We start from the raw sequence: 57,671 nt of genomic DNA, 5'->3' as shown, positions 1-57,671 counted from the left end.
AGACGCCGCCTGATCTGCGGCCATCCAGCGACTCGAGAGGACGCCTGCGAGCGTCCTCTCCTCCATTTCGAGGTAACGCATGACCCAGACACCGAAACGCTTCATTGCCGGCGCGATCTGCCCGCGCTGCTCGGCCATGGACCGCATCCGCTCCTGGGAGCAGAACGGGATTCGCTACCGGGACTGCGTGAGCTGCGATTTCTTCGAGCAGTTGCCGATCGAGGATGAGACGATCCAGGAGGTTCCCACCCGAGTGAACCAGCCCCGGGAACGTCAGCGTCCGGCCAGCGATGAGATCACCCCGGTACGGATTCTCGACCCACGCAAACCGCACTGATTCCGCCGACCGCCCCGTCAATCGGCGACAATGCGCTGGAACAGGGGATCGTGCGAGCGCGTTTAGAGCAGCGTTTCGCTGACGTCGAACATCAGTTGTATCGCGATCTCGTCGTCACGCGGTGATGGGGGACATGGCGGGCAGGTGGGCTCAATGCCACAGCGCCACCCCCTGCATCACCAGCTGCCGTAGTACCGAGAAGGATGGCAGCCAGCTCAACAGGTGCATCGATATCAGCGCCAGCATCAGCGCACTGCCCGGTGACTGCCAACTGAAGAGCTTGAGGGCCGTGCCGAAAGAACGCTTGAAGCGCGCCCCAGTGAGATCGACGCTATACAGCTCGTCCAGCAGCAAATGGATGACGAAGCCCAGCGTCATCGCCAAGCCGTGGATCCAGGCCAGTCGTTCAGGCTGATCCAGCAGGGAGAAACTGATCGCTGCCGTCGACAGCCCGCTGATCGACGCCGCCAGCAGCGAATGCCACAACCCACGATGAACCGTGAAGCGCGCGAAAATCGCACCGGCCAGGTAGCGCACGCCGAGATAGACACCGCCGCAGGCGGCAAGCAGGTAGGCCGGCGTGACTCGATGCTGCAGGACCAGCACCGCCAGTACCACCGCGACCACGGCCAGGAGATTGAAGATCAGGCGGATGGCCTGGGACTGATCGGCATCGATATCCGGGAGAATACCGCCGAACGCCACCAGTATCGCCACCACCAGCGACTGCCATCCGCTCCACTGCCCCGCCTGCCATCCGGCCTGAGCGACGGCGGCTCCGCCGACACCCGCCACGCCGAGATGCGTTCGAAAATTGGCCATTGGCCCAGGCGCCCCATAACTGGATAAATAAACAGATTATGGCGCGCGCGCCGACCAGAAAACAATAGCTTAAGAATGACCGTTGCAGGGCGGAGTGCCTCCGCAACGAAACAGGACGGCTCCCTCTGTGGGGGAGCCGTGAAAAGGCGCGCCATTCAGGGCACGCTAGCTCTCATCGACGACGCCACAGGCAACGCGGCTCCCGCCGCCACCCAACTTGGGCTCGTCGCTGTAGTTGTCGCCACCCTCGTGAATCATCAGCGAGTGACCGCCGAGATCGGCTTCGGTGAGACGTGGCGCCAGTACTGGCGTCGTCGCTTTGCCGTCATCCCCGACCGTGAGTGCCGGCAGGTCCCCGAGATGGCCCTCGTCGCTGTAGGGTCCCTGGTGTGTGCCGGTATCGTCAGGGTCGAAGTGGCCACCGGCGGCGCCGCCAGGCGTGACCTCGCCATCGGTCTCGCTGGTCTCGCAACTGGCATTGGCGTGCAGGTGGAAACCGTGGAGCCCGGCGTTCAGGCCCGACAGGTCGGGCGTCAGCAGCAGACCGTACTCGGTGTCCTTGGCGACCACCTTGCCGACGCTATCGCCGACACCGTCCGCGGAAACCGAGTGCATCTCCACCGTGGTGTCCGCCTGCGCCCATCCCGACAGGGCCAGCGCAACCCCCGCGGTCAGACCGATCAATCCGTTGCGTTGCATGGCGCTCTCCTCTCCGTGAGTGAATCTTTCAGCCGGATGCCGGCCGATAATGCACTCTTCAACGTAGACAACGTCGTCGAACGACGCGAATCCACTGATCCGAGGATAGTGCCAGCTTGCGGCCGGGGCTCAGTTCAGGTTGTCGAGCACCCGAAGCGTGGGCGCGGACTGGTTGAGCGTATAGAAATGAAGCCCGGGCGCACCGCCATCCAGCAGACGCCGGCACAGATTCGAGACGACCTCGGTGCCGAATGCCTGGATGCTGTCGCTATCGTCTCCGTAGGCTTCGAGCTGCTTGCGGATCCAGCGCGGGATATCGGCCCCGCAGGCGTCGGAAAAGCGCGCCAGCTTGGTGTAGTTGGTGATCGGCATGATGCCGGGCACGATCGGGGTGTCGATACCCATGGCCCGAACGCGCTCGACGAAGTGGAAGTAGGCTTCGGCCGTGAAGAAATACTGGGTGATGGCGATGTTCGCTCCCGCCCTGGCCTTGCGGGCGAAGTTTTCCAGGTCCCGCTCGAAGCTCGGCGCCTGCGGGTGCGCTTCGGGATAGGCGGCCACCGCGATCTCGAAATGATCGCCAGTCTCGTCGCGAATGAACTCGACCAGTTCGTTGGCATAACGCAGCTCCCCGGCCCCACCCATGCCCGATGGCAAATCACCGCGCAGGGCCACCAGGCTATCGACGCCATCTTCACGGTAGGCGTGCAGCAGATCGCGCAGCGCCGATTTGTCGCTACCGACGCAGGAGAGGTGCGGCGCCGTGGTGACTCCGCTGCGACGGACCGTCCTGACGGTGTCGAACGTGCGTGCCTGAGTGGAGCCACCGGCGCCGTAGGTCACGGAGAAGAACCGCGGCTTGCGGGCGGCCAGCGCATCGCGGACACCGCCGAGCTTTTCGCGCCCCGCGTCGGTGTTGGGGGGGAAGAATTCGAAACTGAATCCCAGCGGAGGCTGCGTGCTCATGACATTGCTCTCTTCGATGCGGACCAGCGTGATCGCACGCTGGTCGAGGTCTCGCTCTCGAGCCTTGGTGTCCCGGAAACGACGACCGGCGATGGATTGACGACAGTATGATGGAGATTCTGCCTGCCCCGGGCGGTCACGGCCAATGAAACTTTCCCGTCGTCACCGTGAGCAAGGTTCATCGTGAAGCGACATCACATGCGCCTGGTTCACGAATGTACGATCATCCCTTGGTTGCACTCGCCACCGGTCAGGCAGTCTCGCGTCTCGACCTGCAATGTTGCGTGCTGGATCCCGAAGCGGGACTGCAGCATGGCGTAAGCCCGCTCGATGACCCCGTCGTGAAAGGCAGGAGACTCGATCACCAGGTGCGCGCTGAGCAACGGGTCCTGGGGTGTCAGGCCCCAGACGTGAATATCGTGCAGGCTCTTGACGCCCTCGACGTCGAGCAGCGCCTGCCGAATCTGGCCTATATCGACCCCTTCGGGGGTACCCTCAAGCAGTGTGTGCGCGGAACGGCCCAGGATCTTCCAGGCGGCGCGCAGAATCAATGCTGCGGCCAGCATCGAAAGCAGCGGATCGATCGGTGTCCAGCCGGTGAGCATGATCACCACGGAGGCCACAATCGCCGCCACCGACCCCAACAGGTCGCCGATCACATGCAGCAAGGCACCGCGCAGGTTGAGATTTTCCCGGTCACCACCGTGAAGAATCTTGAAGGCCACCAGATTGACCAGCAGACCCAATATCGCCACTACCATCATCGGTCCCGCCAGTACATCGACCGGTTGGGTGAAGCGCTGAATCGCAGCGATGAAGATCCATACTGCAATGGCCAGCAGCGTCAGCCCGTTAACGAAGGCGGCAAGGACCTGGAAACGCTGATAGCCAAAAGTGCGCAACTTGTCCGGCGCCTTGTCGCCCATGTAAAAGGCGACCAGCGCGAGGCCGAGCGAAAAACTGTCGCTGAACATGTGACCGGCATCGGCCAGCAAGGCCAACGATCCTGAGATCAAGCCGCCCACTACCTCTACCAGCATGAATCCGGCCGTCAGAATCATTGCCAGCCTAATCCGTTTGACGCTGTCAGCCGTCACGGTTGGCGCATGATCGTGCGAGTGGTCATGAGAATGACCATCCTCCGCGTGGTCATGATGCGCGTGGTCGTGTGAAGCCATGAGACCTGTCCCGATGAGAATGTCCCCGAATATTAGCCTATGCCCCCGACGCTATTGTATTACACGCTGCCGGTGTGACGAGTTGCATTCGATCCCTCGATATCTCTGGGTCAACGGTTTTCGATCGACTACGTTGAGATCACAACCGCGACAGATCCAAGGCATGCCGGGGCCAAGCCGACAGCTCGCCCCCGGCGCCTCAATCGTCATGCCTCGAACGCTGGCGCCAGAGATCCCAGGCGATTCCCGAGGCGATGCCCGCACCGATGCCCCATCCCCACTCGGTGGTGGACATCCAGACCACCAGTCCTACCACGATACCGATCAGCGAACCCTGCATGATGTCTCCATCGATGGCGACGTTGTCGTGGTCATTGTAGTCACGGCTGAGGCTGAGATAATCGGTAGGCAGGTCAAAAGGAGGAACCCACTCCCACGTTCCTTCGCGGTGAGGGCCACTTGGCTAAGTGGACAATCTCAGAGTGGACTTTCATTATCGAATCGCCAGCGACTTTCTCGTGATCCCAGGATCGTTCTTGCTTACGGCAAAAGCTAATTTTCTTAATCATGCATTTATAAGTAACTGAATAATCAATAAAACGCGTAATTTTTTGCAACCCTGAAAAAACGCCGTCTTCACAAGTCACTTGCACATGGCAAATCGTTCGGGCCAGGCGATCGATGGTACCGGACAATCGCCTCGCTTGGGTGACAGGTGATGGGAAAGATGGCGGAAGAGAGTGGGAGTCGAACCCACCAGGGACTGCTGGCAGCCCCTACAGGAGTTGAAGTCCTGGCGCCCCACCGGGGAACGATTCTCTTCCGGAGATGGTGTTTACAAAATGCTTGCACTCGACAATACGGCGTTAAAATCGGCCTGAAAATGCTCATTTTCCCCGTGTAAACTCTGCTTTTCGCCCGGTTTTTCCTTAACTTGCCTTCGCTCGCCGATGTTGCCCCCTCTGAGCGCTCGATCACCAAGGACCGAGCCAAATCACTCGAACAGCATATCTTCCCGGATCACCTTGTGACCATCCCCGACGCGCCGCGTGAATCCGATCCGGTCGAAAAACTCGAGAATCGCCACCGCCAGCTTCCGACCACAGCCGACCCGGTCCCGAAAGTCCGCCGCCTTCGCCCCAGGTGACGCCTCGCCATCCAGTTCGCGAATCACGCCGGCCAGCTCGGCGACATGGGTCGTCAGGAAGAAATGATCGTGGCGCAGCTGATAGACACTACCGAGCAGCGCGCAGCTTCTCAGCAGACGCCGAGCCTCACGCTCTTCCCAGCCGAACTGCTGGGCGATATCCCGCACACGCGGCGGATCGTAAGGAGACGCCTCCAGCAGCGGGCGCACCTGCTGCCAGCGCCGGGCCTCTTCCGGGGAAAGCGAAGCCTCGTGGGAGGCCAACGCCACGAACGGACCGTGCTGCACGATCTCGTCGCCCGCCTTCCAGCGCTCCAGCAACGGGCGGAACAGACTGGCCGGCAACCGAGGAGCCACCATGCGGCGCAAGCGGTCGACGTCGACACCGCGCATGACGGGCTCCTGCTCGTGCATCAGTGCCAACCGCTCCAGCGCCTTGCAATAGAGCGATTGCTGCGTCCTCACGGGGAGTGCGTGGCTCTCTCCCTGATGGGAGACGACCCACCAACCGGCGAGCGTGGCGCTATTCTCGAGTTCGCCCGTCTCCCGGTCGAGATTGGCAGCCAGCGCCACGAGATCCACGCTCTCCTCGTCCAGCGCCGGGGCTTGCCACAGCACCCGCGGGTCCTGAGCGCCGCGATCGTCCGGCAGGAACGCTTGCAATTGACCCAACCAGGCGAGACGCGCCGGTTTCCTGGCACCTCTTCTGGGAGGATCGACATCAAGCACGCGGGCCCCGCCCAGCGTGTGACTGGCCCCGTGGTCGCGAATCACGACTCGATCACCGTGTGCCGCCTGCAGCGGCGAGTCCAGCACCAGTTGCGCGAGCATCGATGCCCCGGGCGCCAAAACCTCCGCTTCCAGTAACGAGATGCGCCCGGTGACATGGGCGCTGCCATGATGGAGGTGAACGGGCGCCCAGTGCTCGAGCGACGGCGACTCCGGCAGCGAACGCAGAACGACATCGAGCCGGCGCTGATCGCCGAGCCGGGAAGCCTCGGCCACGACCCAATCGCCCCGGGCCAGACGCCCAATCTCGATATCGGCGCCGCTGAGATTGATGGCACAGCGCTCGCCCCGGCTCGCGGCTTCCGCATCGCGATCCTGACACCGCAGTCCGCGCACGCGTGCCGCCAGGCCGGTCGGTAACAGTCGGACGCTGTCACCCAGCGATACCCGGCCGCTGCGCACCGTTCCGGTGACCACGACGCCCGCCCCCCGCTTGGTGAAGACACGGTCGACGGCGAGCCGAAAGCGACCCGAAACGGGAGTGGCTGCCGCGCTATTCCCGGGGATATCGCCGTCTCCCGAGACAATGCCGTCTCCCGGGACCTTGGCGGCCGCCGTCCATAGCGCGTGTTCGAGTGCGCCGACTCCCTCGCCCGAAACAGTGGAGAGCGGAAAGATCGGCGCCCCCGCGAAGGCGGTATCCGCCAGCCAGCGCTGCAGCTCGAGCATGACCTGCGCGATGCGGTCGGGTTCGACGCGATCGGTCTTGGTCAGCGCCACCCAGGCCCGTGTCACGCCCAGCAGCTCCAGAATGCGGGCATGTTCGCTCGTCTGCGGCATGATGCCGTCGTCCGCCGCGACCACCAGCAACATCGCTTGGATACCCACGGCGCCGGAGAGCATGTTGGCGATGAAGCGCTCGTGGCCCGGCACGTCGATGAACCCCAGCATGGCCCCGGCATATTCCGGTGGCGGCTCGGGATAGGCATAGCCGGCCTCGATGGTGAGACCACGAACCTGCTCCTCTTTCAGGCGATCGGTGGCCACGCCGGTGAGCGCGCGAATCAGTGCCGTCTTGCCGTGATCGACATGCCCCGCGGTACCGACGATCATGCCGTGCGATCCCACAGCGGCCGAAGGGTATCGAGCTGCTCGACGAACCGGCGCTCCTCCTCGTCGCCATCCAGGCAGCGCAGATCCAGCCACAGTGCACCCTCGTGCACTCGCCCTATCACGGGTCGCGGCAAGCCGCGAAGCACGCGCTCCAGCCGGGACAGATCCCGACTCCGTGAGCAATGGAGCACCAGCGCACGGCTGTCGAGACGATCCACCGGCAGCGAGCCGCTGCCGAGCTGGCTGCGGCAATCCCGACAGGTCACTTCGGCAATGCCATCGAGTGCCGCCTGCATCATCGGCTTCAATCTGCTCACCTGGTCGCCAATCGTGGCCACATCACGCGCCAGCATCGACAACGTCGGCAGCGAGCGTGATGGCATATCACTGTCTCGATAGCACCGGAGCGTGGCCTCCAGCGCCGCCAGCGTGAGCTTGTCACAGCGCAACGCCCGCTTGAGCGGGTGTTGCTTTAGCCGGGCGATCAGCTCACGCTTGCCGACGACGATGCCCGCCTGCGGACCGCCAAGCAGCTTGTCGCCGCTGAAGGTCACCAGATCGGCGCCCGCCGCGATCGCCTCCGACGGCTGGGCCTCGTAGGGCAGGCCCAGCGCGCGGAAGTCGGTCAATGCGCCGCTGCCCAGATCGATCATGAACGGTATGCCATGCTCGTGGGCGATCCGGGCAAGCTCGTGCTCCGGCACGCTGCTGGTGAATCCGGTGATGGCGTAGTTGGAGGTATGCACCTTGACGATCAGCCCGCTGTCGTCACCGAGCGCCTGGTGAAAGTCCCGCGCGTGAGTGCGATTGGTGGCACCGACCTCGACCAGCCGACAGCCGGCGGCGGACATCACGTCCGGCATCCGAAAGGCGCCGCCGATCTCGATCATCTCGCCCCGCGAGATCACTGCCTCGCGCCCGGCGCCGAGGGCCGTGAGCGATAGCAGCACGGCCGCGGCATTGTTGTTGACCACGGTCGCCGCCTCGGCACCGGTCAGTTCGATCAGCAGCTCTTCCACCAGACGGTCACGATCGCCGCGCCGCCCCTTCTCCAGATCGTACTCCAGCGCGATGGGGTGACGGGCAGCCTGGACGACGGCCTCGATGGCCGCTTCGGAGAGCGGCGAACGCCCCAGATTGGTGTGGATGACGGTGCCGGTCAGATTGAAGACCGGACGGGTATTGGCGCGTGTCAAAAGCTCGAGCCGTCCCCTGATCGCGGCGACCAGGTCGCCCTCCTCGGGCCGGTCGTCACCGATGTCGTCCGCCGCGCCCTCACTCAAGCGCTGGCGATAGTGGGCGAGTGTCTCACGAATGGCGCGTATCGGCAGCCGGTCACCATGGCGCTGCCGCCACGGCTGGAGTTCGGGATGGTCGAGCAGTGTCGTCACCCCCGGCAACTGGCGGCGAAGATCCATCGATGAGGCGATCGTGTCGGGCATGACGGGCTCGAGGTCGCTGACTGTGACCTCGATTTAATCGTCGAGCTGGCGCCAATACAAGCCGCGAGCCGCGAGCCGCGAAGACAACCCCCGTCGACTCGCGAAGCTCGCAATCCCTTTCTCGAAGCTCGAAGCTCGAAGCTCGAAGCTCGAAGCTCGAAGCTCGAAGCTCGAAGCTCGAAGCTCGAAGCTCGAAGCTCGAAGCTCGAAGCTCGAAGCTCGAAGCTCGAAGCTCGAAGCTCGAAGCTTAGGCCGGCTCGCCCAACACCAGCAGTGGATTGAACGCGCGCCGTTCCAGTTCTCGATCGGCGATCATCATGTCCAGGGCCAGGCTGGCAAGATCATCGGCCAGCGGATCGGCATCCGCTTCCCACTCCCGATTGACGCGCTTCAGGTAGCTGTGACAGTGATCGCAGGTCTCGGCCTGGATCGGCAGCACCCGCTCGCCCTGTTCATCCTCGAGGCTGCAATAATCCAAGGTCTGGCTGTCGCCACACTGCGCGCATTTGGCCCGCTCGGCGTACCACTCGCTGGCACAAAGGCCACACTGCAGGTAACGCACCCGGGAGCGCGCCATGCCGATCTGGATCAGGCTGCCGACCGCAAGTGAGCCGCAACACGGACAGAGCCCGCTGGCGACGTCAGCCGGTCTGGGCGGGGTCGCCGGCAGCACTCTTGCCTGGCGTGTCCACGCCACCTGCAGCGCCGCGCCCACCAGCGGCGCCATGGCACGCTGCTCGAGCGGCAACGGCTGGCCCTCCAGCACGGCGCGGGCCAGCTCGGCCCGATCCGCGTCGGGCAGCTGGCGCAACGCCTCGAACCAGGTGCGTTGCGGAGCCAGGACCCGTCCGTCAAGCTCGCTCAGCAGTGCCTCGAGATCGTCGGGCCATGACATGTCACGCCACAGGCCGTCTACCGACAGCGGCGGGATGCCATGGCGCATGGCCAACTCCGCCCCGCTCGTCAACACCGGACGCGACTGCTGGACGACGCGGTGCTGCGCCTCGACGATCATCGCCATGAACTGGAGATAGGGCGCCATCGCCGGTACCCGCTCGGCCAATTGCCGCAGGCGCTGACCACGCTCGGCAAACAGCTTGCGTCCTGGCAATCCGACCATTGGCGGCGCCCCTGGCGACGGGGGCGACTGGCCGAAGGCGTGCTCGCGGGTCACGCTTGGTCCGTGCTGGCTGTCAGGGCTGCTGCTCACGGCGCTGCGCCTCCTCTTGTTCGCGGGCCCACAGGCCGTGGTGATGGCGCGCCCAGGCTCGGGTCACCCAGCCTCGGGTCATGGAGCGAATCGAGCCCTTGACCCAGATGGCGGCATAGACGTGGACCACGATGGTGACGATGGCCACGAACGCCGACACGGCGTGGAGCAGACTGGCAAAGCGGATCAGCGGAATCGGGAAGAACCCCGCGAACCACGGTCGCCACATGATCACGCCGCTGAACAGCAACAGCGCGATCGACACCACCAACGACCAGTAGACCAGCTTCTGACCCGGGTTGTACTTGCCGATGGGTGGCAGCTTGTCGTCGCGATTGTCGAGCACGTCGCCGATCTGGCGCGCCCACTGGACGTCGTTCTCACCGAGCAGGTTGCGACGCACGTGTCGTGCCGCCATGGCGTAGAACAGCAGCACCAGCACCACGCCCAGAAACGGGTGCAGGATGCGCGCCCATACCGGCCCACCCAGCGTATGACTCAGGAAGAAGAAGGCGGGATGGAAGAACGCCAGCCCGGATAGCGCCAGCAGCACGAAGACCATGGCCATGGTCCAGTGATTGGCGCGATCCAGCGGCGAATAACGAATCAGTCGATCGCGTGGCATCTTCATCGGTCTTCTCCCCGCGGACGGGTGGCATCGTAGCCGAGCGAATGCGGTGGCGGCACGTCGTCCTGCCCGTGTTCCGCCTGCTCTTCCGGTTCTTCCTTCGGCCCCTTGGTCATGTAATGGATCACGCCCGCGAACGCGGTGATGCCGATGATCGCCGACATGATCGGCTTGGTCGCGCCCTTCCACGCCCCGACCAGCGGCGAAATGCGCGGATCCTTGGGCAACCCGCTGTAACGGTTGGGGTCATTGGCGTGGTGGAGCACGTACATCACGTGCGTGCCGCCGACCCCGGCCGGATCGTAGATACCCGCGTCACGGAAGCCGAGCGCCTTGAGATCGCCCACCCGCTTCTCCGCCCGCGCCAGCATGTCTTCCTTGGTGCCGAACTCGATGCAGTTGGTCGGGCAGGTCTTGACGCACGCCGGCTCCATCCCCGCGTTGACCCGATCCGAGCAGAGCGTGCACTTGTAGGATTTCTGATCTTTTGCCGATATCCGCGGAATATCGAACGGGCACCCGGTAATGCAGTAGCCGCAACCGATGCAGTGCTCCGAATTGAAGTCGACGATGCCGTTGGCGTACTGCACGATAGCGCCGGGGGCCGGGCATGCCGTCAGGCAGCCCGGTTCGGCGCAGTGCATGCAACCGTCCTTGCGAATCAGCCATTCGAGGTTGCCCTCCTGCGTCTCGTGTTCGCTGAAACGCATGACCGTCCACGAATTGGCGGTCAGATCGGTGGGGTTATCGTAGGTGCCGTGGCACTCGCCAACATCGTCGCGTAGGTCGTTCCACTCCATGCACGCCACCTGGCAGGCCTTGCAACCGATGCATTTGGAGACATCGATCAGTTTGGCAACCTCATCGACGTGACTCCGGACCTGAGGAGGCGTCGTGGTGGTGGCGGAGCGGGCGATGATGTTCTGAGAGTTATTCATATGCCCTCCTTAGACCTTGTCAACGCGGACGGTGAACGACTTGTATTCCGGCGTCTGGGTATTGGCATCGCCGACGAACGGTGTCAGGGCGTTGACCAGGTATCCTTTCTTGGCCACCCCGGTGAATCCCCAATGCAGCGGAATCCCCACGTGGTGGACCTGCTTGTCGCCGATCATCATCGGTCGCAAACGCTTGGTCACCACTGCCACGGCCTTGATGAAGCCCCGTTTGGACGACACCTTCACCCAGTCACCCGCCGCGATGCCGATCTCGTCGGCCAGCGCTTCGCCGATCTCGACGAACTGCTGCGGCTGCACGATGGCATTGAGCTCGGCATGCTTGGTCCAGAAGTGGAAATGCTCGGTAAGACGATAGGTGGTCGCCGCGTGCGGAAACTCCTCGGGCTTGCCCAGCGCCTCCCGGTCCTCGTCGAAAATGCGCGCGGCCGGATTGTTGCGCGCCTTCTCCTTGCCCGGATGCAGCAGGTTCTGCGACACCGGTGACTCGAACGGCTCGTAATGTTCGGGGAACGGCCCGTCGACCATGCTCTGCCCGGCGAACAGGTGGCCGACGCCCTCCGGCTGCATGATGAACGGCATCTGCCCTTGCGACGGCGGCGAGTTGGTCGGGAAGTCCGGCACGTCCGCCCCCACCCAGGCGCCCTGCTCGCCATCCCACCAGACGAACGCCTTGTCAGGCCCCCAGGGGCGCCCCTGGACGTCGGCGCTGGCCCGGTTGTAGAGGATTCGCCGGTTCATCGGCCAGGCCCAGGCCCAACCCAGCGTGTTGCCGGTGCCATAAGGATCGGAATTGTCGCGGTTGGCCATCTGGTTGCCGGCTTCGGTCCAGCAGCCGGTGAATATCCAGCAACCCGCCGCAGTGCGGCCGTCGGCGGTCAGCTCGGCGAACCCGGCCAGTTGCTCACCGGCTCGCCGGGTCACGTTGCCCTGCTCGTCGGTCAGATCCTCCAGCGCACGGCCGTTGAACTCGCGCGCCAGCTCATCCGCCTTCGGATCGTCCGGAATTCGGTAATCCCAGGTCAGGTTGAGTATCGGATCGGCGAAGACGCCACCCTCTTCCTGGTAGAGCCGTTTCAGCTTGAGGAACAACTCGCCCATGATGCGGGTATCCGGTCGCGCGTCTCCCGGCGGCGGCGCCGCCGACCAGTGCCACTGCAACCAGCGGGCGCTGTTGACGATCGACCCCTCATCCTCGGCGAAGCAACAGGTCGGCAGACGGAACACCTCGGTGTCGATCTGGCTGGAGTCGACATCGTTGTATTCGCCGTAGTTCCTCCAGAACTCGCTGGTCTCGGTATTGAGCGGGTCCATCACTACCAGGTACTTCAGCGAAGAAAGCGCCCTGGTCACCTTGGCCCGGTCGGGGAACGAGGCCAGCGGGTTGAAGCCCTGGCAGAAGTAGCCGTTGAGCTCGCCCTTGGACATGCGCTCGAAGGTGTCGAGAATGTCGTAGAGCGGTCGCTCGAGCTTGGGCAACCAGTCGAAGCACCAGTTGTTGCCTTCGTTGGCGGCATCGCCGTACCACGCCTTCATCAGGCTGACGTGGAACTTTTCATAGTTCTTCCAGTAGGAGACCTGCCCCTCGACGGTCGGCTGCTTGGTGCGCTTGTCGATGTAGGCGCGGTAATCCTGCTCCTTGGCATTGGCCAGCGTCATGTAGCCCGGCAGCAACTGGGACAGCAGCCCCAGATCGGTCAACCCCTGGATGTTGGAGTGGCCACGCAGGGCGTTGACGCCACCGCCCGGCATTCCCATGTTGCCCAGCAACAGCTGGACCATGGCCGCGTTGCGAATGATCTGGGAACCGGTCGAGTGCTGCGTCCACCCCAGCGCGTAGAGGATGGTCATGGTCTTGCCGGGCACCGCCATAGCCGCGATCTTCTTCCAGATGCGCTGGATGTCGTCGACCGTGATCCCGGTGATGCTCGACACCATGTCCGGGGTATAGCGCGAGTAGTGCTCTCGCAGCAGTTGATAGACGCAGCGCGGATCCTGCAACGACTCGTCGCGGCGGACGAAACCGTCGTCGCCCATCTCGTACATCCACGACTGCTTGTCGTAGCTGCGCGTCGACTCGTCATACCCGGAAAACAGGCCGTCCTCGAACCCGTAATCCTCGCGCACGATCAGTGCCGCGTCGGTGTAGTTCAGCACGTATTCGCGCTGGATCTGGTCGGTCTCGATCAGGTAACTGATCAGCCCGCCGAGAAACGCGATATCGGTGCCGGTACGGATGAACGCCTTGTCCTGCGCCACGGCGCTGGTACGAGTGAAGCGCGGGTCGATCGTGATCAACTCGGCTTTGTTGTGCTCGATGGCCTCGGTGACCCAGCGGAAGCCCACGGGGTGTGCCTCGGCAGAGTTGCCGCCCATCGACAGAATCAAGTTGGCATTGCGGATGTCGACCCAGTGATTGGTCATGGCACCGCGACCGAATGAAGGGGCAAGACCTGCCACCGTCGGTCCGTGTCAGACGCGTGCCTGGTTGTCGAAAGCCACCATGCCGAGGTTACGAACCACCTTGTGGGTGATGTAACCGGCTTCGTTGGAAGAGCCGGACGCGGCCAGGAATCCCGTCGTCGTCCAGTGATTGACCGTCTCGCCCTGCGCGGTGCGCTGGACGAAGTTGGCGTCGCGATCGTCCTTCATGTGCCGGGCGATACGGTTGAGCGCCTCGTCCCAACTGATGCGTGTCCATTCGCTGGAGCCCGCTTCACGCACCTGCGGATATTCGAGCCGCCCCTTGCTGTGAACGAAGTCGAGCAGACCGGCGCCTTTGGGGCAGAGCGAACCACGGGACACCGGATGGTCGGGGTCGCCTTCGATATGGAAGACGTTCTGTTCGACGTTCTTGGAACCGTCACCCTTGCTGTAGATCAGGATGCCGCAGCCTACCGAGCAGTAGGTGCAGGTGTTGCGGGTCTCTTTGGCGTGGGTCAGCTTGAACTGGCGGATCGAGGCTTCGGCGGGCTCGGGCGCAAAGCCCATCATCGCCAGGCTCGAGCTCGCCAATCCCGCTCCGCCCAGTTTGAAAAACTGGCGCCGAGTGACATTGATTGACATGTGCCATCCTCATCGGTCATTGGCCGGCATCTCTGCTAAGGAACGGACGCCTTGGATTCCTTATAGCAAACCTCGGCCGGTATTGCCCGTCGACGCCATCGAAAACGCCCGCCCTCCTTGGCAGGAGCGCGGGCGTCGTCGCGGAGCTCGGCGTCGCCGGGCTAGGTCGTGCCGGCGGACCTCACTTCCGGCTTCGCCTTGGCCAGCAGGAACAGCACCACGGTAATCACCGCACCGACGATGTCGCTGGCCAGCCCCGGGAAGATCAGAGCCAGCGCGCCCACCGCCGCCAGGACCCGCCAGAAGGGATTGAGCGGCCGCCGCAGGTAACCCTCCACCGCCACCGCCAGCAGCAGCACGCCGACCACGCCGGTCACGATGACCCACAGCGTGTTCCAAAGGGTCGCATCGATCATCAGCATGCTGTGGGCGAACACGAACATGTACGGCACCACGAACCCGGCGATGGCGAGCTTCATCGCCTGGAAGCCGGTGGCGTTGGGCGAGCCGCCGCTGATGCCCGCCCCCGCGTAGGCCGCCAGCGCCACGGGCGGGGTCAGATTGGCGAACAGCCCGAAGTAGAACACGAACATGTGGGCGACGAAGATCGCCGTCTCGTTGCTGCCGGCCAGCTCGCGGAACATCGGCAGGTTGAGCAGGATCGGCGCAGCCATGGTGCTGGTGATGATGTAGGTCGGGATGCTGGGCAGCCCCATGCCCAGCACGATCGAGGCGATCATGGTCAGCACCAGCGTGACCAGCAGTTGGATCATCGGAATCGGAATCTGCTGTCCCAGCGTCACCACGGCATCCGCCGCCTCCAGCGCGATGCCGGTGAGCGTGGCGATACCCACGATGATCCCGACCGCCCCGCAGGCCACGGCGACGGGAATCGCGTTGCGCACCCCATCGTGCATGGCGTCACGGCAATCCCCCACATCCATCTTCTCGGCCACCATCCCGAGCCTGGCCCGCAGCGCGTTGATCGCCACCGGAATCGCGATGATCACGAACAGCATCCAGCGACTGGCCGGGAAGTTGGGCAGGGCGTGACCGCCGATCAGCGCCCGCAGCTGGGGCTCGAAGATCAGCAGCGTCAGGATCAGGCCGAGCCCGACGGTCACGCGGCGCGTGCCGCAGATCAGCACCGTCGCGGCGATCGACCAGAAGGCGGCGAAGAACGGCGCCCGCCCTTCGAACAGCAGCCACAGCAGCACCGCCATCGGTATCAACAGATGGCCTCGCTTGAGCATCACCTCCTTGAGCGGGGTCAACTGCGAACGGGGAATCCCTTCCAGCCCGTTGCGCATGGCACGCAGATGGACCTGGAACAGCACCCCGAGGTAGAAGAGCAGCGCCGGGATGATCCCCGCCAGGATGACCTGGGTGTAAGGCACCGAGAGCACCTCGGCCATGATGAACGCCGCCGCGCCCATGATCGGCGGCAGAATCTGTCCACCGACGCTGGCCGCAGCCTCCACCGCACCGGCGAAGTTCGGCTTGTAGCCGGTCTTCTTCATCAGCGGAATGGTGAAGGCGCCGGTCGTCACGACGTTGGCGATGGCGGAGCCGTTGATCGACCCCAGGAAGCCGCTGGCGATGACCGCCACCTTGGCCGGGCCGCCACGGGTATGCCCGGCGATGGCCAGCGCCAGATCGTTGAACAGCTGCCCCAGGCCGGACTTGCCGAGGAAGGCACCGAACAGGATGAACAGGATGATGTAGCTCGCCGAGACCCCGATCGCCGTACCCAGCAAGCCCTCGGTGATGTACACCAGGTGCGAGACGATCTGCTTGCACGTCGCGAGAACGATCGCATCGTTCACCTGCGGATAGAACGAAAGCTTGGCGTAGAAGCCGTAGACCAGGAACAGCGAGGCCAGGATCGTCAGCCCCCAACCCGTGACGCGCCGGGTGGCATCCAGCACCAGCAGGATCGCCACGAAGCCGACCACCATGTCGACATTGTTGATGCGCCCCGCCGAGGCGATGACACGATCCGACACCGCCAGCATATAGACACCGATCCCGAACGCCACCAGCGCCACAACGGCATCCCCCCACGGCACCCGATCGCGAGCCCCCTTGCGGGTCAACGGATAGAGGATGAAGGCCAGTCCCAGCAGGGTATAAAGGTGGATGCTGCGTTGCGCGACATCGACCAGTGGTCCCGAAAACGAGGTGTAGAGATGGAACAGCGCCAGCAGCACCGACACCGCCGTGACGAACTGGATCACCCTATGCGGCAGTCGATCCCGGACCAGGCTTTCACGATCGAATTTCTCCAGCGCTTCCTTGACCGACGGATCCTCGGGACCGTCGGCGGAAACCGTGACTTTCTGTTCGGACATTTCTCATCCTCGCCAGGCGGGATCTATGATAACCAGGGCCGCACCAGTGCCGGCAAGACTTGCCACAACGGCACCCTGAGTATGGAAAAGGTCAATATGACGGGAGGGTCGCCACGCGACAGGGGAATGGTATGGCCGGCGAAAATCAGACGGTAATGCTCTTCCACCGCCGCTTGCACCGCCAGCGGATCGACCACGCGATCGATCCCCGTCATCACTACCCACCCATCCTCGAGATGGGTCTCGGTACCGGCATGCGACGGTACGCCAGCGCCGAAGGTCTTGAAGCGCGTCCCGGTGATCTCGATGGCGTCATCGGCGGTCACCTCGAACCACTCTTCCCAGTCTTCCTTCTCGACCGAGTGCATCCAGCGCAGCGTGAACGTCGTGCCCTGCCACCCGGGAAAGGCAAACCGCCACTGGGGTCCGTCACGCACGACGAGCCACGGTAGCGGATACAGCGCGGTGGCTATCGTCAGGATCGCCACCGCTGCCAGACTCAGTCCCGTTTTACGCGTCATGACTTGCCGGACACGCGATCACCCACACTCAGGATTGCGGTTCTTTATCCTGAGCGTTTTCGCTACCGCTGGTATCGCTGCCTTCGGCCGGATCGACATTGTCCTCGGGCGTCTCGGCGCTGGTTTGCTTCGCCGGTTCGGCTTCGGCGCCGTCGGCATCGGTTGTTGCCGCATCGGCATTGGCCGAGTCGGACGCCGTGGCGTCGGCACTCGTCGAAACGCCCTCTGCCGGCTGATTCGCGCCATCGTCACTGGAAGCCAGTGTGTCGTAGTATGCCTTGGCGCCCGGATGTAACGGCACGACCAGGTTCTGGTCCATGGTCGCAGGATCGAACTGCTTGAGCGCGCCGACGGAAACGTTGCCGGATTCCAGATAGTCGTGGAAGCGCTTGGCCAGATCCGCGGCGACATCGTCCCGCATGGAGGAGGGCACGATCATGATGTTGCGGATCGCCACCGTGTCCACGGCATCGCCCAGGTTGTAACGCTCGGGGGCGCCAGCCGGGATTTCGTAGCTCTCGTAGTACGGGTATTTCTCCAGCAGCGTGGAGGCGACGTCACCACTGACCGGCACGAAGGTGATGTCGGTGCTCTGCATCAGACCGGTGATACTGGAATTGGGAACGCCGGAGGTGAAGAACGCGGCATCGAGATTGCCATTGCTCATCTCGGTGACGCTATCGGCGTAACCGGTATGGCTGACCTGGGCCAGGTCGTCGTAGCTCAATCCCGCGGACTCCAGCACCTTGGCGGCGCTCTGCTCCACACCGGATCCGACCTTGCCGACGCCGACTCGCTTGCCTTTCAGGTCGGCAACGCTGTGAATATCGCTATCGGCGGTGGCGACGACCTGCACCACGTTCGGATACATCCCGGCGATGGTTTCGATGTCGGCGGGCTGGCCGTCGAACTGGTTCTGGCCCTTGACCGCGTCATAGGCCACGTCGCTCATCACGATGGCGACCTGGTTCAGGCCGTCGTTGATGTTGTTGATGTTCTGCACGGAGGCGCCGGTCGAGACCACCTGCACGCCGTCGACCAGGTCGCTCTTCTCGAACACCCCCTTCAGTGCCCCGCCGATGGGATAGTAGCTACCGCCGGTCCCGCCGGTGCCGAAGATCAGGTTGACGGGTTCGCCGCCACCGCTGCCTTCGCTACTGCCGCTGCCGGAGGTGTCGGAAGCGGCCATCTCCTGGGTGTCGGAACCGGAGGACTGGGATTCCTGCTGGGAGGACGACGGTTCCTGAGTCTCGCTCTTCGCCTGATCATCGCTGTCGTCGCCGCAGCCCACCAGCAGCGCGCCGGACAGGCCTAGTGCCGCGACCAGCATCCCTGTGCGTAACATCATGGTTCACCCCGTCATTTTGAATACCATCGGCCGGTCGGCCGAAGAAAAAGATACAACACAATGACACAAGAGTAAGGAACGCCCGGCGCCGATACCATGCCTGCGCCGCCACATACCACTAAAGTCTAAGACTTGCCGGATCCCTGCGATAATACCCGTTGTACGACGCCGCCAATGGTCAAGCCCTGGGCCAGAATCGAGAACAGCACGATGAGGTAGGTCACCATCACCAGCGTATTGCGGTAATCGCTCTCGGGAAGGCCCAGCGCCAGCGCTACCGAGATCCCGCCCCGCAACCCACCCCAGGTGAGTACGCGCGTGGTTCCGTGGCGAAAGTGAACCCAGCGGCTCAACACGACGATGGGCAGGCCGATGGTGGCCAGGCGCGTCAGCAGGATCACGCCGATCACCGGGCCCGCGACGATCAGATACGACCATTCGAAGGGAATCAGCAGTAGCTCGAGGCCGATCAAGACGAACAGCACCGCGTTCAGGATCTCGTCGATGAGCTCCCAGAAGCCATCGACGTAGCGCCGGGTCGTCTCCGACATGGCGTGTTCGCGCCCACGATTGCCGATGAACAGTCCGGCGATGACCATCGAGATGGGCCCCGATACCTGCAGATGCGTCGCCAGCGTGTAGCCACCCAGCACCAGAGCCAGCGTCACCAGCACTTCGATCTGGTACTGGTCGATGCTCTTCATCAACCGGTAGGCGACATACCCCATGACCAGCCCGAGCAGCATGCCGCCACCCGCCTCTTCCAGAAAGAGTATCGCGGAGTGCGCCACCGTCAGCGCCTCTGTCGCGGTCGCCGCCCCCAGCAGCATGGTGAACACCACCACCGCGACACCATCGTTGAACAGCGACTCGCCGACAATCTTGATCTCCATGTCCTCCGGCGCACCGGCACTGCGCATGATGCCGAGAACGGCAATCGGGTCCGTCGGCGAGATCAAGGCGCCGAAGACCAGGCAATAGAGATAGGGCACGCCGATGTGAAAAGTGCGGAAGAGCCACCAGGCGGCACTGCCGATCACCACCGTCGAGATCACCACGCCGACGGTGGCAAGCAGGCCGATCGAGTAGCGATAGCGCTTCAACTGGTGAAAATCGACATGCAGAGCCCCGGCAAAAAGCAGAAACGAGAGCATCCCGTCCATCAGCAGGGCGTTGAAGTTGATCTGTCCCAGCCAGGCTTCGGCCCAGTCGGTGATCGCGTCGAATCCGAGATGGCTCGACGCGATCAGCAGCACCGATGTCACCAGCGAGATGAACATCACCCCGATCGTCGCCGGTAACTTGATGAAGCGGTAGTTGAACCACGCGAACAGCGCGGTGATCGTGATGAAGAGTGCTGCGATTTCCAGCATCGAATCCTTTCCTGTCGTCGCCGAACGTAACGAATTGCCGATGGAGTTCCCGCCCCGTCATGCAACGATAGTGGCTCGTCACGGTGGCAGCCATGATGCAGGTGCATCCCGCCGAAGACTCATCAAAAAAGCGGACCCGGTAGGCGGGTCCGCTTTGTCCTGTACCGCTGGCCGAGCCCGGGGATCGTCGTCACAGCCCAGCGGCGGCCTTCAAGGCCTCGGCCCTGTCCGTCTTCTCCCAGGGGAAGGCGGTGAAGGTCTCGGTCTGCGTTTCACCGTTGACGTCGGTCCAGGTATAGCTGGACTCGAACGGCTCGCGGCCGAAGTGCCCATAGGACGCGGTCAGTTGGTACATCGGGTGGAGCAGGTCGAGCATCCGCGTGATCGCGTGCGGACGCAGGTCGAAGTGCTCACGCACCAGCTCGATGATTTTGGTTTCGCTGATCCGGGCGGTGCCGAAGGTGTTGATAGACACCGAGGTCGGCTCTGCGACGCCGATGGCGTAGGAGACCTGAATCTCGCACTTGTCGGCCAGCCCCGCGGCGACGATGTTCTTGGCCACGTAACGCCCGGCGTAGGCGGCGCTGCGATCAACCTTGGAGGGATCCTTGCCGGAGAACGCACCACCACCGTGACGCGCCATGCCACCGTAGGTGTCGACGATGATCTTGCGCCCGGTCAGGCCGCAATCGCCTACCGGGCCGCCGATCACGAACTTGCCGGTTGGGTTGATATGGAAGCGAGTGTTGTCGTGAATCCACTTCGCCGGTAGCACATCGCGGATGATCAGGTCTTCCACCGCCTTGCGCAGGTCGTCCTGGGAGATGTCCGGATCGTGCTGGGTCGAGAGCACCACTGCATCGACCCCGTTGGGCTGGCCTTGGTCGTCGTAGGTGAAGGTGATCTGGCTCTTGGCGTCCGGGCGCAGCCACGAGAGCGTGCCGTTCTTGCGCAGTTCCGCCTGACGTTCGACGAGACGATGCGAGTAGTGGATCGGCGCCGGCATGAACGACTCGGTCTCGTTGGTGGCGTAGCCGAACATCAGGCCCTGATCGCCCGCGCCCTGATCTTCGGGCTTGCTGCGGTCGACGCCCTGGGCGATATCGACACTCTGCTTGCCGATCAGATTGATCACGCCACAGGTTTCGCCATCGAAGCCGACCTCGGACGAGGTATACCCGATATCCATGATCACCTTGCGCACGAGATCTTCCAGGTCGACCCAGGCGGTGGTGGATATCTCGCCGGCCACGATGGCCACGCCGGTCTTGACCAATGTTTCGCAGGCGACGCGTGCCTGCTTGTCCCGAGCGATGATGGCGTCGAGAACGGCATCGGAAATCTGATCGGCGATCTTGTCCGGGTGACCTTCGGACACGGATTCAGAGGTAAACAGAGAGTATTCGCTCATGGCGTACGGAGATCCCTTCGTTCACTGATTGCGGCCCGCATGCGCGGCCCGCCTGACAAAACGCAGCGCCGCCGGTCGGAAGGACGGGTGAAACGACGCACGGCATCGCTATCCCGAGCGGGTCGGGGCAGGGTACAAAAGTCTACACACAGAATAGCTAGCTGCCTATGTTTTGCCACCGCCGCCATCGCTTTCGACACGCGTCGCGTCGCCTCACTCGGCGCCACTTCCCTGCACGATAGCGACCAGCCGCTCGATGCCACCGGTCACGCCTTCGCGCTGCCAGGCGTTGCGACCGAAGATCACCCCGCTGGCGCCGTTATCCAGCGCATCACGGGTAAAACGCGTCAGCGCCTCGTCATCGTTCATAGCCGCCCCGCCCAGAACGAGCACCGGCACCGGACAGCTCGCTACCAGAGCCCGCATATCCTTGGGGTCACCGGTGTACTGCGCCTTGATCAAGTCGGCCCCCAGCTCGGCGGCGATCCTCGCGATTCGTGCGATACGCTCGCCATCGAGCAGACCTTCCTCCCTGGCCCCCCACACCACCGCCTCGACGATCAGCGGCAGTCCGATCGCCTCGCACTGACGCGCGGTCTCCGCCACCGCCTCGAGATTGTCGGCCTCGCGCCGGGGGTCGTCGTAACCGGAGATCAGGCACATCACCACGGCATCCGCGCCCATCGCCTGCGCCTGGGCAGGGGTAGCGATCATGCGATGATGCTCCTCTCCCGCCAGGGTGAAGTCGCCCACCATCGGATAGTCGATTCGCAGCACGATTCTGGGAGCCCGACTGTCGGCGAACAGGTCCCCGCAGGACTTGAGCGCGCCCGGCGACAGCAGTACCGCATCCGGTCGCGACGTGACGATGGCTTCGCAGGTTCGGCGCGCATCGATCGCATGCTCCACCGGGCCCGCCAGTAGTGTGCGATCGAACGCCACCATGCAGGTCAGGCCGGTCTCGCGGCGAAACAGCCGCCCCGTTCGCAATCCGCTGGCAGAGAGCATGCTGGTCATGACGCTGGCTCCTGAGTGGAGGAAGTCCCCTTGCGCGGGGCGTTTCCCGATGTGGAAGAGAGCGGCTCGTCGCCACTCGCCGTCGTGTCGTCGGCGCCCGGGCCGAGCGAGACACCGTGTGCGCGTACGGCGATCTCCCGTACCCTGTCGATCTCATCCCGGCAACGGGCCTCCGACCACGTCAGGACCCCGCTGCACAGCGTCGCGATCTCCTCGATCACCGCGTCGTCGAGCAGGCCGGCCAACGCGATCGGCAGACGCCGGAACAGCACATCCGCCAGATGCTCGACACGCTCGAAGCGGCAGACGAAATCGATCTCTCCGATATAATAACCGGGCAGCGAATCCAGGGGCCGCTGGCGGCAGGCCCCGCCAGCGCTCATCCCCGCACAGTGACGTGCCACCGCCTCGCCCCGCGTGCCGTAGCGATCCAGCAAGGTAATGGCCCGATGCCGGTCGCCCTCGCAGATGGCGGTCACCCTGGCGAGCCACGCCTCCCGCGACGTCGCATCGCGGGGAAAGTCGCGCCCGCCACCGATGGCCAACTGCCGGGTACCGACCTCGCGCCGGCGGCCCAGCCTCGCCAGCAGGTCGTCGGCCACCTCTTCGGCAAACCCGCGAAACGTGGTCCATTTTCCACCCACCAGGGATAATACCGGCCAGTCGTGGATGCGATCCTCGACGATGGCGTGATCGCGGCTGATCTGGCCCGGATCGGCGGCGTCGCTGTGCGGCAGTGGTCGCACGCCGCTATAGCGGTAGCGGACCTGATCCGGACCGATCGTCACCTCGGGAAACAGGTAATGCACCGCTTCGAGCAGGTAATCGCGCTCGTCGTCGTCGCAGACGGCCTGGTCCGGGTCGGTGCAGCGGATATCGGTGGCACCGACCAGCACATGACTCATGAATGGATAGATCAGGCAGATGCGACCATCGGGCGTGCCGAAATAGATCATGCGCCCGTCGAGCTGATCGCGAATCTGCGGCACGTCGACGATCAGGTGCCCGCCCTTGGTGCCGCCGATATGCCGTGTTTCCTGCCCCAACTGGCGGTTGATCTCGTCGATCCAGGCACCGCCGGCATTGACGATGATCCGCGGACGAACCTGGAACGCGTTGCCCTCTTCATCGTCGAAGGTTATCGCTTCACCGTCACTACCGGTCAGGGTGACGTGATTGAGCGCCATCGCGCCGCGATGGGCTCTGCAGCCGTCGTCGATCAGCTCGAACCCGAGCCGCTCGGCCTGGCTGATCGCGGCGTCGTAGTAGGTGTGCAGCGCCCGCACGTCGTGGCGGATGTCCGGCAACGATTCCCGTACCTTGCGCCCCAGCGTCACCGAATGACGCGGCATGCTGCGGAAATGGCGGCCGAGGAAATCGTAGAGCGTCAGCCCCGCTTCACTGATCAGGATACCGCGGTCGTCGATCTTTGCCGGACGACGGAAGAAACGCTGGATCGACGGCCAGATCCCGCCCCACCAGCTGTGCGTCGGCATCGCCGTGCGCAGCGGATGCACCACGTGCGGCGCGTTGCGCAGCAGCAGGTTGCGCTCGCGGGTCGACTGCGCCACCAACCGGAACTCGCCGGTCTCGAGATATTTGAGTCCACCATGGATCAGTCGCGACGGCGCGGCACTGGCGCCGGCACAGAAGTCCTGCTTGTCGACGATCAGCGTATCGACGCCCTGCAGCGCCAGATCGCGGAACAGCCCGGCGCCGTTGATTCCGGCACCAATGATCAGCACCGACACCGCGGGATCCGCCCGCAAGCGATCCAGTGTCTGCCGACGCGTCGGCGGCATGGCATTGGCGGGTTCCGTCATTGTCTTGCTCCCATCGTTGGCGTGGATTCCGCCGAAGTGTCGGGTGAATCCGGGGACGACGCCTCGACGTCCAGCGTCGCCCATAGCGTTCTCATCCCCTCGATCAAGCGCTGGTAGCGCTCGAAGCCCTGCTGACACGCGGCCTGGCGCTCCGAATCGGGGCTGTAGCGGTGGTCGACCTCGCAAAGCGACGTGGCCGACTCGATGGCGGGAAACACTTCGGCTGCCACGCCGGCGCAGATCGCGGCGCCCCAGGCCGCGGCCTCCTGGATTCGCGACGTTTGCAGCGGCCGACCCAACGAATCGGCGAACAGTTGGGCCAGCCGCGGCGAGTGACTGCCGCCGCCGGTGATGCGCACGCGCTCGATGGCGAAGGTCGAAGCCAGGGCATCGACATGCACCCGGTGATTGAACACCACCCCTTCCAGGATCGCACGCAGGACATGGCCACGGTCGTGCCATCCCTGGAGACCGAACAAGCCGGCACTGGCCGGTTCATCGTAGGGCGAACCATAAAGGAACGGGTGGTAGACCAGTCGTGACGGGCTACGGAAAGCGGCGTCCAGCGACGCTTCCATCTCGGCGAAAAAGGCGCCCGTGCCGCCATCTCCCGGCTGCCCCCACTGACGATGAAACCATTCGAGATTGCTGGAGGAAGCCGGTGAAATCGCCATGTTGAGCCATTGGCCAGGGCGTAGTCCGTTGCGTGTCGCCCAGCGCGGATCGGGCTTGGGCGCGTCGGAAAAGACCTCGTTGATGCTGAAGGTGCCGGCCGCGATGGTCAGCGTATCCGACTCGACGTTGCCCAGCCCCACCGCGCTGGCGGTAACGTCATGCAACCCTGCGGCGACCGGCGTACCGGCTTTCAGGCCGGTGGCGCGCGCTGCCGACTCGCAGACCTGGCCGGCGACCTCCTCGGGCAGGCGAACGTCGGGCAGGGCCTCGAATACCGACGCGATGCCCAGCATCGACAGTGCGTCGCGACTGTAGCGCTGGGTGTTGACGTCGGTGTAGCCGGTGCTGGCCTCGGTGAAGTCAGTGGCGATCTCGCCGGTCAGCTTGAATCGCAGCCAGTCCTTGCAGGTCAGGACGTGGGCGAGAGCGGCGTAGCGCTCGGGTTGGTTGGCCTGCAGCCACGCCAGCAAGGCTACCGGCGAGAAGGCGAAAGGCATCTGCCCGATCCGCGCCAGCGCCTCGTCGCGTATGCCCTGCTGGCACCAGCGCTCGACGATACCCGCGGCACGACTGTCCAGCGAGGTGATGGCGTGGCCGAGCGGCTCACCCTTGCGATCCAGGGGGTAGAGCCCGTCGCCGTGGGCCGTGACGCCCACCGCCAGTATCTCGCCGCCCTCCAGGCCGGCGGCCGCCAGGGCGGCACGTATCGATTCGGCGGCGCTCGCCCAGGCGACGTTCATGTCACGCTCGACCCAGTGGGCCTGGGGATGCTCGAGCCGGGAAGATTCCCGCCCAATCCCCACGACGTTGCCCTGGGTATCGAAGATCACCGCCTTGGTGGAACTGGAGCCACCGTCCAGCCCCAGCAGATAACCGCGTGACATGGCTGCCTCCCGTTGATTTCGTCCCTCGGCACACTTATCCATCGTGCGAGAGCTTCGTGAGCGCCATTTCTAACACTATTTTGTTATCCACGGACGTTAGACGATGGTGTTAAATAAAAATATAAATATGAAAAATGTATTTATATTCAATTATTTAAAATTTAGTCCGTGAAAACATAATTTCAACGAGACCAAAGTCATAGGGCGAACCATCACTTTTTGATGTTATCTCTTCATCGCCGATCGCAGTTACAGCGCTACCCGACACACTTCAACAAAAAACATTCTCCTCGCAGGAGTTGAACATCATGTATAACGCCATGCTTCGAAACGTGCTTTGGGTGCTTTCGTTGGCCCTGTGGGCAATATCCACCACGACTCATGCCGATGATGCTCAGCGCCAGTATCGCTTTGTGGTGGTTCCCAAGGTCGTGCACCCCTGGTTCGACCAGCTCAACGAGGGGGCTCAGGAAGCCGCTGGTGAGATTCAGCGCCTGACCGGTGCCGAGGTCACGGTCCAATACACCGCCCCCCAGAGTGCCAGCGTCGCCGAGCAGAATCAGATACTCGAGAGAGCCATTGCGACTCGCCCCGACGCCATCATTACCGACTTGCTCGACCCCACCGGCAACCGCGCCGTGATCCGCGAGGCCCTGGAGCAGGAGATCCCCGTCTCGGTCATCGACGACAAGGGTATCGAGGACATGCACCTGCCCGTCGTCGGCAGCGACTACTGCACCCAGGCGATGGTGGCGGCGGAACGCCTGGTCGAACTCCTCGACGGGAAAGGCAACGTCGCCATCATGATGGGCGTGCCAACGGCGTCCAACCACGCGCAGCGCGCCGAGTGCAGCCGCGCGGTATTCGATCGTCATCCCGATATCGAAGTCGTCGCCACCGGTGTCGACAACGACAGTATCTCCACGGCACAGAATCAAGCGGCGGCGATCATGCAGGCCCATCCCGAGCTGGATGGCTGGATTCCCTCAAATGCCGCCGGCCCCATCGGCATCGGCCAGGCAGTCAAGGAGGCCGGCAAGGCAGGTGAGATCAAGATCGTCGGTATCGATGACCTCAACCAGACCCTGAGCCTGATCCAGGAAGGCGTCATCGATTCCACCTCCGCACTCCGCCCCAGACTGATGGGTTACTGGTTCATCATCAGCGCCTGGCAGCGCGCCAATGGTGCAGAAGTGCCCGAGTACATCGATACCGGACATGTATTCATAGACCAGGACAACATCGAAGACTATCTGTAGTCGGCGACGTTTGACGTGGATCTTCGCTCACCAATTCAGGAGACCGTGACGATGCTACCCGATGACATGCAAGCCGTGGTCTGTCGCGGCCCCGGCGACTACCGGCTGGAGCGCGTGCCCACGCCCCGCCCCGGCCCCAACGAGCTGATTCTGGGAATCCAGGCCTGCGGCATCTGCTCGAGCGATCTCAAGTGCCGCGACGGCGCCGCCATGTACTGGGGCGACGGCGACCGCTTTGCCCCCTTCGTCAAGCCACCGATGATCGTCGGCCACGAATTCGCGGGTGAAGTCGTCGCACTGGGCGACGATGCCGGGGAACACTTCGGCGTTGCGCTCGGGGATCGCGTCGTGCCGGAACAGATTCTCCCCTGCGGCAAATGCCTCTACTGCCAGCGCGGCCACTACTGGATGTGCGAAGTGCATCATATCTTCGGCTTCCAGGGCGGCGTGGCCGATGGGGGCATGGCCGAATACCTGCGCGTGCCGGCCAATGCGGTGCTGCACCCGGTCGACCCGGGCCTGAGCCTCGAGGATGCCGCCTTTCTCGAACCCCTGGCCTGCGGCATCCACGCCGTCAACCGCGCCGACATCCAGTTCGACGATACCGTGGTGATCGCCGGTGGCGGCCCGATCGGCCTGGCCATGGTCCAGCTCGCCAGGCTCAAGACGCCCAAACGGCTGATTCTGGTCGACACCCATGACGACCGCCTGACCCTGGCCCGCGACTACGGCGCCGATCACGGCCTCAATCCGCATCGCGACGATGTTGCCAAGGAAGTTCGGGCACTCACCGGCGGTTACGGTTGCGAGGTCTACATCGACGCCACGGGCTCCTCGAGCGGCGTGGTCCAGGGCCTGGAGTCGCTACGCAAGCTCGGTCGGTTCGTCGAGTTCAGCGTGTTCAAGGAGCCCACCAGCGTCGACTGGTCCACCATCGGCGACCGCAAGGAGCTGGATATCCGCGGCTCGCATCTCTCGCCGCACACCTACCCGGTGGCGATCGACCTGCTGGCCCGCGGGCTGGTGACCACTCGCGGCATCGTCACCCATCGTGTTCCGCTGGCCGACTTCGAGCGCGGCTTCGAGATCGCCGCCCGGCGCGACTCGATCAAGGTCGTGTTGACGACGGGAGCGTCATGACTTCACCCACGACCATGACCCCTCGCACCGTGACACGGGGGGCACCAGCGCGCCGCCAGGCGATGCTGGACTACATCATCCAGGCCGGCTCCGCCCAGGTCGACGAGCTGGCCGAGCGCTTCGGCGTCAGCCGGATGACGGTACACCGCGATCTCGACGCCCTCTCCGATCAGGGCATGGTCAACAAGCAGCATGGCGGGGTCACCACCCGCTCTTCCAGCGTGTTCGAAAGCAACTTCGCACTGCGTTCGCATATCGCCACGCGGGAAAAGCAGGCGCTGGCCCGTGCGGCGCTGGAGGAGATCGCGTCCGGCGAAGCGGTGATGCTGGACGACTCCACCACTGCCGCCGAACTCGCCCTGCTGCTGCCGGCGCGGGAGCCACTGACCGTGATCACCAACGGCCTGGAGAGCATCGACCGGCTCAAGGCCGCCAGCGGCATCAAGTTGATCACCCTGGGCGGCGACTACCAGCCCCGCTTCAATGCCACCTTCGGCCTGCTCTGCGAACAGACGCTCGCCAACCTGCGTGCCAATGTGGCGGTGCTTTCCGCATCGGCCATCCTCGGCACTACCGCCTATGTTCAGGACCCGACGGTGACCCAGATCAAGCGCGCCCAGATGGCGGCGGCAGAGCGCCGGATCCTGCTCGTCCACAGCGCCAAGTTCGGCCACGGCGCGCTGCATCGGCTGGCCGATCTCAAGGAGTTCGACCTCGTGTTGATCGACGAAAGCCTTGCCGCCGAGCATCGCGCCACGCTGGACGAGGCCGAGATCCGTTATCGCCTGATCGAAGCTTGACCGTAAACGACACCGACAAACGAAACCGCCGCGGGCCAGGGCCCGCGGCGGTGGATCGACGAACGGCTTTGCGTCTTACTGCTTGAGCACGAACGGCGAGACATACTTGTCGACGTTATCCGGGGTGATCAGGATGCAATCGAAGAGGTGCTTCTCGCCCTGGACACCGGTTTCGCCGGTGGTGATGAACTTGTCGGCCATCTGCACCGCGGCCTTGGAGAAGATCGCCACCGGCTGCAGTACGGTATAGGCGAGCTCGCCGGACTTGACCGCGTCGACGGCGTCTGGCGAACCGTCGAAGCCACCGACCACGACATCGTCCAGCTTGCCGGCTTCCTTGAGTGCGGCGATCGCGCCCAGTGCCATCTCGTCGTTGCCGCTGATCACGCCTTGAATGTCAGGGTTGGCCTGTAACAGGCTCTGCATCTTGTTGAAGCCCTGAGTGCGGTCCCAGTTGGCGACGTCCTCGCCGACCTTGTTGAGATCCGGGTACTGGCTCAACACCGTCTTGTAGCCGTTGGAGCGTGTCGCGGCGTTGTTGTCCGACGGCGCTCCCTTCAGCTCGACGTAGTTGGCCGAGTCGCCGACCGTCTGTACCCACTGCTGCGCGCCGAGGGCGGCACCCTGGGCGTTGTTGGATACCAGTTGCGCCTTGGCCAGCCCCTGCTCGTTGATTTCCGCATTGACCAGGAACACCGGGATACCGGCTTCGACGGCCTTGCGCACCGCACCGACGGAACCATCGGCATTGGCGGGGTCGAGAATGATCGCCTTGGCCTGATTGGTAATCGCAGTATCGATCTGGCGGCTCTCGGTATTGGTATCACCCTTGTGTGCGCTGACGTTGGCGCGATACCCCAACTCCTCGGCCGTTTCCCGGGCGATCTTGCCCTCGGTGAACCAGTAGGGGTTGGAGGTATCGTTGACGATGACCGAGATCAGTCCCTTGTCCTGCGCCATGGCGCTTCCGGCGAGCAACGGCGCGCTCACGGCGAGGGCTGCGATCAGCAGGCGTTTTCCTGTCTTGAACATGATGGATCACCCTTCTTTTGCGATTGTGATGACTAGCGTGCAACGGTCAGGCTAGTGCTGTGTTGCCGGTTTACCGGCTGTACTTTCCGCCTCGGATGTCACGCGCGCGGCATTGCCGCTCGAGGCCGGAGAAGAGGGGTTATCGGGTGCCTTTGGTTCTGCAGGCGTGGCCACGCGCTTCTTGCGCCCGCCGTACTGGATGCTGTTGAGCAACACCGCCAGCACGATCACGGCACCGGTGAACACGGTCTGCCAGTAGGAGGAGACGCCGATGATCACCAGCCCGTCGGACAGGAACCCGATCACGAAGGCGCCGAGCAGGGTGCCGCGCACGTTGCCGCGGCCGCCGGTCAGCGCCGCGCCACCGATCACCACGCCGGCAATGGCGGTCAGTTCGTAGGTGGTGCCCGCGGTGGGGCCGGCAGAGGTCAACTGGGACGACAGCACCAGCCCGGCTATCGCCGCGCAGATACCGGAGAGCACGTAGACCGAAACCTGCACCCGTTTGACCGGCACGCCGGAAAGCTCGGCCGCCCGCGCGTTGCCGCCGGTCGAGTAGACCCAGCGTCCGAACGGCGTGCGCGCCAGCGCCAGGATCGTGACGATCGCCACCGCGGCCAGAATCAATACTCCCACCGGCACACCGAACAGGCGGTTGAACCCCAGCCAGTCGAACCCGGTGTTGCCCAGTTCCGGGCTGCCGCCGAGGTTGTTGTAGGTCAGACCATCGGTCATCAGCAGCGCCACGCCGCGGGCGACGTAGAGCAATCCCAGGGTGGCGACGAAGGCCGGTACCTTGAAGTAGGCGATCAGCACGCCGTTGATGGCGCCGATGAACGCGCCGACCGCGCAGGTCAGGATGACTACCACCCACACCGGCGGATAGAGCGTGACACCGAACATGTCGAAGCTCACGCCCTGCATCAGAAAGCCCGCGACCACCCCGCACAGTCCCAGGGTCGAGCCCACCGACAGATCGATGCCGCCGGTCAGGATCACCAGCAGCATGCCGATCGACAGCAGCCCGAAGATCGCCACGTGGGACGACATGGTCAGGAAGTTGTTGGTCGAGAAATAGACCGGCGACAACGCCGAGAAGATGATGATGATCGCGATCAGGGCGAAGAAGGCGCGACCCTCGAGCAGTATCCGCCCCAGATCGAAGCCGCCACCCTGGCGCGCTGGCGCTTGGCTGTGCTTGGACATAATCAAAACTCCCTTCGAGTAAAAGCGCTCACGCGACCACGGCCTCGCCCGAGGCGGCCATGATCTGTTCCTTGGAGACGTCGGCGCCGAACTCCGCCGCGATGTGTCCGCGGCTCATCACCACGATGCGATGGGCGATGCTCAGGCATTCGCCGACCTCGGAGGTGGAGAAGATCACCGCCAGCCCCTGCTTGGCAGCCCCTTCCGCCAGCAGTTTGAACACTTCGGCCTTGGCCCCGATATCGATACCGCGGCTCGGCTCGTCGAGCACCACCACCCGGGGATGGGTCGCCAGCATCTTGCCGATCACCACCTTCTGCTGATTGCCGCCGGAGAGCGAGCCGATCTCGGCCCTGGGCCCGTCGGTCTTGATATGGACGTTGGCGATCGACTCGTCGACCACGCCGCGCTCGCGGCTTCCCGAGGTCAGCAGCCAGCGGGTGAACGCCTTGATGCTGGCCAGCGACAGGTTCTCGCCCACCGACATGGTCTGGACCAGGCCATCGCGCTGCCGGTCTTCCGGCACCAGCACCAGGCCCTTGGCGATGCGCTCGGCGATGCTCAGGTGCGAGACGTCCTCGCCTTCCAGCACCACCCGCCCACCGCTCAGCGGCACGCGACCAGCCACGCACTCGAGCAGTTCGGTGCGCCCGGCGCCCATCAGGCCATAGATGCAGACGATCTCGCCGGCGCGGACCTCCAGCGACAGATGATCGACCACCGAGCGCTCCGGCACTGCGGTATCGGCGACGCTGACATCCTCCAGCGACAGCGCCACCTCGCCCAGGGCGTGACCGGTCGGCGGCGAGCCGAGATCGAAGTTCTCGCCGACCATGTTGCGCACGATCCACTCCAGGTCGATATCCGCTCGCCTGGCGTAGGCCGTCATCACGCCATCGCGCAATACCACCGCGTGATCGGTGATGAGCAGCGCCTCCTCCAGGTGGTGGGAGATATAGACGATCGATACCCCGCGGCTCTTGAGGTCGCGAATCACCCGGAACAGGACTTCGACCTCGGTCGCCGACAGCGCCGAGGTCGGCTCGTCCATGATCAGGATGCGCGAGTTCACCGACAGCGCCCGGGCGATCTCGACGATCTGCTGCTGCCCCAGGCGCAGGTCCTCCACCGGCGTCAGCGGATCGATCGGCTCGTCGAGCTCCTCCATCAACGCCCGGGTCTGACGCGCCTCCTCGGCATAGTCGATACCGGTCGGCCCCTTGATCTCGCGGCCCATGAAGATGTTGTCGCGCACGCTCAGGTTGGGCGCCAGGCTCAACTCCTGATGGATGATCGAAATGCCCAGGCGCTGGGCATCGGTGGTCGAGGCGAAGCGTACCGGCTCGCCCTCCAGCACGATCTCGCCGGAGGTCGGCTGGATCACGCCGGACAGGATCTTCATCAGCGTCGACTTGCCGGCCCCGTTCTCGCCGAACAGCGTGGTCACCTGGCCGCGATAGACGCCGAAGTTGACCGTCTTGAGCGCATGCACGCTGCCGAACGACTTGGCGACATCCCGCGCCGACAGGACGATATCGTCGACCGGTTCGCAGGCGGGAGCGGGCCGACTCGAAGAGGAAGCCATCACTGCACCTCCATGCTGACGGGCGTCACCAGCCAGTTCTTGGGATTGATCAGCTTGAACACGCCGGTCACCCTGACGGTCTTGCCGCTCAGGTCGGCGGTATCGATATCCGCCAGCACCGCTTGCTTCATCGCGTCATTGATCGACGCCCCCGCGTTCTGATACTCGATCTGGTTGGCGAACTCACCGAACGAGATCTCGCCGGTGGCGTCGCGCAGGTCGGTGCCATTGATCGCCGGGCCGGTCTGCACGCGCAGCGTGATCTCCTCGGGCACGCCTTCGGCTTCGACCGTATAGATGCCTGAGCGCGCCTCACCGAACGTCCCGCTGAAAGTGACCGGCACCACCGGGCCGAAACCATCGCCGACACCATACTTCTGACCCGCCGCCGTCGAATCCGCAAGCACCGCCGACGCCAGTTCACCGGCATCGACGGCGCGCTCCTCGACGCTCGCCTGAATGGCCGGGAAATGCTCCCCGCCATAGGTCTCGGCGGAGAATCCCCCGGCCAGCTCGGCTTCGGTGCCGATCTCGACGACCTTGGTGTCCCAGGCCATCGCGGCCAGCACCACGACCACGCAGGCACCGATGATCAGGCGCCCTTTCAGCTTGCCCGGCGCTGCTGGCCGACTGGCAACTGTTGTACTCATCGCTTCGAGCCCTCTCTCCTGATACCGCTGTCTTCGTCTGCGCGGGGCGGGAGCGACCGCCGACCACGCGCCGAAATCACGGGATCAACACGATCTTCAGTGACTTCGATCCGCTCTTCATCAGCTCGAAGCCTTCCTCGTATTTTTCCAGCGGCAGCTTGTGAGTCACCACCCCTTCGGTCGGGAAATCGCCGTTGCGGATCCCCTCGATGACCAGCGGATAACAGTACGGGCCGAGATGGGAGCCCAGCACGTCCAGCTCCTTGCGGTCGGAGATGATGCTCCAGTCGACGCTGACCGGATCCTTGAACACGCTGAACTCGACGAAACGCCCCAGCTTGCGAATCATCGACAGCCCCTGCTCGACCGACTTGGGATGCCCGGTCGCCTCGATGTAGACGTCGCAGCCGTAGCCCTCGGTCATCTCCTTGATGATCGAGACCACGTCGTCGCGCTTGGGATTGAGGGTCAGGTCGGCGCCGAACTTCTTGGCCAGTTCCAGGCGGTCGTCGAACAGGTCGAGCACGATCAGTTTCTCGGCGCCCGCTTTCTTGGCCGCACCGACCATGCCGAGCCCCAGGGTGCCGGCGCCGGAGAGCACCACCACGTCGCCCAGTTCGATCCTGGCACGCTGCACCGCATGCAACGAGCAGGCGTAAGGCTCGATCAGGATCGCCTTCTCCAGCGGCATTTCCTCGGGGACGTGGTAGTTGATCGCCTCCTTGGTGAACTTCATGTACTCGGCCATACCGCCGTTAACGTTGTTCTGGAAGCCGTACAGGTCGTGCTTCTCGCACATCCAGTACTGCCCTCGACCGCAGAAGCGACAGTTCCAGCACGGCACGATCTGCTCGGAAATCACGCGATCGCCGACGGCGTAACCTTCGACATGGGAACCGACCTTCACCACTCGGCCGATGAACTCGTGCCCCGGGATCATCGGCGCCTTGATATAGGCGGGCTGTGTCTCGTCGCCCCAGAAGCTGGGCGCGCCGTCGTAGGACTTGATGTCCCCGGCGCAGATGCCGCAACCCTCGACCTTGACCAGGATCTCCTTGTCGTCGATCTCGGGGACCGGCACCTCTTCGTAGCGATAATCATTGGGCGCGTAGGCGACTACCGCTTTCATCGTTCGGGGGATGTCGTCGAGGGAAGTCGCTTGCGTGGATGTCGCGGTGGAGTCGCTCATGGAAGATCTCCCAGGCTTAAACACATGATCAATATTCGGTCATATGTTTTTATCTCAGCAGCGGAAAAGACATCAATACGCAACGCGAAAATGCACTCTAAGACTTTAGGCAAACGATTTTCATCTTATTGATAAATATAACTTTAAAATGAATGCATTTGGTACGCTACGACTAAAGTTATCGACGAGCACACGGCAAGGTTCGAGAGAATGGGCGGGAAACAAATGCGTTAGAATGCTCCAAACACGATCATATGTTCATCGGTATGAATAAAATGAACGACTCTCGATCGTAAAGCACGGGTAGCAAGGCCATTCGAGCCGTATCATTGCCGACGGAAGGGAGTCCGGTCTTGTACGTGGAGCCGGCGGCCGGTGTCGCGGCAAGACCGCACCGACCGCGACCGTATCCCTCACGATCAATCGCGCTTGAAATAGCGTCGCGAGATGGAATCCAGCGAGATCGCGATCACCACGATGGCGCCGCTCACCATCGACTGCCAGTACGGGGAGATGCCCAACAGCACGATCACGTTCTCGATGACGCCGATGATCGCCGCGCCGAAGATCGCCCCCAATGGCGTGCCGATGCCGCCCGTGGTCGGCACCCCGCCGATCACCGAGGCGGCGATGGGCCCCAGCACCCACGAATCCCCGATGGAGGGCTGTGCCGAGCCCAGCCGGGCGACCATCAGCATGCCGGCCAGCGCCGCCAGGAAGCCCGCGAAGGCGAAGACGCCCAGGCGGACACGATCGGCGCGAATGCCCAACATCCTGGCAGCCGACAGGTTGCTACCGACGGCATACATGTAGCGCCCGAACGGCGTCTTCAGCGTGATGAAACAGGCGACGACCAGAAACAGCAGCATGATCCAGAATGGTACCGGCAGGCCGGCCCACTTGCCGCTGCCGAGAAAGCCGATATCGGCGGGAATGCCGGTAATCGCCACCCCCTTGGTGATGACCAGGTTGAGGCCGCCGTAGACACCCGCCATGCCGATCGTCAGCACCAGCGACGGCAGCCGGAGCAGCGTCACCAGCAGGCCATTGAGCAACCCGAACAGCGCCCCGATCGCCAGACAGAGCGCGAATGCCAGCCACGGGTTCAGCCCCACCTTCACCATCAGGATGCCACCGATCACGCCGCAGAAGCCGCCGATGGCACCGAGCGACAGATCCAGTTCTCCCAGGATCATCAACATCGACTGCGCGATGGTGATCATGCCAATGAAGGCCAGCGACCGAGCGATGATGACCAGGTTGTAGCTGTTCAGGAAATTCTCCGACAGCAGCGACGCCACCACCACGATGAGCGCCAACACCCCCACCACACCGCTCAGAGGATTGCTGACCATGAACCCCATTGCCTTACGCAGCATGCCCGCTTCCCCCGTGACCGTGGATGGCCCCGACCAGCGCGTCTCCGCTGGCCTGGTCGATATGAAATTCTCCGCTGACCTTCCCTTCGTAGAGCGTGATGATGCGATTGGCGCAACGCCGCAACTCATCCATCTCCGATGACACCAGGATGATCCCCACGCCGCGCTCGGCCAGCACCTTCATCAACCGGTAGATCTCCATTTTGGTGCGGATATCGATCCCCTTGGTCGGCTCATCGAAGATCAGTATGCGAGGGTCGCAGGCCATGGCGCGCCCGATGATCGCCTTCTGCTGATTGCCCCCCGACAGGAAAGCGATGTTCTTGTTCATGGTCGGGGTCTTGATGTCGTAGTCACGCACGATGTCGCCGACACGCTCCCGCTCCCGGCGGGCGTCGATCACCCCGTGGCGGGCCGTGGCGTGCAGCAATGCCATGCCGATATTGCGGCGCACGCTCTGGCCGGGAAAGATGCCGTGATACTTGCGCTCCTCGGAGAGGTAGAAAAGACCGTTGCGGATGGAGTAGTGCGTGTCTCCCAGCCGCCACGCCCGCCCCTCCAACTGGACGTTTCCGGACCGGGCCGGCAGAAAGCCGAACAGGGTCTGCATCACCTCGGAACGGCCAGCCCCGACCAGCCCGGCGAACCCCAGGATCTCCCCCCGTCGCAACGTGAAGGAGACATCCTCGAACCTTTTCCCGCAGAGGCCTTCGACTCGCAGCATGACCTCCCCGCTCCCGCCCTCGGGCTGCAGGCGGCTATCCGTCTTGACCTCCTGCCCCGACATCAGCGACACCAGCTGGCGGTCGTCCAGCTGCGACGCCGGTCGCGTCTCGATCTTGCGACCGTTGCGCAACACGCTGATGGTGTCGCTGATGGCGAACATCTCGTCGAACTTGTGCGAAATGAAGACGACGCCGCAGCCCGAGGACACCACGTCCCGCACCACCCGAAAGACGCGCTCGACCTCGGTCTCCGTCAGCGAGGAGGTCGGCTCGTCGAGAATCAGGATCTTCATCGACTCGTTGGTGCAGGCCCGCGCGATCTGCAGCAGCTGCTGGTCGGAGATAGAGATATGGCGCACCTTGTCGCCGGGCCTGGCCGCGATCTTGAATCGATCGATCCAGGTCTGCGCCGCCCGTTCCAGCTCGCGGCGCCTGAACAGCCATCCCCCGCGCCGGGAGCGCGAAAAGGGCATGAAAAGGTTCTCGGCCACGGTCATGTTGCCGAACAGATTGATCTCCTGCGGAACATAGGCAATGGTCTTGTGCAGGTGATCGTGGCTTGCAGCATCCTGGCCATCGATCATCACGCGCCCCTGGGAGGGCTTCTCGGTGCCGGTCAGAATCTTGACCAGCGTCGACTTGCCCGCGCCATTCTCCCCCGCCAGCGTGTGCACCTGGCCCATCTCGATCTCGAGCACGATGTCATCAAGCGCCTTGACGCCCGGAAACATCTTGCTGACATGGTCGACATGCAAGTAAGCCATCGTCACCTCCCGCAAACTCTCGCGTTGGATCGTCGAAACCGCCCCGCCAGCGATACACGGCTGTTGACGAGGGCGTTCCGAGCCTCACTCCATGAAGGAGTCGACGTTATCGGGCGTGATCATGATGTTGCCGGTGTCGATATGATTGGGTGTGATCGCCCCGGTTGCCAGCTGCCACATGCTGATCACCGACCAGTAGCCCTGCATGGTTGGCCGCGAAGCCGACGAGGAGTCCGCCACGCCCTCCTTGATCAGCACCAGCATCTGACTGAGGTCGTCGAGGCCGACCAGTTGAACCTTGCCGACCTTGTCGGCCTCCTTGATCGCCTGGCCGATACCGACCGGTCCCGCGGCGTCCGAGGCGACCCACCCATCGAGATCCGGATTGGCCTGCATGATCGCGGAGGCCTGCTGCTGCGCGGTGTTGATGTCATCGTTGTCGACGCCGGTCGCGACGACCTCGATACCGTCGTGGGCGTCGAACACGGCCTGCGCACAGCGCGCCCGCTCGGCGTGATTGGGCGCCGTGGGCACCCCCATCATGATCGCCACCTTGCCCTCGCCATCCAGCAGTTCGATCAAGCGGTTGGCCGCCATCTCGGCCTGCTCGCAGAAATCGCTGCCGACGGTGGTCAGGTTCATGCCCTCGGGATTGATCGAATCGAAAAGCGTGATCGGAATCCCCTGCTCCTGGGCCTCCTGCAACACGGTGCGGTTGCCGCTGGGATCGAGCAGATCGACGATAATCCCGTCGGGGCGCGTCGAGATGGCACGCTCGATGATTTCGTTCTGCTGGGCAACGTTGGCGCTTTGGGGAGCCGAGTACTGGATCTCCACGTCGGAACCGGTCTGCGCCTTGATCGCGGCGGCAGCCTGCTGCGCTCCCTGGTTGACCTTGTCGAACCAGGGGTGAACGACCTTCGGCACCACCACGAAGCGATAGCTCTCACTCTTCTCGGTCCCCGGACCATCGGCGGCGAGAGCCGATGATGCCACCCCCGCGGATGCCAGAATGCCGAGCGCCAGTACCACACCCGCCTTGACGATTTTCATGGAGAACCCTCCGGAACGATCTCTACCACCATTCACATGAAACTCATCGAGTTCATATGAACACCATTTGTCTTCATCATTTACTGCTTCGCTTGCCACACGGGCAAGACAGACTTTAGTGGTCACGACGAAAGATCGATTATTTTTATTTTTTTCAAAAAGTTATTATTCCATCGACAACCGAACCGCCACAGTCGGCAGAATCCAGAAGAGCCATAATCGATGATCATATGATCACCCGATCGAGGCCTATCGCTACCCGCGGCTTCGCCCAACCTCTTCGACCGCCGCGCCGATCCCCTGAATCTCTTCCGACTTCCGACTTCCGACTTCCGACTTCCGACTTCCGACTTCCGACTTCCGACTTCCGCAGGAGGATGCCGAGCCAGGCAACCCGATTCAACGATGCTCGCGCTCATAGGCCTCGATCCGATCCACCTTGGGCTGCGAGCGGCCGCCGGGCTCATACTCGTTACCCAGGAAACTCTCGGCGATCGTCTTGGCCAACTCGATGCCGATGACGCGCGCCCCCATGGTGACGATCTGGGCATCGTTGCTCTTGCGTGCCCGCTCGGCAGAGTAGGTGTCGTGAGCCTGTGCAGCGCGAATGCCAGCCACCTTGTTGGCGGAAATCGCCACGCCAATGCCGGTGCCGCACATCAGAATGCCGCGATCGTAGCGCCCTGCCGCTATCGCCTCCGCGACCTCGATCGCGATGTCCGGGTAGAGCACCGGCTTCGCCTCGTGCGTGCCGAAGTCCTCGACTTCATGCCCCAATGCCCTGACGTGCTCGATCATTGCCTGCTTCATTTCGTACGCAGCCTCGTCACACCCCAGCGCCACTCGCCACTTCTTTGCCATCACTCACCTCCATGCTGTCAATGACGTCGAACCTCGACGGCATCATCATAGCCACACACCGATCATATGAACAAGAATAACTCATATGAGCATAAAGTCGTGTATCCATAGGCGCCAAAACCCCGAAAATCGGCGCAGAATCAGCCTGAAGCGACAAGAAAACCGTCGAAACAAGGGCGCGAAAAAGAGCTTTATCACCACCAAAGTCGCATATCGTCGCCCCCTTTGGTCGCTATGATGGTCGCAGGCGCAGCAAGGAAACCAAATGCGCAAACCTGGATCATATTTTCATCAGGCTGTATCAGGACACTGATCGTCCACGGTCTGACATTCACTCAATCGCCGGGAGCGTCGGCCATGACACGTCTTTACAACGATCCTGTGAATTTCGTCGACGAAGCGACCGAAGGGTTCGTCGCCGCGCATGCGCAACGGGTCTGCCAGGTACCCGGCGGGGTCATTCGCAGCACTCGCAGCGAGCCGGGCACCGTCGCCGTCGTTATCGGCGGAGGATCGGGCCACTATCCGGCCTTCGCGGGGCTGGTCGGCCAGGGTCTGGCTCATGGCGCGGTCATGGGCAATCTGTTCGCCTCGCCGTCGGCGCAGCAGGTCTACAACGTCTGCAAGGCTGCCAACAATGGCGCCGGGGTGCTGCTCAGCTTCGGCAATTACGCCGGCGACGTGCTGCATTTCGGCCAGGCGCGGGAACGCCTGATTCGCGAGGGCATCCCCTGCGAGATCGTCGCGGTCATCGATGATGTCTCCAGTGCCGGACGGGAGGAGCTTCACAAGCGTCGCGGCATCGCCGGCGACCTGACCGTGTTCAAGATCGCGGCGGCGGCCGCCGAGGCGGGCTATTCGCTGGAGGAGGTCGTGCGTGTCTCCCGCGCGGCCAATCTGCGTACGCGCTCGATGGGCGTGGCATTCGACGGCTGCACGCTGCCGGGCTCGAAGGATGCGCTGTTCCACGTACCCGCCGGCAAGATGGCGGTGGGCCTGGGCATCCACGGCGAGCCGGGAATCAGCGAGCAGGACGTGCCCAGTGCCGACGACCTGGCCGAACTGCTCGTCTCCCACCTGATGGAAGAGATCCCGGATGGCATCGGCAGTGTCAAAGGTGCCAAAGCCTCGGTGCTGCTCAACGGCCTGGGCTCGATCAAGTACGAAGAGCTGTTCGTGGTCTATCGCCGGGTCAATCAGTTGCTGACGGAAGCCGGGCTGGAGATCGTCGAACCGGAAGTGGGAGAACTGGTCACCAGTCTCGACATGGCGGGCGCCTCGCTGACGCTGTTCTGGCTCGACGAGGAGTTGGAGCGGCTCTGGAAGGCGCCGGCGGATGCACCCGCCTATCGCAAGGGCAGTCTCGAGGCCGCCCCGCCGATCGACGCCTCAGCGCTGGACATCCCGGATGTCGATGCCATTCCGCCAGCCAGCGAAGCATCGATCGCTGCCGCGCGCTGCCTCTATCAGGCGCTGAGCGCGACGCGCAGGATCATCGACCAGAAGGTGGAGGAGCTGGGGCGGCTCGACGCCATTGCCGGGGATGGCGATCACGGCATCGGCATGCAGCGCGGCGTGGTCGCCGCGGAACTGGCCGCCGAGGATGCGGTGAGCCGCAGTGCCGGGGCCGGCACGCTGTTGCGCATGGCCGCAGAGGCCTGGTCGGATCGCGCCGGCGGCACCTCCGGCGCCATCTGGGGCGTGATGCTGAACGCGCTCAGCGTGACGCTTGGCGACGATGACGACCCGACCCCGGCTGACTATGCTGAAGGCATCGCCAAGGCCAAGAACGATGTGATGGCGTTCGGCAAGGCCAAGCTGGGCGACAAGACCCTGGTGGATGCGCTGGCACCGTTCAGCGAGATCCTTGAACAAGCCGTCGCCGCGGGAGACGATCTCGCCACGGCATGGCGCAAGGCCGCCGAGGCCTGCGAAGCGGCGGCGACCGCCACCTGCGAGCTCAGACCGAAGATGGGGCGCGCCCGCCCGCTGGCCGAAAAGAGCCTCGGTACACCGGACCCCGGTGCGGTCTCCCTCTCCCTGATCGTCGCCGCCATCCAACCCGTCATCGACCGGTGATCCCGCCCTCGATGACATGACGCTCCACAGCGCGAGGACGCCATGGCTCACGCTCCGATTACCCTGGGCATCAGCTTCAAGATGTATTTCGGCTATGCCCAGACCCTGGACTGGTGCCGCCAGATCGCCAACCGTCTCGCCCACCACCCGGCCGTCATCGACGGCCGGGTGTCGCTGTTCGTGCTGCCCAGCTTTCCCGCCCTCGCCCCGGTACTCGACTGCTTCGCCAACACCCCAGTCGGCGTGGGTGGCCAGAACCTGTATCAGGCGCCACCCGGCGCTTATACTGGCGAGGTGAGCGGGGCCATGCTGGCCGAGATGGGCTGCCGTTATGTCGAGATCGGCCACGCCGAGCGCCGACGCCTGTTCGCGGAAGATGACGGCATCGTCGCCACCAAGACACGAATCGCCCTGGCGCAAGGGCTGATACCGGTGCTCTGCATCGGAGAATCCGACCGTGGCGAGCCGCGCGATGCCATTGCCGACTGCCGGCATCAGATCGATTCGGCACTGGCGCTGGCGACGCCGGAACAGCGCTCGCAGCCGCTGGTGATCGCCTATGAACCGCACTGGGCGATCGGTGCCTCGGAACCGGCGTCGCTGGCACACATTGCGGCGGTCTGCCAGGGGTTGCGGGATCATCTCTCAACGCATCCGTCTGCTAGCGTGATCTACGGCGGCAGCGCCGGCCCCGACCTGTTGACCCGTCTGGCGGGAAAGGTCGATGGTCTGTTCCTGGGGCGCTTTGCCCACGATCCGGCCGCGTTCGAGGCGATCGTGAACGAAGCCTCGCTGCTCGCGTCAAACGGATCAGCCGCGCGGAACGAATCCTCCGCATCGGATTGATCATCCGCGTTACACTGACCAGCCACGTTAGACTTGATTGCCGTGTCGAACTCATCGTGTCAAAACGAGTGCCAGATCGCGTCTCGCGACATCATCCATTTACGATCTAGGGGATCCGAAAGCCAATGCCATCTCGTCGTCAGCTAGCCAACGCCATCCGCGCGCTTTCCATGGACGCCGTGCAGAAGGCCAACTCCGGCCACCCCGGCATGCCGATGGGCATGGCCGATATCGCGGAAGTGCTGTGGAACGACCATCTCAAGCACAACCCCGCCAATCCAGACTGGGAAGATCGCGACCGTTTCATTCTCTCCAACGGTCACGGCTCGATGCTGCACTACTCGCTACTCCACCTGACCGGTTACGACCTGCCGATGAAGGAGCTCGAGAACTTCCGTCAGTTGGGCTCCAAGACTCCCGGTCACCCGGAGCACGGCTACACCCGGGGCATCGAAACCACGACCGGCCCGTTGGGTCAGGGCCTGGCCAACGGCGTCGGCATGGCGATCGCCGAGCGCACCCTGGCCGCGCAGTTCAACCGCGACGGCCATGAGATCGTCGATCACCGCGTCTGGGTCTTTGCCGGCGACGGCTGCCTGATGGAAGGCATCAGCCACGAAGCCTGCTCGCTGGCAGGTACCCTGGGGCTGGGCAACCTGGTGGTGTTCTACGACGACAACGGCATCTCCATCGACGGTGAAGTCGAGGGCTGGTTCACCGACGATACCGGCAAGCGCTTCGAGGCCTACCACTGGCACGTGATCCCCGATGTCGATGGCCACGATGCCGAGCAGATCAACGCCGCCATCGAGGAAGCCAAGAGCGTCACCGACAAGCCGACCCTGATCATCTGCAAGACCGTGATCGGCTTCGGCTCGCCCAACAAGGCGGGCAAGGAGGAGAGCCACGGTGCCGCGCTGGGCGAAGACGAAGTCGCCGCCGCCCGCAAGGAGCTGGGCTGGGAATACCCGGCGTTCGAGATTCCCGACGAATACTACGCCGCCTGGGACGCCCGAGAGCAGGGCCAGAAGCGCGAGGCTGAGTACGATGCCAAGCTGGCGGCGTACGAGCAAGCCTACCCGGAACTGGCCAAGGAGCTGAAGCGCCGCTACAACGGCGAGCTGCCGGCCAACTTCGACGGCGATGCCCTGATCCAGGCGGCGCAGGAGAAATCCGAGACCACCGCATCGCGCAAGGCATCGTTGGGCGTACTCAACGAACTGGGACCGGACCTGCCCGAGCTGTTCGGTGGCAGCGCCGACCTCGCACCGTCCAACCTGACGCTGTGGAAAGGCGCCAAGGCGATCAGCAAGGAAGATTTCGACGGCGGTTACCTGCACTACGGCGTACGCGAGTTCGGCATGGGCGCGATCGCCAACGGCATCGCCACCCACGGCGGCTTCATTCCCTATGACGCCACCTTCCTGGTGTTCCTCGAGTACATGCACAACGCCGTGCGCATGTCCGCGCTGTCGCACACCCGCATCATCCACGTCTTTACCCACGACTCCATCGGTCTCGGCGAAGATGGTCCGACCCACCAGCCCATCGAGCAGTTGGCCGACCTGCGCAATCTGCCGGGTCTGGCAACCTGGCGCCCGTGCGATGCCACCGAAACCACGGCCGCCTGGGTCGAGGGCCTGAAGCGCGAGACGGGGCCAACGGCGCTGATCTTCTCGCGTCAGGACCTGCCGGCGCAGTCGCGTGACGCCACGCAGTTGAAAAATATCCGCCGGGGCGGCTACGTGCTCAAGGAAGCCGAAGGCGGCACGCCCGAGCTGATCCTGATCGCCACCGGTTCCGAGGTGGGCCTGGCGATGGATGCCGCCAAGGAACTCGAAGGCAAGGGCAAGAAGGTTCGCGTGGTCTCCATGCCCTGCACCAGCGCCTTCGACGAGCAGGACGACAGCTATCGCGAGTCGGTACTGCCCAGGTCCGTGCGCGTTCGCCTGGCGGTGGAAGCCGCCATCCCGTCGACCTGGTACAAGTACGTGGGTCTGGACGGCGACGTGATCGGCATGACCACCTACGGCGAGTCCGCCAAGGCCGGCGACCTGTTCAAGCACTTCGGTTTCACGGTCGACAAGGTCATCGCCCGCGCCGAGAAGCTGCTGGGCTGATCGTCAACGCCTGAAAGCGCGCAACGAAGCGCCCGGCCTGTTGGCCGGGCGTTTTTCATTGGTGGATTCGTGACGAGGCGGTTCGGGCGCCAAGGGAAGAGCAGCTTGTCAGCCAATGCTTAACCGGATTTGTCGTCGACCCGCGTCGCCTCGTCCAGCCGCAGAATGGTGTGGGCGTTGGTGACGCTGGTGGCGAGGGTATCGATCACCCCGGTGCGCAACGCGCCGAGTATGCCGGCCGCCTTGGTATTCTCGGCGGCGATGGCGATCACGTCGGGAATTCGGGCCAGGTCGGTGATGGTCAGGCCGATGACGCGGCCCTGCATCGGCGTCATCGACGGGCGGCCATAGATGTCGATGAAGTCGTAGCCCATCATGTCGCCCACGGTGCCGGAGAGCCGCGCCTCGGCAGTCTCCTGCGGCGTGAACCAGCCCATCCGCACCATGTTGCTGTTCTCGCTGAGATCGCCGATGCCGATCAGCGCCAGATCGGCGCGCCGGGCGCGGTCCAGCGTCTGGCGAATGGTCGGGTTCTCGTACATGGCGTCGCGCAGCTCGAGGTTCTGCACCAGCGCCGGCGCATAGAGCGTCTCGCTGTCGCCGCCAAACTTGATCGCCAGCCGGCGACAGATGTGGTCCGGGTTCATGTACTCCCCCGCCCGCACCGAACCGCCGATGGCGCAGACGAAAGAACACTGGCGCTGCCCCTGCTCGAACACGTTGTCCGCCACCGCACCGACGTTGCGCCCCATACCGACGGCGACGATCGCCCCCTCGCTCAGCTGTCGCGAGAGATGATCGGCCACCAGGCTGGCCACGTTGGCGCGCTGAACGTCGGAATCGGCGTGATCGAGCGCAATCAACGCGCGCTTGATCCCGAAGCGCCGCTTCAACGCCTGTTCGATCTCCGCGCTGACGGCAGGATGCTGGCGCACGCGAACGTCGACGATCCCCTCCGCCTGCGCGCGCTTGAGCAACCGCCCCGCCTTGACCCGCGAGATACCCAACCGGTTAGCGATGACCTCCTGGGTCTCCCCCTCGGTGTAGTAGAGGGTGGCGATTTCCGTCATCAGAGCGATATCGGCGTTCTCGTTGCGCTCGTTCATGCACGCTTCCATGTTTTGAGAAGATCGAGTGTGAAGAAGATCGGCCTTGAACGGCCCAAGGCCGGCGCCCCGTTCAGCCGGCCTATTCGACCGGCTCACGATACCACAGGGTCCCCCGCGTTCGACTTTCTCGTGCGCCGAAATCGGCGTAGACTATCGGCGGATTGCGGTTCGCCGCGATCGGTTCTCAGGGCGGGGTGCAAGTCCCCACCGGCGGTAATGATGCGGCGTGAAACGAGCGCCAGCCTCTCAGCCCGCGAGCGCTCGAAGGCGTCGCCTTCGAGGTCAGCAGATTCGGTGAGATTCCGAAGCCGACGGTGATAGTCCGGATGAAAGAGAACGGTTCCCCTTGCAACGACGATTCGGTCAGCCACGCGTGGCTATCGGTGACTTTCGCCATTCACGCCCACGCCAACCGCCTCCCGTGATTCCCAAGCGGATCCGAAGCCCTGATTCTGGTTAACGTGACTTCGGTCACCGATGAATAGGAAACGACCATGAATCAGCCCTATCCGCCGCAGCTCTCGCCGCAGACGCTGTCGCAACGCATCGCCTTCATTCGTGCCGACTGGCACGGCGATATCGTCGGCAACTGCCACGCCGCCTTCCTCGACGCGGTCGCCGAACGCGGCTTTGCCGTCGAGCAGATCGACACCTTCACCGTGCCCGGCGTGTTCGAGATTCCACTGCAGGCCAAGCTGCTGGCCAAGAGCGGCCGCTACGCCGCGATCGTCGCCTCCGGCTTCGTCGTCGACGGCGGCATCTATCGCCACGACTTCGTCTCCACGGCAGTGATCGATGCACTGATGTCACTGCAGGTCGAGCAGGAAGTGCCGGTACTCTCCGCGGTGCTGACGCCGCACCACTTCCATGAGCACGAGGCGCATCTGTCGTTCTTCCAGCAGCACTTCCTGATCAAGGGGCGCGAGGCCGCCGAGGCGTGCCTGGCCACGATGGAGAACGTCAATCAGGCGCGCAAGCTGAGCGTCGACTGACCGCCTGCCGGCATCATGCCGATGAGCCCACGCCATCCCCGATGGCGTGGGCTTTTTCGTTGCGTCCTGCCAGACCGGCGGCCGATCAGCTCTCGACAGGGGCCTGGCGTCGATTCCTCACCCGCAGGTAGATCGCGAACGCCAGCGACACGGCGATCAACACCCACAGGAACATGGCGATGGGACTCTTGGTGAAGAAGATCGAGTAGTTGCCGTACGACTCCAGGCTCTTGACGAAGTAGACCTCCGCCGACTTGCCGAGAATGAAGCCGATGATCAACGGCACCGTTTCCAGCCCGATCTTGTGGGCGACCCAGCCGAACACGCCGAAGATCAGCAGCGTCCAGACATCGAACATGATGCCGTAATTGATCGCGTAGGCGCCGACGACGCACATCATGATGATCAGCGGATAGAGAATGTACTTCGGCACCTCGATCACCTTGGCGATATGGCGGATCGCGAAGTACATGATGCCGAACATCAGCACGTTGGCTGCCAGCAGCGCGATGATCATCAGGTACCAGGTATCGAGGTTGTTGCCGATGAACAGCGGGCCGACCTGGATACCCTGCAGCGTGAACGCACCGATCAGGATCGCCGTGGTGGAGTCGCCGGGAATGCCCAGCGACAGCAGCGGCACCAGCGCGCCACCGGTCAACGCATTGTTGGAGGACTCCGACGAAACGATCCCCTGCGGCGCGCCCTTGCCCATCTGGGAGGAGTCCCGCGAGAAATTCTTCTCCTGGCTGTAGGCCAGGACCGAGGCGGCGCTGCCGCCGACGCCCGGCAGAATCCCGACGAAGGTGCCGATGCTCGAGGAGCGTACCAGGTTGAGCAACTGGCCCTTGAACACGCTGAACCGGAACCTGGCCCCGCCCTTGAGCGAAATCGGCCCCTGACCGGTCTCGTCCTTGAACCCCTTCTCGGCGTCCAGCAGCACGGTGGTCAAGCCAAAGATACCGATCAGTACCGGCAGTAGCGAGAAGCCGTCGATCAGGTAGTACTGCATGAAGTCGAACATCAGACGCGGCTCGCCATTGCCGCCCTCGGTGATCGAGTAGGTGCCGATCAGACTCAGCCACACCCCCAGTACGCCGCTGAAGACGCCCATCAGCATGTTGGAGCAGAGCGAGGCGATCACCGTCAGCGCCAGCAGGATGATCAGGAACTTCTCGACGTAGGAGAACTTGATCGCGAAGTCCGCCAGCACCGGGGCGAAGAAGAACAGTACCGCGGCGCTGAACAGGCCACCGAAGACCGAGGCGACGATCCCGATCTTGAGCGCGCGCTCGCCCTCGCCCCGCTTGGCCATCGGGTAGCCGTCGAAGGTGGTGGTGATCGACGACGGTGTGCCGGGGATGTTGATCAGCACGGCGGGTACCATCCCGCCGGAGATACCGCCGACATAGAGCCCCAGCAACAGCGCGATGCCGTTCTCGAGACCGAAGGCGTAGGTAAGCGGCAGACAGACCGCCACCGCCATGGTGGCGGTCATGCCCGGGATCGCGCCGAAGATGATGCCGATGGAGGTTCCCGCGGCGATCAGCGCGAAGAACATCGGCGTGAGGTGAGACAGAATATCCATGCAAGATGTCTCCGGCAGATCAGGGCAGGGTGATGCGGAACAGCTGCGCCAGCACGTACCAGGCCAGCGTCGGCGCGATCAGCGCATTCAGCACCAGGATGACGAACAGGCGCCGCGTCGGCCGGTCCACGTAAAGCAGCGAGAGCAGAAACACGAACAGCACCGACATGATCAGAAAGCTGTAGCCGGTATTGGGAAACACGTCGCTCAGCACGCCCATCAGATAGAAGTAGGCCGTGGTCAGCGCCAGCGTGCCGAAGAAACGCCGGTGGTCGAACTCACCCTCACGCCCGATCAGAACGCGACCCGCGCGCTTGAGACCCGGCACCAGCAACCGATAGCGGGTGATCAGGATGATCGCCAGCAGAGCGACCAGAATCCAGGTGACGATTCGGGGAAAGAAGAGGTGCGATTGGTCGAAATCGATGGTCACATCGAGCAGCGACAGCCATTGGCTTTCCATGGAAAGCGGCTCCTGCGCCGGGTCATCGCCGGCAGTGTCGGTGGTGGGAACGAAGCCGTGCCGGCCGACGTCAGCCGGCCGGCATGCGGCGGGATCAACCGTTCAGGTCGCTGATGATGGTCTGGTACTGGTCGTTTTTCTCTTTCAGGTAGCTGGCCGCTTCCTGGGAGGGCTTGAAGTCCGGCACGAAGAACGAGCGCTTCTGCTGCTGCTGGATCTCGCCCTCGTCGTAGATCTCCGCCAGCGCATCGTCGATACACTCGATCGCGGCAGGATCCATGTCCTTGTTGTAGAGGAAGAAAAATTCCTTGTCGAAAGTGAAGTCCCGGTCGGCGCTCATCGGCACGCTGACATTCGGCGTCACGTACTGCAGCAGCTGCTCGCGCGTGGTGTCGCCCATGCCCGCTTCATCGGTTTCGGCGATGGTCTTCTCGCGGGCGGTGATCCAGACGAAGCGCATCGCCTTCTGGTCATCCGCCGGCAGTTGGGTGTACTGCTCGTTGGCCTGGACCGAACCGTTGATCACGTCCACCGCCCCATCGAACAGCAATTGGTTCTTGTCCGCCTGGGAGCCGGTGTTGACGGCGACGATGTTGCCCTCCTTGCCGGGGTACTTCATGCGTACGGCATTCTTGAGCGCCGAGAATCCGATCTCCGAGACGCTGCCCGGCTGGATCGCGACCTTGACCTGCTTGCCGTCGCCCGCGGCTTCGATGATGTCGCTCATCGACTGATAAGGGGAATCCTTGGGCACGAGATACGCGTTACCCGGATTGATGGCGATGGTCGGCCCGACGATGAACTTGCTGAAGATATCGGGATACCCGTTCACCCCGTAGAGGTTGCCCAGGTAGGCGCCGTCATGAAAGATCATCACGGTGTTGCCGTGACGGCTGCGCTCCAGCGCCTGGAAACCGGGCATCACGCCAACGGCATCGACCTTGGCATTGATGTCGAGCTTGTCCGCCAGTCGATCCACCACGATGCTCGAGTTCTGGTAGGTGTCGCCGCCGGTCGAGGTCGAGCCGATCACCACGCGCAGGTTCCCCGGTAGCGGGCAGTCGTCGGCGGCCTGCGCAGAGGCCGATACCCCGATGGCGGCACTGACCACTACCGCCAGACAGGCCTTGTTCCAAATCGCTTTCATGACGCGTCTCCCTCATACCGTTGCCCCACCCGAGCAGCGCGACTCGCTACGCCATACGCCGGCGGGGACAAAATGATAGCGTTATCATCCAATACGTCTCGCACGGTAATGAAGGCGACTTTGTCAGACAATTCAACTTAAGTCTCCAGACCAAGGTCGTAATCCATCGACCTGGGCAAAATGCCTGAAATCGAGGCGAAAAAAAGCCCGGCGGTAGCCGGGCTTCGGGGATTCCATGACACCTTGCGTCTAACGTCTAATCCATGGGCCTGGGATCAGGCGACGGTGACGTCCTTGGAAAGGTAGACATCCTGAACCGCGTTGAGCAGTTCGATACCCTCTTTCAGCGGCTTCTGGAATGCCTTGCGTCCCGAGATCAGGCCCATGCCACCGGCACGCTTGTTGATCACTGCCGTACGTACCGCTTCACCCAGGTCCGAGTGCCCCTTGGAGCCACCGCCGGAGTTGATCAGCCCGGCGCGGCCCATGAAAGAGTTGGCCACCTGATAGCGGGCCAGGTCGATCGGGTGATCGCTGGTCAGCTCGCTGTAGACCTTGTCGTGGGTATGACCGAAACCGATCGCCTTGTAGCCACCGTTGTTCTCGGGCAGCTTCTGCTTGACGATGTCGGCCTTGATGGTCGCCGCCAGATGCACGGCCTGGCTGGTGAGGTCGGAGGAGACGTGGTAATCGGTCCCGTCTTTCTTGAACTCGGGATTGCGCAGGTATGACCACAGCACCGTGACCATGCCCAGCTCGTGCGCACGCTCGAAGGCCTCGCTCACTTCCTGGATCTGGCGGCGGCTATCCTCGGAACCAAAGTAGATCGTGGCACCGACCGCGATGCAGCCCATGTCGTGGGCCTGCTCGATCTGCGCGAACATGGTCTGCTCGTACATCGCCGGCAGGGTCAGGCTTTCGTTGTGGTTGAGCTTGAGCATCATCGGAATCTTGTGCGCATAGCGCCGCGCCACCGAAGAGAGCACCCCGAGGGTCGAGCAGACGCAGTTGCAACCGCCCTGCAGGGCCAGCTCGACGATGTTCTTGGGATCGAAGTACATCGGGTTGGGGGCAAACGACGCCCCGGCCGAATGCTCGATACCCTGGTCGACCGGCAGGATGCTGAGGTAGCCGGTACCGCCCAGGCGACCGGTATTGAACAGCGTCTGCAGGTTACGCATCACGTGCGGACTGCGATCGGTATCGGAGAAGACGCGATCGACGAAGTCGGGGCCCGGCAGATAAAGGTCTTCTTTCTTGAAGCCCGTGCAGGTATAGCTGAGTAGGCTGTCTGCTTCCTTGCCCAGCAGCTTGGCGATATCGGTCATGTTGCTTTTCCTCTGTCCTCAAGATGGATCATCCGGGAAATCTCGACTTGGGCCGCTTCCCTGTCTACCAAAGATGGCTAACCGATAATGGCTGCGTGGCATGGTCTCGACCCGCTGCCCGTGGCGCCAGCCCCCCTCTCTATCGCGGCGATCATCGACTAGCCGTTAAGGAAACACCGCAAAATTGTCCGCGCTTCCTGAGATCACCGCCAAGAATAAGCGACTATGCGCCGCAGTTCACGCCCATGCACCGTTTCTTCATCGCCTGTCTGCTCGGTCGGACGCCATGACGGGGGCTGCACCAGATTGTCACGTTTCGTATCCCGGCGACGGCTGAAAATCGTCATGGGAAAGTCTTGAGCGCCGGCCGGATCCGGACTGGCATGCCACGGCCGTCGGGACTACGCCACGCATTTGCTATGATGCTCCTCCTTTCCGCGATTCGAGATTGTCAGGATGTCCGTTCTACGCGGTTTTTTGTGGTTGCTGATCTTTCTGCTATTGGGACAGGCCGTGGTGGGGCTGTTCCGCCTGCCGATGCCCAGCGGCGTCATCGGCATGCTGTTGTTGACCCTCTTCTTCGGCTACCGGGGTGGCATGAATCCGGATGTCGTCCACATCAGCCAGCCGCTGATCGCGATGCTGGCGCTGTTGATCATGCCCGGTGTCGTCGAGATATTCTTCGTCGCCGGTCAGTTCGCGGACCAGTGGGCCGCCATTCTGACCGCGCTGATCGCGGGCACGCTGCTCAGCGTGCTGTCGAGCCTGCTGCTGATGCGGCGCTATCTGCCCGCGAGCGACGCCCCGGGAATGGCAGCGGGAAACGCCGGCCATGAATGACTGGCTCGAGCGACTCTCGCAGCTGCCGCAACAGTGGTTCGACTCCCCGATCGCCGCCATCGCGCTCACGCTCGGCGCCTATTTCTTCGGTATCCGCCTGTTCAAGCTGATGCATCGACCCACCTGGTGCCCGCCGATGCTGATAGCGGCGATCCTGATTGCCGTGACCATCGCGTTGTTGCCCATCGGCATCGACGACTACAACCGCGGCGCCGGCTGGCTCATGCTGCTGCTGGGCCCGGCCACTGTCGCGCTGGCCGTACCGCTCTACCAGCAACTGCCGCAGATTCGCGCACTGTGGAAGCCGATTCTGCTGACGCTGCCGCTATCGGCGACCCTGGCCGCCTGCTACGCCGTGATCATCGCCGCCACCATGGGCGCACCGAAAGAGGTGCTCGCCTCGCTGGCGCCCAAGTCGGTGACCTCACCCATCGCGCTTGGGCTGGCCGAAGAACTCGGCGGCTCGCGGGCGCTGCTGATGGGGGCACTGCTGACGACCGGCGTCACCGCCATTTTCGGGGTGGAATGGCTGAGCCGGGTCCTGCGCATTCGCGATCCCCGACTGATCGGTCTGGCACTGGGCATCAACGGACATGCCCTGGGCACGGTGCGCGCCTTCGAGATCAGCAGCGCCGCCGGCGCGTTCGCTTCGCTGGGTATGAGCCTGACCGGCGCCTTCACCGCCGTCGTTCTGCCTCTCGTCTGGCATCTCTTCTACTGAGCAGCGCTTCATGCCCGACAGCGACGCACATCCCGCTACGCTGTTATCAGACCGTCGACTGCCTCGACGGTTTCGGCAAGGAAAGCCCGATGACAGCAAAGCCTCGACAGGAGGGATCCGATGACGATAGCCAGTGACAACGGTCAGGGAGATCCGACGCTGGTGCTCATGCACTTCTTCGGCAGTTCCCATCATGAGTGGGAGGCGGTCCTGCCGCTTCTCGACGAGCGGTACCGGGTGATCACGCTGGACATGCCGGGCTTCGGCCGCGCCAGCGAAGAGTCTCTCGCCCCGACGCTCTACCAGCAGGCGGTGGAGGATGCCATCAACGCTAACCCGGCGGCGTGGCGGGCCTGGGTACTGGTCGGGGACAGGGACCCGTCGCTGCCGCCGGAAACTCAGCGTTCCGAGGTGATGCCCCACCTCCCCTAGGGCAAGCTCGAGGTCTTTCCCGGCTATGGGCATCTCCTCCCCATGGAGATGCCGGAGACACTGGCGGAGCAACTCAACGCCATCGCCGCCGAGATCCGCTGAAGACCTCAGTTGGCGGAGAGTGCCGGCGCCCGGCCGACGATCGCCACGCAGAGCGCGAGCGGCCAGGGCCACTCGGCGCCCGCCCGCGATGGCGATGAATCGGCGAGCGGTATCGCGCCGAGCGCTCGGCAGGCCTTGACGACGTGCGTCGTCGCCTCGCCGAGTGCCCCGATCGTCGTCGGTACGCGGAACTCGCCGCCCCATTCGACCAGTTGCGCGGCGAGCGCCAGACCCGCCGGGCCGATCTCGATATCGCCGCCGACGTGAATGCGATCCACGTCGAACAACGCCCGGACACCCTGAAGGCGAGCCATGCCGACGACGACCCGCATCGCGGCCTGGGCGGCCGGACCGGCAGCGCCATCGAGACAGCGCCGGTCCTCCGGCGAGAGCGTGAAGCCATCGTTGGCGGCAAAGTGTGGTGTCGGCTCGTGCCCCAGTTCTCCGCCGGCCGTGACGCTGGCCAGGCCCGCCAGGCGGGGGCCGCTCAGGACGAGCCGGCCACCGCGATAGAGCGTGACCAGATGCGCCGCCTGGGCCATGGCAAAACGTGCCTCATCCAGCACCACCACCGGCAACGAGAGCGACAGCACCTCCGCGGCGACGATAGCTCCCAGCGCAATGGCCTCGTCGGGACGGTCGAGCACGACCAGCGCCGGCGCCTGCCCGGCATGGATGGCCTCCAGTAGCCCGACACCGCCGCTGCTCGAACCCGGCTTGCAAGCAACGACCAGCGCTCGCCCGGCGACGGGGTCGCCACGCGGCAGGTCGCGATCGCCGATCCCCTCGCCTTGCTCTAGCTCCGGGTCCTCCCACAATCGGCATGGCATCGAGCGGTTCAGGACCACGCCGCTGGCCTCGCCCTCGACCAGACACTCGGTGGCGGAGAGATAGAACGACAACGATTCGAGACGCCGCCTCATGGCCTCGTCGTCCCGACAGCCATGGATGGGACCGCGATCGCAACGAAAGGCGTGTCGGCAATAACCATCGGTGAGCGCATCCGGTACCAGAGAGATCGTTCCAAACTATGAGGCGATCGCTCTTGCGTCCAGTCCCTTGGCCTGACATCCGGCTCAGGATCGGCTGGTCCGGCATGGATGCGCTAAGATGGCCGGCCTCGACCCTCGTCCTCAACCTCGGGTTATCGGACTCGCCATGACCTATCGCGTCGCCATCAACGGCTACGGCCGTATCGGCCAGAGTGTGCTGCGTGCACTGATCGAGCGCCCCGATCTGCCGCTGGAGATCGTCGCCATCAACGAGCGCTCCGACCTGGAGACGATCGCCTACCTGACCCGCTATGACACCACCCACGGGCGCTTTCCCGGCCATGTCGAAGCGCGCGATGGCTGCCTGATCGTCAACGGCAGGATCATTCGTGTCCTCAACGCTGCCGAACCGGAGACGCTCCCGTGGGACGAGCTCGGCATCGACCTGCTATTGGAGTGCTCCGGCAGTTTCAAGGATCGCGCCACCGCCGAGCGGCATCTCCAAGCCGGCGCGGCGCGATTGCTGTTCTCCCAGCCGGCGGCAGCGGACGTCGACGCCACGGTAGTCTACGGCGTCAATCAGAGCGCGATCGCCCCCGACATGCGGATCGTCTCGGCGGCGTCGTGTACCACCAACTGCCTGATACCGATCCTCGAGGTGCTGGACGCCAGCTTCGGCGTCTCCCATGGCGTCACCACCACCATTCATTCGGCGATGAACGACCAGCCGGTGATCGACGCCTACCACAACAGCGACCTGCGCCTGACACGCTCGGCGATGCAGTCGATCGTCCCGGTAGATTCCGGTCTGGCACGCGGCATCGGCCGCCTGATGCCGCATCTGGCGGATCGCTTCGAGTGCCTTCACGTGCGGGTACCGACCATCAACGTCTCGGCCATGGATCTGGCGATCTCGCTCGAGCGCGATACCGACGCCGACGCGGTCAACGCCTGCCTGGCCGCCGCCAGCCGCGAGCGCTACCTGGGCCTGCTCGGCGTGACCTACGAGCCGATGGCCTCGGTCGACTTCAACCACGATCCGCGCTCGGGTATCGTGGATGCCACTCAGACCCGTGTGGCCGGCGGCCGCCTGCTCAAGTCGCTGTGCTGGTTCGACAACGAATGGGGCTTCGCCAACCGGATGCTCGATGTCGCCCGCCACTGGCTCGAACTGTCATCTCCCGTATCCGAACCCGCCACCTCCTCAGGAGAGGGTATTTAAGAAACAGGCGAACGAAGACGAGACAAGGCAAAACCGGATGAAACAGCGGAGTTTACGAGCAGTAAATGAGCATGTTGACCGGGCTCGCGCACGAGGAGGGTTTCAACGCCGTATCGGCGAGTGCAGCCCTTTATTAAACACCCTCTAAGGAAAGGATTTCATGACCGTACTCAAGATGTCTGAACTCGATCTCTCCGGAAAACGCGTGCTGATCCGCGAGGATCTCAACGTCCCGGTCAAGGGCGGCAAGGTCACCAGCGATGCCCGCATCCGCGCCTGCCTGCCGACGATCCAGGCCGCGCTCGACGCCGGCGCCAGCGTGATGCTGATGAGTCACCTGGGTCGGCCCACCGAGGGCGAGCCGGCGGATGAGTTCACCCTGGCCCCGGTGGCCGAGCATCTCTCCGAGCTGCTGGGCAAGCCGGTACGGCTGGAGAAGGAGTACCTCGACGGCAACGTCGAGATCACCACCGGTGAAGTCGTGCTGCTCGAGAACGTACGCTACAACGAGGGCGAGAAGAAAGACGACGAAGCGCTCGCCAAGGCATATGCCGCCCTCTGCGATATCTACGTGATGGACGCCTTCGGTACCGCCCACCGCGCCCAGGCCTCCACCCATGGCGTGATCCGATTCGCGCCGCACGCCTGCGCCGGGCCGCTGCTGGCCAACGAGCTCGACGCGCTGGAAAAGGCGCTCAGCGCGCCCAAACGCCCGATGGCCGCCATCGTCGGTGGCTCCAAGGTGTCGACCAAGCTCGACGTGCTCTATTCGCTGTCGGAGAAGTGCGATCAGTTGATCGTCGGTGGCGGCATCGCCAACACCTTCATCGCCGCGGCCGGTTACGGCGTAGGCAAGTCGCTCCATGAAGCGGATCTGATCGACAAGGCCAAGGAACTGATGGCCAAGGTCGAGATCCCGCTGCCCACCGACGTGGTCGTCGCCACCGAGTTTTCCGAATCCGCCGAAGCGACGGTCAAACCGGTCGATCAGGTCGGCGACGACGAGATGATCCTGGATATTGGCCCGGAGACCGCGAAGCACCTTGCCAGCCTGCTGGAAAACGCCGGCACCATTCTGTGGAACGGCCCGGTTGGCGTGTTCGAGATCGACCAGTTCGGCAAGGGCACCGAAGTGCTGTCGAAGGCGATCGCCGCGAGCCCCGCCTTTTCCATCGCCGGTGGCGGTGACACCCTGGCCGCCATCGACAAGTACGGCATCGCCGACCAGGTCTCCTACATCTCAACCGGCGGCGGTGCCTTCCTCGAATACGTCGAAGGCAAGACCCTCCCCGCCGTGGCGGCGCTGGAGAAAGCCGCGAAATAGCACCGATTCATGATCCGGTGACAAGCGACGACACCGACCCGAGGGTCGGTGTCGTCGTCTGTGGGCAACGGCTTGCCATTTCACACCGCTGTCTTGCTCACGGGGCCGCCTGGGTCTCGTCCTGTCCGCTCTCCACCAGCGCCCGTTTCACCAACCCGTTCTGCTTCATCCGGGAGAGGAAATTCTCGACGTAGCGCGTGACCCGATCCGACGCCTGGGCCCTGGTCACGGCCATGCACTGCTCGATGGCGGTGAAGCGCCCTGGCAGGACACGATAACCGGGATTCGACGCGGCATAGGCCGCGAGTGGCTGACGCACGCCGGCGGCGGCATCAAGCCCCTGCTCGGCGAACAGCTCGATCGCCGCGGCGGACGTGGCAGCGCGAACCAGGCTGGCATGCGTCAACGCCCGTGTCAGATAGAGATCGTAGGCCGCGCCCTTGCCCACCGCGATGCGGATATCGTCGCGATCCAGCTCGTCGACATCCTGGAACGGCGCCGCATCCGGCACCAGGTAGGTGCCTTCGATGATCACGTAGGGATCGGTGAAGTGGATCTTCTCGGCCCGCACCGGGTCGCGGGCGAGAAAGCCGATCCGCCAGGCGTCGTCGTCGATGGCGGCGAACACGTCACCGGCACCGTCGAAAGTGGCAAACTCCGCTTCCACCCCGAGTTCCTCCGCCAATGCCCGCGCCAGCGCCGCAGAGACACCGACAGGCTCACCGTTCTCTCCACGCTGGGCCAGGACAGTATTGCCGTAGTTGATCGCGACGCGTAGTCGCCCGGCCGGCGCCAGCGCCTCGATGACCGCAGATTTTTCATCGCTCATACAACGTTCCTCAGAGAGAAAGCGAGTAAGGATAATAGCTGATCGAACTCGTCAATCCTGGGTTCTCGCTCTGGCCGCCTGCATCCGACGACGCAGGATCGGCCCCACGATCACCGGCAGCAGCAGGCCGATGATCGCCACCAGCCACAGTCCGATCGACAGACCGCTGCCCCACAAAATCGACCAGTCGCCATCGGA

The 57,671-nt window shown here is 63.6% G+C and carries 49 protein-coding genes, 1 tRNA gene and 1 riboswitch (1 of these 51 running past the window's edge); of the genes, 14 read left to right on the top strand and 36 right to left on the bottom strand.

What is annotated here, in order from left to right:
• Together prlC and F0A16_RS19925 are read left to right on the top strand one after the other, a co-directional pair.
• On the top strand, positions 1-13 hold the 3' portion of the coding sequence (prlC, locus tag F0A16_RS19930; RefSeq protein ID WP_149437534.1) for an oligopeptidase A. It extends 2,039 nt beyond the left edge of the window; only the last 13 of its 2,052 coding nucleotides appear in the window; its start codon lies off the left edge, out of view; its stop codon occupies positions 11-13.
• A 66-nt stretch (positions 14-79) separates the two neighbouring features.
• Positions 80-337, top strand: coding sequence for a YheV family putative zinc ribbon protein (locus F0A16_RS19925; RefSeq protein ID WP_149437532.1), 258 nt, complete (start codon positions 80-82; stop codon positions 335-337).
• A 150-nt stretch (positions 338-487) separates the two neighbouring features.
• Here F0A16_RS19925 and F0A16_RS19920 read toward each other — a convergent pair whose 3' ends face one another.
• From F0A16_RS19920 to F0A16_RS19830, 20 genes are all read right to left on the bottom strand, one after another.
• Complete coding sequence (locus F0A16_RS19920; protein ID WP_149437530.1) at positions 488-1,159, bottom strand: metal-dependent hydrolase; 672 nt, start codon at positions 1,157-1,159, stop codon at positions 488-490.
• A 165-nt stretch (positions 1,160-1,324) separates the two neighbouring features.
• Positions 1,325-1,858 (bottom strand): superoxide dismutase family protein, encoded by a 534-nt coding sequence (gene sodC, locus F0A16_RS19915; protein ID WP_149437528.1) that lies wholly within the window; start codon positions 1,856-1,858, stop codon positions 1,325-1,327.
• A gap of 129 nt (positions 1,859-1,987) precedes the next feature.
• Positions 1,988-2,824 carry a methylenetetrahydrofolate reductase [NAD(P)H] gene (metF, locus tag F0A16_RS19910; protein WP_149437526.1) on the bottom strand — a complete coding sequence of 279 codons (837 nt, stop codon included), beginning with the start codon at positions 2,822-2,824 and terminating at the stop codon, positions 1,988-1,990.
• 209 nt (positions 2,825-3,033) lie between these two features.
• Positions 3,034-4,002, bottom strand: a complete 969-nt coding sequence (locus tag F0A16_RS19905; RefSeq protein ID WP_149437524.1) for a cation diffusion facilitator family transporter — start codon at positions 4,000-4,002, stop codon at positions 3,034-3,036.
• A 199-nt stretch (positions 4,003-4,201) separates the two neighbouring features.
• Entirely contained in the window at positions 4,202-4,342 is a 141-nt protein-coding gene (locus F0A16_RS21815; protein ID WP_187776089.1) for a hypothetical protein, read from the bottom strand.
• Between the two features lie 388 nt (positions 4,343-4,730).
• Positions 4,731-4,826: transfer RNA gene (locus F0A16_RS19900), tRNA-Sec, on the bottom strand.
• 170 nt (positions 4,827-4,996) lie between these two features.
• Positions 4,997-6,991 (bottom strand): selenocysteine-specific translation elongation factor, encoded by a 1,995-nt coding sequence (gene selB, locus F0A16_RS19895; protein WP_149437522.1) that lies wholly within the window; start codon positions 6,989-6,991, stop codon positions 4,997-4,999.
• Positions 6,988-8,433 (bottom strand): L-seryl-tRNA(Sec) selenium transferase, encoded by a 1,446-nt coding sequence (selA, locus tag F0A16_RS19890; RefSeq protein WP_239023906.1) that lies wholly within the window; start codon positions 8,431-8,433, stop codon positions 6,988-6,990. The genes selB and selA overlap by 4 nt, the downstream gene beginning before the upstream one ends.
• A 247-nt stretch (positions 8,434-8,680) precedes the next feature.
• Complete coding sequence (gene fdhE / locus F0A16_RS19885; RefSeq protein WP_239023905.1) at positions 8,681-9,643, bottom strand: formate dehydrogenase accessory protein FdhE; 963 nt, start codon at positions 9,641-9,643, stop codon at positions 8,681-8,683.
• Positions 9,627-10,274 (bottom strand): formate dehydrogenase subunit gamma, encoded by a 648-nt coding sequence (locus F0A16_RS19880; protein WP_149437520.1) that lies wholly within the window; start codon positions 10,272-10,274, stop codon positions 9,627-9,629. The genes fdhE and F0A16_RS19880 overlap by 17 nt, the downstream gene beginning before the upstream one ends.
• Positions 10,271-11,209 carry a formate dehydrogenase subunit beta gene (gene fdxH, locus F0A16_RS19875; protein ID WP_149437518.1) on the bottom strand — a complete coding sequence of 313 codons (939 nt, stop codon included), beginning with the start codon at positions 11,207-11,209 and terminating at the stop codon, positions 10,271-10,273. Before fdxH ends, F0A16_RS19880 begins: the two co-directional genes overlap by 4 nt.
• Positions 11,210-11,218: 9 nt before the next feature.
• Positions 11,219-14,218 carry a formate dehydrogenase-N subunit alpha gene (gene fdnG / locus F0A16_RS19870; RefSeq protein ID WP_239023908.1) on the bottom strand — a complete coding sequence of 1,000 codons (3,000 nt, stop codon included), beginning with the start codon at positions 14,216-14,218 and terminating at the stop codon, positions 11,219-11,221.
• 236 nt (positions 14,219-14,454) lie between these two features.
• Positions 14,455-16,644, bottom strand: coding sequence for a TRAP transporter permease (locus F0A16_RS19865; RefSeq protein WP_149437515.1), 2,190 nt, complete (start codon positions 16,642-16,644; stop codon positions 14,455-14,457).
• 23 nt (positions 16,645-16,667) lie between these two features.
• A complete protein-coding gene (locus F0A16_RS19860; protein WP_149437513.1) occupies positions 16,668-17,165 on the bottom strand; it encodes a DUF1850 domain-containing protein in 498 nt (165 codons plus the stop codon).
• Between the two features lie 28 nt (positions 17,166-17,193).
• On the bottom strand, positions 17,194-18,513 hold the full coding sequence (locus tag F0A16_RS19855) for a TAXI family TRAP transporter solute-binding subunit (RefSeq protein ID WP_149437511.1): 1,320 nt from the start codon (positions 18,511-18,513) through the stop codon (positions 17,194-17,196).
• Between the two features lie 125 nt (positions 18,514-18,638).
• Entirely contained in the window at positions 18,639-19,886 is a 1,248-nt protein-coding gene (locus F0A16_RS19850) for a cation:proton antiporter (protein ID WP_149437509.1), read from the bottom strand.
• Between the two features lie 190 nt (positions 19,887-20,076).
• Positions 20,077-21,297: a methionine adenosyltransferase gene (metK, locus tag F0A16_RS19845; protein ID WP_149437507.1), complete on the bottom strand. Its 1,221-nt coding sequence runs from the start codon at positions 21,295-21,297 to the stop codon at positions 20,077-20,079.
• A 213-nt stretch (positions 21,298-21,510) separates the two neighbouring features.
• A complete protein-coding gene (locus F0A16_RS19840; RefSeq protein ID WP_149437505.1) occupies positions 21,511-22,314 on the bottom strand; it encodes a class I fructose-bisphosphate aldolase in 804 nt (267 codons plus the stop codon).
• Entirely contained in the window at positions 22,311-24,137 is a 1,827-nt protein-coding gene (locus F0A16_RS19835; RefSeq protein ID WP_223119840.1) for a glycerol-3-phosphate dehydrogenase/oxidase, read from the bottom strand. The genes F0A16_RS19840 and F0A16_RS19835 overlap by 4 nt, the downstream gene beginning before the upstream one ends.
• The gene (locus F0A16_RS19830; RefSeq protein ID WP_187776088.1) at positions 24,134-25,696 is read right to left on the bottom strand and encodes an FGGY-family carbohydrate kinase; all 1,563 of its coding nucleotides are present in this window, start codon (positions 25,694-25,696) and stop codon (positions 24,134-24,136) included. The genes F0A16_RS19835 and F0A16_RS19830 overlap by 4 nt, the downstream gene beginning before the upstream one ends.
• Before the next feature lie 308 nt (positions 25,697-26,004).
• Between F0A16_RS19830 and F0A16_RS19825 the strand changes: the two genes are divergently transcribed.
• Genes F0A16_RS19825 through F0A16_RS19815 form a run of 3 tightly spaced genes read left to right on the top strand, consistent with a single transcriptional unit; the run spans position 26,005 to position 28,895 of the window.
• Positions 26,005-26,955, top strand: coding sequence for a substrate-binding domain-containing protein (locus tag F0A16_RS19825; protein ID WP_223119839.1), 951 nt, complete (start codon positions 26,005-26,007; stop codon positions 26,953-26,955).
• Between the two features lie 51 nt (positions 26,956-27,006).
• Positions 27,007-28,095, top strand: a complete 1,089-nt coding sequence (locus F0A16_RS19820) for an alcohol dehydrogenase catalytic domain-containing protein (RefSeq protein ID WP_149437500.1) — start codon at positions 27,007-27,009, stop codon at positions 28,093-28,095.
• Positions 28,092-28,895, top strand: coding sequence for a DeoR/GlpR family DNA-binding transcription regulator (locus tag F0A16_RS19815; RefSeq protein ID WP_223119838.1), 804 nt, complete (start codon positions 28,092-28,094; stop codon positions 28,893-28,895). The genes F0A16_RS19820 and F0A16_RS19815 overlap by 4 nt, the downstream gene beginning before the upstream one ends.
• 75 nt (positions 28,896-28,970) lie before the next feature.
• Here the strand turns inward: F0A16_RS19815 and F0A16_RS19810 are convergent, their stop codons facing one another.
• The 9 genes from F0A16_RS19810 to rpiB form a co-directional block, all read right to left on the bottom strand.
• Entirely contained in the window at positions 28,971-29,927 is a 957-nt protein-coding gene (locus tag F0A16_RS19810) for a D-ribose ABC transporter substrate-binding protein (RefSeq protein ID WP_149437498.1), read from the bottom strand.
• 51 nt (positions 29,928-29,978) lie between these two features.
• The gene (locus F0A16_RS19805) at positions 29,979-31,133 is read right to left on the bottom strand and encodes an ABC transporter permease (protein WP_149437496.1); all 1,155 of its coding nucleotides are present in this window, start codon (positions 31,131-31,133) and stop codon (positions 29,979-29,981) included.
• A gap of 28 nt (positions 31,134-31,161) precedes the next feature.
• Positions 31,162-32,718, bottom strand: coding sequence for a sugar ABC transporter ATP-binding protein (locus F0A16_RS19800; protein WP_149437494.1), 1,557 nt, complete (start codon positions 32,716-32,718; stop codon positions 31,162-31,164).
• Positions 32,718-33,368: a DUF2291 family protein gene (locus F0A16_RS19795; RefSeq protein WP_149437493.1), complete on the bottom strand. Its 651-nt coding sequence runs from the start codon at positions 33,366-33,368 to the stop codon at positions 32,718-32,720. Before F0A16_RS19795 ends, F0A16_RS19800 begins: the two co-directional genes overlap by 1 nt.
• 76 nt (positions 33,369-33,444) lie before the next feature.
• Entirely contained in the window at positions 33,445-34,557 is a 1,113-nt protein-coding gene (locus F0A16_RS19790; RefSeq protein WP_149437491.1) for an MDR/zinc-dependent alcohol dehydrogenase-like family protein, read from the bottom strand.
• A gap of 419 nt (positions 34,558-34,976) precedes the next feature.
• On the bottom strand, positions 34,977-35,936 hold the full coding sequence (locus F0A16_RS19785; RefSeq protein ID WP_149437489.1) for an ABC transporter permease: 960 nt from the start codon (positions 35,934-35,936) through the stop codon (positions 34,977-34,979).
• Positions 35,926-37,425, bottom strand: a complete 1,500-nt coding sequence (locus F0A16_RS19780; protein ID WP_149437487.1) for a sugar ABC transporter ATP-binding protein — start codon at positions 37,423-37,425, stop codon at positions 35,926-35,928. Before F0A16_RS19780 ends, F0A16_RS19785 begins: the two co-directional genes overlap by 11 nt.
• Before the next feature lie 84 nt (positions 37,426-37,509).
• On the bottom strand, positions 37,510-38,478 hold the full coding sequence (locus tag F0A16_RS19775; protein WP_149437485.1) for a substrate-binding domain-containing protein: 969 nt from the start codon (positions 38,476-38,478) through the stop codon (positions 37,510-37,512).
• Positions 38,479-38,877: 399 nt separating this feature from the next.
• Positions 38,878-39,339, bottom strand: a complete 462-nt coding sequence (rpiB, locus tag F0A16_RS19770) for a ribose 5-phosphate isomerase B (protein ID WP_149437483.1) — start codon at positions 39,337-39,339, stop codon at positions 38,878-38,880.
• A gap of 357 nt (positions 39,340-39,696) precedes the next feature.
• Between rpiB and F0A16_RS19765 the strand changes: the two genes are divergently transcribed.
• From F0A16_RS19765 to tkt, 3 genes are all read left to right on the top strand, one after another.
• Positions 39,697-41,418, top strand: coding sequence for a dihydroxyacetone kinase family protein (locus F0A16_RS19765; protein ID WP_149437481.1), 1,722 nt, complete (start codon positions 39,697-39,699; stop codon positions 41,416-41,418).
• A 42-nt stretch (positions 41,419-41,460) separates the two neighbouring features.
• Positions 41,461-42,264, top strand: coding sequence for a triose-phosphate isomerase family protein (locus tag F0A16_RS19760; protein WP_149437479.1), 804 nt, complete (start codon positions 41,461-41,463; stop codon positions 42,262-42,264).
• Between the two features lie 125 nt (positions 42,265-42,389).
• Positions 42,390-44,384 (top strand): transketolase, encoded by a 1,995-nt coding sequence (gene tkt, locus F0A16_RS19755; protein WP_149437477.1) that lies wholly within the window; start codon positions 42,390-42,392, stop codon positions 44,382-44,384.
• 119 nt (positions 44,385-44,503) lie between these two features.
• On the opposite strand, the gene F0A16_RS19750 is transcribed toward tkt, so the two are convergent.
• Positions 44,504-45,490: a sugar-binding transcriptional regulator gene (locus F0A16_RS19750; protein WP_149437475.1), complete on the bottom strand. Its 987-nt coding sequence runs from the start codon at positions 45,488-45,490 to the stop codon at positions 44,504-44,506.
• Positions 45,491-45,669: 179 nt separating this feature from the next.
• Positions 45,670-45,835, top strand: a riboswitch (FMN riboswitch).
• Positions 45,836-45,987: 152 nt separating this feature from the next.
• Here F0A16_RS19750 and F0A16_RS19745 point away from each other — a divergent pair.
• Positions 45,988-46,485, top strand: a complete 498-nt coding sequence (locus F0A16_RS19745) for a 6,7-dimethyl-8-ribityllumazine synthase (protein WP_149437473.1) — start codon at positions 45,988-45,990, stop codon at positions 46,483-46,485.
• A gap of 85 nt (positions 46,486-46,570) precedes the next feature.
• Here the strand turns inward: F0A16_RS19745 and F0A16_RS19740 are convergent, their stop codons facing one another.
• The 4 genes from F0A16_RS19740 to F0A16_RS19725 form a co-directional block, all read right to left on the bottom strand.
• A complete protein-coding gene (locus tag F0A16_RS19740; protein ID WP_149437471.1) occupies positions 46,571-48,073 on the bottom strand; it encodes a tripartite tricarboxylate transporter permease in 1,503 nt (500 codons plus the stop codon).
• Positions 48,074-48,092: 19 nt separating this feature from the next.
• The gene (locus F0A16_RS19735) at positions 48,093-48,536 is read right to left on the bottom strand and encodes a tripartite tricarboxylate transporter TctB family protein (RefSeq protein WP_149437469.1); all 444 of its coding nucleotides are present in this window, start codon (positions 48,534-48,536) and stop codon (positions 48,093-48,095) included.
• A 94-nt stretch (positions 48,537-48,630) separates the two neighbouring features.
• A complete protein-coding gene (locus F0A16_RS19730) occupies positions 48,631-49,683 on the bottom strand; it encodes a type 2 periplasmic-binding domain-containing protein (RefSeq protein WP_149437467.1) in 1,053 nt (350 codons plus the stop codon).
• Positions 49,684-49,958: 275 nt separating this feature from the next.
• Positions 49,959-51,011, bottom strand: coding sequence for a class I fructose-bisphosphate aldolase (locus F0A16_RS19725; RefSeq protein ID WP_149437465.1), 1,053 nt, complete (start codon positions 51,009-51,011; stop codon positions 49,959-49,961).
• 456 nt (positions 51,012-51,467) lie between these two features.
• On the opposite strand from F0A16_RS19725, the gene F0A16_RS19720 reads away from it, so the two are divergent.
• From F0A16_RS19720 to F0A16_RS19710, 3 genes are all read left to right on the top strand, one after another.
• Positions 51,468-51,851, top strand: coding sequence for a CidA/LrgA family protein (locus F0A16_RS19720; protein ID WP_149437463.1), 384 nt, complete (start codon positions 51,468-51,470; stop codon positions 51,849-51,851).
• On the top strand, positions 51,844-52,572 hold the full coding sequence (locus F0A16_RS19715; protein ID WP_149437461.1) for an LrgB family protein: 729 nt from the start codon (positions 51,844-51,846) through the stop codon (positions 52,570-52,572). The genes F0A16_RS19720 and F0A16_RS19715 overlap by 8 nt, the downstream gene beginning before the upstream one ends.
• Before the next feature lie 120 nt (positions 52,573-52,692).
• The gene (locus F0A16_RS19710) at positions 52,693-53,004 is read left to right on the top strand and encodes an alpha/beta fold hydrolase (protein ID WP_149437459.1); all 312 of its coding nucleotides are present in this window, start codon (positions 52,693-52,695) and stop codon (positions 53,002-53,004) included.
• Between the two features lie 107 nt (positions 53,005-53,111).
• Here F0A16_RS19710 and F0A16_RS19705 read toward each other — a convergent pair whose 3' ends face one another.
• Positions 53,112-54,029 carry an aconitase X gene (locus tag F0A16_RS19705; RefSeq protein WP_149437457.1) on the bottom strand — a complete coding sequence of 306 codons (918 nt, stop codon included), beginning with the start codon at positions 54,027-54,029 and terminating at the stop codon, positions 53,112-53,114.
• Between the two features lie 235 nt (positions 54,030-54,264).
• Here F0A16_RS19705 and F0A16_RS19700 point away from each other — a divergent pair, with 235 nt between their 5' ends.
• Positions 54,265-55,320 (top strand): type I glyceraldehyde-3-phosphate dehydrogenase, encoded by a 1,056-nt coding sequence (locus F0A16_RS19700; RefSeq protein WP_149437455.1) that lies wholly within the window; start codon positions 54,265-54,267, stop codon positions 55,318-55,320.
• A 160-nt stretch (positions 55,321-55,480) separates the two neighbouring features.
• The gene (locus F0A16_RS19695; RefSeq protein WP_149437453.1) at positions 55,481-56,644 is read left to right on the top strand and encodes a phosphoglycerate kinase; all 1,164 of its coding nucleotides are present in this window, start codon (positions 55,481-55,483) and stop codon (positions 56,642-56,644) included.
• A gap of 97 nt (positions 56,645-56,741) precedes the next feature.
• Here F0A16_RS19695 and F0A16_RS19690 read toward each other — a convergent pair whose 3' ends face one another.
• Positions 56,742-57,473 (bottom strand): transporter substrate-binding domain-containing protein, encoded by a 732-nt coding sequence (locus tag F0A16_RS19690; protein WP_149437451.1) that lies wholly within the window; start codon positions 57,471-57,473, stop codon positions 56,742-56,744.
• Positions 57,474-57,671: the final 198 nt, after the last annotated feature.

Origin of the sequence: Salinicola corii, assembly GCF_008298015.1 — a bacterium.
GTDB classification, from domain to species: domain Bacteria; phylum Pseudomonadota; class Gammaproteobacteria; order Pseudomonadales; family Halomonadaceae; genus Salinicola; species Salinicola corii.
The sequence above is the reverse complement of the archived record's forward strand: the minus strand, read 5'-3'. Positions and strand labels throughout refer to the sequence as shown.

What these genes read in the sequence shown, in the direction of transcription:
- F0A16_RS19880 (WP_149437520.1), bottom strand. Translation starts at nt 10,274, where the DNA reads ATGAAGATGCCACGCGATCGACTGATTCGTTATTCGCCGCTGGATCGC.
- metF (WP_149437526.1), bottom strand. Translation starts at nt 2,824, where the DNA reads ATGAGCACGCAGCCTCCGCTGGGATTCAGTTTCGAATTCTTCCCCCCC.
- F0A16_RS19740 (WP_149437471.1), bottom strand. Translation starts at nt 48,073, where the DNA reads ATGGATATTCTGTCTCACCTCACGCCGATGTTCTTCGCGCTGATCGCC.
- F0A16_RS19785 (WP_149437489.1), bottom strand. Translation starts at nt 35,936, where the DNA reads ATGCTGCGTAAGGCAATGGGGTTCATGGTCAGCAATCCTCTGAGCGGT.
- F0A16_RS19735 (WP_149437469.1), bottom strand. Translation starts at nt 48,536, where the DNA reads ATGGAAAGCCAATGGCTGTCGCTGCTCGATGTGACCATCGATTTCGAC.
- F0A16_RS19775 (WP_149437485.1), bottom strand. Translation starts at nt 38,478, where the DNA reads ATGAAAATCGTCAAGGCGGGTGTGGTACTGGCGCTCGGCATTCTGGCA.
- F0A16_RS19750 (WP_149437475.1), bottom strand. Translation starts at nt 45,490, where the DNA reads ATGAACGAGCGCAACGAGAACGCCGATATCGCTCTGATGACGGAAATC.
- F0A16_RS19725 (WP_149437465.1), bottom strand. Translation starts at nt 51,011, where the DNA reads ATGACCGATATCGCCAAGCTGCTGGGCAAGGAAGCAGACAGCCTACTC.
- F0A16_RS19715 (WP_149437461.1), top strand. Translation starts at nt 51,844, where the DNA reads ATGAATGACTGGCTCGAGCGACTCTCGCAGCTGCCGCAACAGTGGTTC.
- F0A16_RS19815 (WP_223119838.1), top strand. Translation starts at nt 28,092, where the DNA reads ATGACTTCACCCACGACCATGACCCCTCGCACCGTGACACGGGGGGCA.
- F0A16_RS19795 (WP_149437493.1), bottom strand. Translation starts at nt 33,368, where the DNA reads ATGAGTACAACAGTTGCCAGTCGGCCAGCAGCGCCGGGCAAGCTGAAA.
- F0A16_RS19905 (WP_149437524.1), bottom strand. Translation starts at nt 4,002, where the DNA reads ATGGCTTCACACGACCACGCGCATCATGACCACGCGGAGGATGGTCAT.
- F0A16_RS19850 (WP_149437509.1), bottom strand. Translation starts at nt 19,886, where the DNA reads ATGCTGGAAATCGCAGCACTCTTCATCACGATCACCGCGCTGTTCGCG.
- F0A16_RS19800 (WP_149437494.1), bottom strand. Translation starts at nt 32,718, where the DNA reads ATGGCTTCCTCTTCGAGTCGGCCCGCTCCCGCCTGCGAACCGGTCGAC.
- F0A16_RS19790 (WP_149437491.1), bottom strand. Translation starts at nt 34,557, where the DNA reads ATGAGCGACTCCACCGCGACATCCACGCAAGCGACTTCCCTCGACGAC.
- fdxH (WP_149437518.1), bottom strand. Translation starts at nt 11,209, where the DNA reads ATGAATAACTCTCAGAACATCATCGCCCGCTCCGCCACCACCACGACG.
- F0A16_RS19925 (WP_149437532.1), top strand. Translation starts at nt 80, where the DNA reads ATGACCCAGACACCGAAACGCTTCATTGCCGGCGCGATCTGCCCGCGC.
- selA (WP_239023906.1), bottom strand. Translation starts at nt 8,433, where the DNA reads ATGCCCGACACGATCGCCTCATCGATGGATCTTCGCCGCCAGTTGCCG.
- F0A16_RS21815 (WP_187776089.1), bottom strand. Translation starts at nt 4,342, where the DNA reads ATGCAGGGTTCGCTGATCGGTATCGTGGTAGGACTGGTGGTCTGGATG.
- F0A16_RS19860 (WP_149437513.1), bottom strand. Translation starts at nt 17,165, where the DNA reads ATGACGCGTAAAACGGGACTGAGTCTGGCAGCGGTGGCGATCCTGACG.
- F0A16_RS19855 (WP_149437511.1), bottom strand. Translation starts at nt 18,513, where the DNA reads ATGATGTTACGCACAGGGATGCTGGTCGCGGCACTAGGCCTGTCCGGC.
- F0A16_RS19690 (WP_149437451.1), bottom strand. Translation starts at nt 57,473, where the DNA reads ATGAGCGATGAAAAATCTGCGGTCATCGAGGCGCTGGCGCCGGCCGGG.
- F0A16_RS19760 (WP_149437479.1), top strand. Translation starts at nt 41,461, where the DNA reads ATGGCTCACGCTCCGATTACCCTGGGCATCAGCTTCAAGATGTATTTC.
- sodC (WP_149437528.1), bottom strand. Translation starts at nt 1,858, where the DNA reads ATGCAACGCAACGGATTGATCGGTCTGACCGCGGGGGTTGCGCTGGCC.
- F0A16_RS19810 (WP_149437498.1), bottom strand. Translation starts at nt 29,927, where the DNA reads ATGTTCAAGACAGGAAAACGCCTGCTGATCGCAGCCCTCGCCGTGAGC.
- F0A16_RS19705 (WP_149437457.1), bottom strand. Translation starts at nt 54,029, where the DNA reads ATGAGGCGGCGTCTCGAATCGTTGTCGTTCTATCTCTCCGCCACCGAG.
- F0A16_RS19920 (WP_149437530.1), bottom strand. Translation starts at nt 1,159, where the DNA reads ATGGCCAATTTTCGAACGCATCTCGGCGTGGCGGGTGTCGGCGGAGCC.
- F0A16_RS19700 (WP_149437455.1), top strand. Translation starts at nt 54,265, where the DNA reads ATGACCTATCGCGTCGCCATCAACGGCTACGGCCGTATCGGCCAGAGT.
- F0A16_RS19820 (WP_149437500.1), top strand. Translation starts at nt 27,007, where the DNA reads ATGCTACCCGATGACATGCAAGCCGTGGTCTGTCGCGGCCCCGGCGAC.
- F0A16_RS19695 (WP_149437453.1), top strand. Translation starts at nt 55,481, where the DNA reads ATGACCGTACTCAAGATGTCTGAACTCGATCTCTCCGGAAAACGCGTG.
- F0A16_RS19720 (WP_149437463.1), top strand. Translation starts at nt 51,468, where the DNA reads ATGTCCGTTCTACGCGGTTTTTTGTGGTTGCTGATCTTTCTGCTATTG.
- F0A16_RS19730 (WP_149437467.1), bottom strand. Translation starts at nt 49,683, where the DNA reads ATGAAAGCGATTTGGAACAAGGCCTGTCTGGCGGTAGTGGTCAGTGCC.
- F0A16_RS19710 (WP_149437459.1), top strand. Translation starts at nt 52,693, where the DNA reads ATGACGATAGCCAGTGACAACGGTCAGGGAGATCCGACGCTGGTGCTC.
- tkt (WP_149437477.1), top strand. Translation starts at nt 42,390, where the DNA reads ATGCCATCTCGTCGTCAGCTAGCCAACGCCATCCGCGCGCTTTCCATG.
- F0A16_RS19865 (WP_149437515.1), bottom strand. Translation starts at nt 16,644, where the DNA reads ATGTCCGAACAGAAAGTCACGGTTTCCGCCGACGGTCCCGAGGATCCG.
- F0A16_RS19840 (WP_149437505.1), bottom strand. Translation starts at nt 22,314, where the DNA reads ATGACCAGCATGCTCTCTGCCAGCGGATTGCGAACGGGGCGGCTGTTT.
- F0A16_RS19830 (WP_187776088.1), bottom strand. Translation starts at nt 25,696, where the DNA reads ATGTCACGCGGTTATCTGCTGGGGCTGGACGGTGGCTCCAGTTCCACC.
- selB (WP_149437522.1), bottom strand. Translation starts at nt 6,991, where the DNA reads ATGATCGTCGGTACCGCGGGGCATGTCGATCACGGCAAGACGGCACTG.
- F0A16_RS19745 (WP_149437473.1), top strand. Translation starts at nt 45,988, where the DNA reads ATGAATCAGCCCTATCCGCCGCAGCTCTCGCCGCAGACGCTGTCGCAA.
- F0A16_RS19835 (WP_223119840.1), bottom strand. Translation starts at nt 24,137, where the DNA reads ATGACGGAACCCGCCAATGCCATGCCGCCGACGCGTCGGCAGACACTG.
- F0A16_RS19825 (WP_223119839.1), top strand. Translation starts at nt 26,005, where the DNA reads ATGTATAACGCCATGCTTCGAAACGTGCTTTGGGTGCTTTCGTTGGCC.
- F0A16_RS19780 (WP_149437487.1), bottom strand. Translation starts at nt 37,425, where the DNA reads ATGGCTTACTTGCATGTCGACCATGTCAGCAAGATGTTTCCGGGCGTC.
- F0A16_RS19765 (WP_149437481.1), top strand. Translation starts at nt 39,697, where the DNA reads ATGACACGTCTTTACAACGATCCTGTGAATTTCGTCGACGAAGCGACC.
- rpiB (WP_149437483.1), bottom strand. Translation starts at nt 39,339, where the DNA reads ATGGCAAAGAAGTGGCGAGTGGCGCTGGGGTGTGACGAGGCTGCGTAC.
- metK (WP_149437507.1), bottom strand. Translation starts at nt 21,297, where the DNA reads ATGAGCGAATACTCTCTGTTTACCTCTGAATCCGTGTCCGAAGGTCAC.
- F0A16_RS19805 (WP_149437496.1), bottom strand. Translation starts at nt 31,133, where the DNA reads ATGTCCAAGCACAGCCAAGCGCCAGCGCGCCAGGGTGGCGGCTTCGAT.